We start from the raw sequence: 56,345 nt of genomic DNA, 5'->3' as shown, positions 1-56,345 counted from the left end.
TAGCGGCGTGCCCCTTTCTTCCTGCTAAGCGACTGGTACATGGCATCGAAGCTGCCGAATCGGTTCGTCTTGGAGTAGTACGTGTACGCATAAGTACCATTGTCTCTCGATACCTTGATGACGCCGTGACCGCCTGCACCGCGAACCGGCTTGACGACGACCATGCCGTGCGCACTCAGCATGCTGCCCAAATTCGCTTTCGTAAACATCCGCGTCGGCGGAATATGCGGTGCGATACCCGAATGGGAAAGCAGCGCCTCCGTCTTCGCCCACTTACTGGCCAACTGCCTTCCTTGTTCATCACCCATGTGCCAAGCCTCGCTTTCTTACCGTTATATGAGACAGCATATGCCTCAAAGACAGGAGTCTCTTGGATGATTGGAAGGGGCAAGTCGCCTGATTTAATAGGCTGATAGAACGATAGAACGATATTGCCCGGGCAATATGCAGCTGGGAGCACGAAAGCAGCACGAAAGCAGCACGAAAGCAGCACGAAAGCAGCACAACAGCAGAACAAAAAAGCCCTGCTGACCGACTGACCGATACGTCTCTCGTATCTGTGCAGCAAGGCTCTATCAATTCATTACTGTAGTCTTCAGTTAAGCTTATGCCCCAGAACCAGACTTGTTCTTGATTAGCAGCAGTATGGCCTGAACGGTAAAAGCAAGCGCGAGCATGTCCGATTGAAGCAGCAGGTTCGATGCAACGATGATGCAGGCAAGCAGCTTCATGAGAGGGTAATGCTTCGGTGAAATACGTGCATACTGGTCATAGTTTGCCGGGGCAAAAATAATCATCATGAGCGAGGATGCCCCCGTCAAGCCGAACATGACCGACTCAGGCAGATTGATATGCGGAAGAGTCGCCAGTACGATCGTCGATACAACGATGCAGTACGCATTCGAAGGCAGATGGTAGCCGCCTGAAATAAACCGGAGGAGGGCAAATATCACGAGCAGCTCTGCCGTACGGAGCATCTCTCCAGACAACAGGCCAACAATTAGTACAAGCAAGCTAATGGAAACTGTATTCAATACAATCTCGAGTGCATATACGATCACGGGAACAGACGGCGCCTTCGCCCCGCTCTCCTTGATTCTGGCATGCAATGCTGTGGCTGCTCTCTGAAGCATCTCCTCGACCCTTTCTATTTTTCTCTCGAAATCTAGCTTTTATTTCATAGTATACCAAAGTTGTTTGGGCTGCAGCATCCTGATTATAATAAAACGTGAATGCCAGTATAAGGAGGATTCCACCGAATGAAATACCGTAAATTGGGCAAAAACGGCCCTGAAATCTCCGTCATTGGCTTCGGATCTTGGGCCATCGGAGGCGCAGGCTGGGCAAGCGCTTGGGGCAGTCAGGACGACGACATGTCGTCGGAGAGCGTTCGCGCAGCACTCGATGCAGGCATCACGTTCTATGACACGGCTGCCGTCTATGGGCTGGGTCATTCAGAAGAAGTGCTCGGCCAAGCGCTGCGAGGCGACCGGGACCGTGTCGTCATCGCCACGAAGTGCGGCCTGGTCTGGGATGAGAATGGCGCCATCACACGCACCGGACCATACGAATCCGTCCTCCGCGAAGCAGAAGCGTCGCTGAGGCGTCTCGGCACTGACTATATCGACCTGTATCAGATGCATTGGCCGGATACGGAAGTGCCTGCTGAAGAGACGATGCGCGCGATGGATAAGCTCGTCCAAGACGGCAAAGTGCGTTATGTCGGCGTGAGCAATTACAACGTCGAGCAGCTCCAGCAATCGCTCACTGTAAGACATGTCGACTCGCTGCAGCCGCCATATTCGATTCTGCGCCCTGCCGCGGAGAAAGAGCTGCTTCCGTTCTGCCAAGCGAACGGCATTGGCGTCGTTGCCTATAGCCCTCTCACATCCGGATTACTGTCCGGCAACTATACATACGAGACAACTTTCGGACCGGATGACTGGCGCTCTCGCAACAAAGCACACACGGGCGAAGGCTTGCGCAGTAATGTCGACAAGGCGGAGAAGCTGAAGCTGGTCGCTGCACGTTACGACATTACGCTGCCGCAGCTTGCCATTGCGTACGATCTCGCGCATCCTGCGCTTACGAGCGCGATCGTCGGCGTGAGGAAGCCGAGCCATATTCTCGGCGTGCTTCCGGCCATCGATGTTACGCTCGACGAAGCAACGCTCGGAGAAATCCGCGCCATCGCTGCTGCGGAATAAGATAAAAGGCTGCGAAGAGTTCGAACGATGAAGCTATCGTTCACTCTTCTGCAGCCCTTTTATTGTTGGCTCCGTTTAATTCGACTTTCATTATGTCCAGCCCTTGATATGGTAATGGACGTGAAACACGTCCTGCCCGCCTTTTTCCTCGCAGTTTACATTCATGCTCATTCCCTCAAGCTTCAATTGACGGTACATCATCTGTGCAATCTTATGGATGTGAGACATAACTGGCAGGTCCGCTTCTTCTAGCTTCATTAAGGTTGGAATGTGCTTCTTCGGGACAGCGAGCAAATGAACAGGGGCACTCGGGTCTTTACAGTGAAATACGATAACGTGTTCATCCTCAAATTCGACTTTTGCAGGAAGTTGTCTGTCGATAATTTTGCAGAAAACGCAGTTCGCTTTCATTTCACTACCGCCTCCATTTCATTTCGTTTATATATATGCAGGAAAAACGAACTTTCATTTCGAAAACTATGGGAAGAGTTATCAAAATCGAAATGGAGGTTTGCCCAAACATGGAGCTTACGCTCAAACAACGAATTGATTCCGTATTCCAAGCAGCGCAGTCGGGTGATGCTGAGCAGCTTACCGAGATTTTGGATGCTTATCCGGATCTTGCGAACGCAGAGAATGAGGACGGGCTCACGCCGCTCGGTTATGCTGCGCATTTTGGAAACACAAGCGCCGTACAGGTGCTGCTGAATCATGGCGCAAATCCGAACGCCGTATCGCATTCCAAGCTCTCTTACATCCCTTCGAACACAGCATTGCATGCAGCGATCGCGGGTGAGCGCAACCTCGATGTCATCAGACTGCTTCTGTCTCATCAAGCGCAGACAACGATATTTGATAGCAACAGCCATACTTGCTTGCACACCGCCGCATTCCATGACGATAACCTTGAACTCATCAGCCTGCTGATTGAGCATGGAGCCGAGGTGAACGCCAAGATCGAAGGCGGCGTAACGGCATTGGCTCTCGCAGTCGAGCAAGGGAACGATAAGGTAGCCGAGCTTCTCCGCAGCAACGGCGCGACGATTGAATAGAAAAAAGCCCTGAACCGAGTAACGGTCAGGGCTTTCATTCTGTATATTAGCACTCGCCAGCAGCGCTCGGCTTGCCTGCATCCGTAGCTGTACGGAAGCTTGAGCCGCAGCCGCAAGTGGCGCTAGCGTTCGGGTTCTCGATGGTGAAACCGCCGCCCATCGCGGACTCTTTGTAGTCGATAATAAGTCCGTTCAGGTACTTGATGCTGTCGTTATCCACGACAACTTTAAGGCCATTGAATTCCATCTCTTTGTCCGTATCTGCAACTTCATCGTCAAAGCCCATGCCGTACGAGAAGCCGCTGCAACCGCCCTCTTTCACGCCGACGCGCAAGAACAAATCCGGTGCTTCCTCTGCTTCGAGCATTTCTTTTATTTTATCATTGGCTGTATCGCTGATTGTAATCATTGCAATCCCTCCCTGGGCATATTAACACGCTGCATGAGCGCGACTCACTTTACATTCGTAAGTTAATTATACTCCACTTCGCAAGAGGACTCAATACACGGACAACCCGGGTATTGTGGCATTCCCTTTATTGCGGCAGCACGTACAGCAAAATGGCGAAGAAATGGAGAACCGAACCTCCGAGCACGAACATATGCCATACAGCGTGGTGGTACTTAAAGCTGCGCCATACATAGAAGATGGTCCCTACGGTATACAGCACGCCGCCACCGATCAGCAAATGAAGACCGGCAGGAGCAAAATGATCACGAAGCGGTCCCCATGCAAATACGATAATCCAGCCCATAAGTACGTACAATAAGGTAGACGTAAACAGAAACTTGGACGCGTAGAACATTTTGAATACGACGCCGCACAAGGCGAGTCCCCATACGATGCCGAATAACGTCCACCCTGCCGCTCCTTGTACCATATGAAGCACGATTGGCGTATACGTCCCCGCAATAAACAGGTAAATGCAGGAATGATCCATGATTTCAAAAAACTTCTTCGCTTTCCCCTCCGGGAAGCTGTGTACAAGCGTTGAAGAGACGTAAAGCAGCAGCATCATCGAGCCGTAAATCGTGAAACTGACGACATGTTCAGCATTCCCTTTAAGCGCTGCAAAAACAATAAGAAGCACGAGCGCTGCGATACTTAATGCCGCGCCAAGCCCGTGCGTAATGGCGTTCGCTACTTCTTCCCGGCGTGAATATGTATGGGTGTTTGCCATCTCATGAACCTCTTTTCATTCGACATTTTGAATTAGCGTACCACGTATTTTCTCGTTATGCCAACCGACTTAAGTCCGGTCTCTTTCCAATGACATGGTACGTTGGCATGACTTAATAGTTGCCGCTCTTCATAATGAGGTTTATAATAAGTGTGTCATTGTCAATTGGATTCTTAGGGTCGGCGCAAGTAATTTTTTTCACAATGTTGTTTTATTTCAATTTATTCACTTTAAAATCATACACCGGACGTGAAACTAGACGTCTTCGCCAACCATGCATATGCGGGCGGATTCGTTTTGTACGAAGACCATTGCTCCAGGATGAACAGCTCATTCGTTTAATGATGCCGCTCATCCCTTCAGCATGGCCTAAGTGCGTGCCCGGCGGACTAGGAGGAAGCCGTTATGAATATTGCAATACCGACAGAAGCAAAACAAATGCAGTCCATCGTCGAGAAAGTTCGCGCAGGTGAGCGCTTGAACCGCGAAGACGGTGTGTTTCTGTATCAGACTGACGATCTGCTTACGATCGGACAGCTTGCTAATGAAGTAAACCTACAGAAAAACGGACGTAAAGTGTATTTTATCGAGAATATGAGCCTTTACTTCACCAACGTCTGTGAGGCGCATTGCGCATTCTGTAACTTCCGCAAGGATCAAGGCCAGGAAGGCTCGTATACGCTGAGCGGCGAAGAAATGATCGCCTATGTAGAGCAGCATATTCACCCAGACGTGCGCGAGTTCCACATTGTTGGCGGACATAACCCGCATGTGCCATTCCAGTACTACGTGGATTCGCTCAAAGCGTTGCATGAACGTTTCCCGCAGGTGGCTCTCAAAGCTTACACAGCTGCTGAGATCGACTTCTTCTCCCGCATCAGCGGCCTAAGCTACGGCGAAGTGATTCAAGAGCTGATGAAGGTTGGCTTGGTATCGCTCACTGGCGGCGGCGCTGAAATTTTGTCGGACGAGTACCGCAAGAAGATGAAGGTGGATAAAGCCGACGTCTCGCAATACTTGGAAGTGCACCGCACAGCGCATAACCTCGGCCTGCGCACGCATACGACAATGCTGTACGGCTCGGTCGAGAAGAAAGAAGACCGCATCGATCACATGCTCCAAATCCGTGAGCTGCAGGATGAGACGAACGGCTTCCAAGTGTTCATCCCGCTGTCCATGCAGCCGATCAGCCCGAAAGCAAGCATTCGCCGCCGCAACTCAGCGTTCGATGACTTGAAGGCAATCGCGATCAGCCGTCTGATGCTTGATAATATCAAGCACATTAAGGCTTACTTCATCAACATCGGCACGCAGCTAACCCAAGTATCGCTTACAATGGGCGCTTCCGACGTTCACGGTACGATGGTGAAAGAGCGGATCAGCCATGCAGCTGGCGCGCTTACGCCAGAAGGCATCACGCGTGAGGATCTGATCTGGCTCATTAAAGGTGCTGGCCGTATTCCGGTAGAGCGCGATACATTTTACAACGAAGTTAAAGTTTACGAATAAGAAGCAGGTATTGCCATGGCCTCGGCCCGGACAAGCACTGATGGTCGAGGTCACTCCGGCATATACTACTTTTAATTTAGAAGCAGCGTAGAACTTACTGCACACAGAGAAAGTTGGGATTTTCGATGAAACGTTTTGTCATTTTGGGCGGCGGTTACGGAGGATTGACTGTTGCTCACAAACTGCTTGAGGGCGAACTGCCTGACGATACAGTCGTTGTACTGATTGACCGTATGCCTTATCAAGGTTTAAAGACCGAGTACTATGCACTCGTTGCGGGAACAAGCGCCGATGTTGAGCTGCGCGTTGCGTTCCCATCCGATCCGCGTCTCATCATCATGTACGGCGAAGTAACCGATGTGGACTTGGATGCGAAGCAAGTACAGATGGCTGGCCAAGATCCGCTTGATTACGAGTGGCTCGTTGTAGCACTTGGCTGCACGGATAAGTACCATGGCATCGACGGCGCAGAATTGTACTCGCACAGCATTCAAACCTTCTCCTCCTCGCGCAGAACGTATCTGGCGCTTAACGATGTGAAGCCATACGGTCAAGTAAACATCGTTGGCGGCGGTCTTAGCGGCGTTGAGGTTGCTTCCGAGCTGCGTGAGAGCCGTCCGGATTTGAACATTCGGATTATTGACCGCGGTCCAAGCATCCTGTCCGCGTTCCCTGGCAAGCTGCAGGAATTTGTATCTTCGTGGTTTATCGAGCATGAAGTGGAAATGCGCGGGCATGTTTCGCTGCATAAGCTCGAGGAAGGCGCACTGTACGATCTGAACAACTCAGTGCCGATTCTGTCGGATGTTACGGTATGGACAGCCGGCATTCAGCCAGTACCGCTCGTACAGCGCATGAATCTGCCGAAGGATAACCAAGGCCGTCTGATCATCAACGAGTATCACCAACTGCCTGATTACAACGAAGTATTCATCGTCGGTGACTGTGCTTCCCTTCCATTCTCGCCAAGCGCACAAGCTGCGGAAGGCCAAGGCGAGCAGGTTGCTGAAGTGATGCGCGCAATCTGGGCAGACAAGACGCCTAAGCTCGGCAAAATCAAGCTCAAAGGCGTGCTCGGCTCGCTCGGCAAGAAGTCCGGCTTCGGCCTCATGGGCAAAACGCCGATGATGGGCCGCATCCCGCGTGTTATGAAGAGCGGCGTGCTCTGGATGTCGAAGCGTCATTTTGGCTAAACTAAGAAGTATGTGTTCGTGAAGACCCGGCTCTTCAGCCGCTGCGGCGGCATGCTTTACATATCGTCAATGAGCCGATCGAGCGCTTCACGTTCCGCCTTTTGTTTCTCAATGGCCTTCATAATTGCTTCTTCCAGTTCATCTACAGTATCAGCAGCAATGATCATGCCGTCGACCATTCCGAATGGCACCATATAGCATTCACCGCAGTTGCCTAAGCAGCCATACTCGATGACGTCGAAATCTGGATTCGCCTCCAGCTTCTTCATTAGTCGATCTGTACCGTGATGCATATTGCTTGCACAAAATTCTATCATTGGTTTTAACATCTTTATATTTCACCTAGCCCTACTTGGTTGATATCCATTTTCATTTGATTCACTTTGTACTATAATAGGGGAGAAAGGAGTGGATTGCAATGAGTGAAAATGCACAAAGCACAATGTACGACGAGGTGCTCGACGTACTTGATAAGCTTCGCCCGTTCTTGCAACGCGATGGCGGCGACGTTGAACTCGTAGATGTAGAGGACGGCATCGTTAAGCTTCGTTTGATGGGTGCTTGCGGAAGCTGCCCAAGCTCGACGATTACGCTTAAAGCAGGTATCGAACGTGCACTGCTTGAGGAAGTCGAAGGCGTACAAGAGGTTATGCAAGTATTCTAATCATCCTGATTTACAATAAAGAGTCTTGCCTTCCAAGCTGCAATGCAGCGGGAGGCAAGACTCTTTTGTTGTTTGACTGGATTTGAACTAGAGTTTAGATAGAGTTTAGATAGAGTTTATCTGGACTTGATGGACGTCTTGATCGGATCGAATCCACCCGTCACGTCAACGATATTGCCTGTGAGATAATCCGACTGCGGCAAGCATAAGAACGCGATGACGCGTGCGATGTCCTCGCCGCTGCCTGGCCGTCCGCGAGGCGATTCATCATCCAGCTCGCCGGCGACCTCGGCGATCGTCCGTTCCTTATTCACGCCGCGGATGTCGCCTGGGCATACCATATGTACCGTAATGCCATTGCCCGCCTCTTCGACCGCCAGCGTCTTCGTGAACGAGACAAGCCCGGTCTTGGCGCTCGCATAGACGGCCCTCTGCGGCCAGGCACGCCCTTCTCCGGCGTGGCCGAAGCCGAAGTGAATAATTCTTCCCCACTGCTGCTTCCGCATGCCAGGGAGCAGATGGTGGTCTAACAGCATGACGCCAAGTAAATTGCCGTTCACGAGTCCAATAATCTCGTCCGCCGTATAATCGGCGAACAGCCGCCTCTCGCGGATGAACGGCCCCGCATTGTTGATAAGAATCTCAATGCTGCCGTTTTGCGACCATGCAAGCGCCTGCTCCGCAAGCCGCGTCACGTCGCTCTGCACGGCAATATCGGCGCCTATGGCGGTTGCCCGGACGCCGTATTGCAGTTCAATCTCCGAGGCGAGCTGAAGAGCCTCCTGCTCGCTCGACTTATAATTCAGCACAATGTCGCACCCCATCTGAGCGAGCGTTTGCGCTGTCATTTTGCCAAGCCCTTTCGCACTGCCTGTCACTAGTGCAGTCTTGCCTTTCAGCTCCATAGGCTTTCCCCCTAAGAACAATCACTTTCTCATCTGGCGATAAGCATGATGAAAGGTCAGCTTAAGTGTGTCCAGCACGAGGTCCATCATTTGCTTCATATCCTCGACCTGCAGCGCGATATTCTCGAGCTGATGCTGCTCGGAGTATGCCTGATGACTTTGCTGCAGATCGTCCTGCATTTCGGAATTCATGTAATGAATCTCCGTGTTGCGCCGTTTGCGAAGTCGATTCATCGACGGCTTGTTCTGCTCCTTCATCTCCTGCAGCGGCAAGTTCAGCTCCGGATACAGATTGCGATGCAGCATGTTGCGAAGCACAGTGAAGTATGAGAAATGAGGCTTCACGCGCTCGGTCTTCAGTCCCAAATACTCATTCATCAGTGTACCAAGCTTATCGAGCAAGGAGAACAGACGAATGAACGTATTTTTGTCGAAATAGACGTAGCGTTTATAGTTCAGCCGTTCCTCAGGCGACATCGCTTCAATCGTCGCCGACTTGATCAAGGCCGCGTAATGGCTGGCCGCATAATGGCTTTCCTCGAGCTCATCGAGCGACGCGATCAATCCGAGCGTGTAAATCTCGTACTTGCGCAGCTTATGATCCTGATCACGCCCCTGCTCGATCTGCTTATTCAGCAGCTCCGCATACCGTTCCATCGCCTGCATCGCTTCAAGCAGCTTACCCTCTGTCTTACGCGGCGGTTCGCCAAACAGTACTCTGAGCATGTCCGATTCCTCCTGATGTCATGTCTGCATGATGTCCTCGTGATGGCTAGAGATGTTTACGCTTGAAAATAGGTCTTCCACTTGCTGTCGACGAGCTCCACGATGTCCTCGCGCGGGATCAGCTCATCCGGGTAGCCCGGCTTCATCCGCGCATCGATGACGAGCGGTAGCTCATAGCCGACGTGATGGCGCTTAAGCGCTGTCTCTGCATAGATATCGTCTGCAGGGTTAAAGCGGGTAAAGACCGTCCACAGGAACGGCGTCTGCGCGTTTGCAATCTCGGCATCATCAGCCAAAATAACGAGCGGCCAACGTGTGCCCTTCTCGCGCAATCGCTTTAAGAGGCGTACCGGCAGTTCCGGCTCATCCGCATAAGCTGCACCGGATACGACAAGACAGCCGCGGCAGTAAGGCTTGATGCCGGTAATCTCGTCGATCAGTCCCTCTTCGTACACGGCCGGAAGCTCGCGCACAGGCTCGCCAACGCCAAGCATGACGGCTTTACTGCCGTGGTTCAGCTTGCCGCCCGTATAATCCAGTGTATCATGAGATGTCTTATCGAATACAAACAAATCCGTATCGGGTCTGAATCGTTCCAGCACCGTCTCCATCAGCTGCGGGAAGTTCGCCAGATCAACCGGTTGATCGGTAATCATCAAATATTTGGTCAACGTGAGCTGACCTTCGCCGAGAATACGGAACGCCGTTCCGAGCGCTTCACGCGAATAGCTCTCGCGGACAACAGCAGCCGCCAGTGCGTGGAAGCCTGTCTCCGCGTACGTCCACAGATCCTTCACGCCAGGCATCGCCATTGGGAATGCCGGCGAGAGCAGACGCTGCAGGAAGTCGCCGAGGTAGTAATCCTCTTGTCGAGGCTTGCCCACGATCGTCGCCGGGTAGATCGCATCCTTGCGATGCCACATATGGCTCACGTTGAACACGGGGAAGTCATGCGTCCACGAATAGTAGCCGTAGTGGTCGCCGAACGGTCCTTCCGGACGTCGTACATGTGGCGCTACGCTGCCGCTCAAGACGAACTCGGCTTGCGCCGGAATCCGGTGGCTGCCGCGCGGATCTTGCACGACCTGCAGCTTGCCGCCTGTGATAAGCGAAGCGAGCAGCAGCTCCGGCAGATGCTCCGGTACGGGCGCAATCGCCGAAGCGATCAGTGCCGGCGGTCCGCCCAAGAAGACGGACACGGGCAGTGCTTCATTACGCTTCTCCGCTTCGTGATAGTGGAAGCCGCCGCCTTTATGAATCTGCCAGTGCATGCCTGTTGTCGAATGATCGAAAATCTGCATCCGATACATGCCGAGGTTATGCTGCTTGCGGTGCTCCGGATGCTCCGTATATACAAGCGGGAGCGTAATGAAAGGTCCGCCGTCCAGCTGCCAGCTCGTTACGGCCGGAAGCCCTTCCAGCGGGCGCTCTGCTCTGCAAACGCCAAGTACCGGTGCCGAGGACGCCGGTACTTCTTTGAGACCTACTTTTAACGCATCCCAGATGAGCGAACGCTCCCCCCAGAGCGCCTTCGGTGTCGGCGGGAGCAGCTTGTCCATCGCGCCGACCACTTGCTTCATGAACGCCTCCGGACGCGGTCCGAATGCGAGGTCAACCCTTCTGATCGTTCCGAACAGGTTCGTCACGACGGGGAACGGGCTTCCTTTCACGTTCGTGAACAGAAGCGCCGGTCCTTCCTGATCGATAACCCGTCTATGTATCTCGGCTAATTCCAAATAGGGATCAACCGGAGTATCAATAACTGCAAGATCGCCTTCACGCCGAAGCGTCTCGATCAATCCGCGCAAATCTGTGAAGCTCATGCCTTAAACCGCCCTTCGCGCGTTTTTCCAAGCTCGGATCATGAAATCGCATAGGATGCCGAACAAGCCGGATATGATTAAGTTGTGCAAAATGCTCGTAAAAATAAACCAATCGTTATTGCGGAGCGTCCATGTCAGCAGCGCACCGCTCAGCACCTGGCAGCACACAAGAATGAACACGATAAGCGCTGTTTTCCGCATATTCACATGCGCCTCGCCTTTGAGCACACGATTCACATGGATGAAGAACAGCAGGATCAACAGCCACAGGATTGCAGCAGCCACGCGGTGAATGAAGACGATTCGCGTCGCCCCTTCCATCGTCGGAATTAGATCCCCATTACAGAGCGGCCAGCCGATGCATCCGCCGGATGATACGGTGTGACGAACATACGCGCCAATATAAATGACGATGTAGCTGTATACAAGAATGGAGAGAGCGAACACATACACAGATGCCGGAATTCCCTGGGCAGTCTTGTCCATGATGGGCTGGCCATCCCTCAGTCTTCTTGTCCACATCACAAGCAGCAGCGTAAAAGCGAACGCCATAATCGAGAAGCCGAAATGAAGCGCCATAACAGCAGGTGAAGTCGGATACTTAACGGCTAATGCACCGAGCACCGCTTGGAGCACGGTGAAGAAACCAGTTGCTGAAGCGTAAAAGACCGGTTCTTTGTGCGAACGGTACAGCATTAGCGTCGCAATGAAGGCCGCCAATACAAGCAGTCCGACGATGCCGGTAATGAACCGATGGCTGTATTCGATCATCGATTGGAGTGTATAAGCAGGAATAAATTTACCGTTGCAGAGCGGCCAATCCGTGCCGCAGCCATTCCCTGATTCGGTCTTGGTCACGAGCGCGCCAGCCAGCAGAACGAGCAGCATGCCGATGCAAGTTGCAGTCACAAGCACGCGATATCGGCTATAATTCAACATAATCACCTAACTTCCGAGAAGAATCATCTCCAATTATAACGAACTGATATTGCAAATACCATGTTCAACTTGTGAACCTTACATGAAGCGGCGGAAAGCCCGCAAGCGGCTATGTTGCAGCCGTTTGCGGGCTTCCCCATTCGTTATAAGCATTAGCCTGGCAGCGCTTCTCCCACTTGAATGGCGCGATCCAGGAACTGCTCGATCTCTTCTCTCGTCTTGCGGAGCTTGCTCACAAACCGGATCAGCTCGCGGCCTTGCTTGAAGGCGATGAAGCTTGGAATGCCGAGAATGTTCAGCTCACTGCACAGATCGGGCAGATCATCGCGGTCGATCTGGACGAACTGGATGCGGCCCGCGTAATTCGTTTCGATCTCTGGCATGAACGGCTCAATGTAGTGGCAGTCCTTGCACCACGTTGTTTTGAAGATCGCAACCGTAACGCCTTCTCCTGCGACCGCCTCGCGAAACGCTTCATCTGTCGTAATTATATTCATCGCAATATTCCTTCTCCTTTCAAAACCTTGAAACCTATACGAAACGATACGATTGCAAGCTTATACGGGCTCGCGCGTAATGACAATCATATTCCCATCGCCGAAATAGCTCTTCTCCCAGCTTAGGCTGCCCTTCAATGCAGCTATGAAAGGTCTCGCCGGCACATACGTCGTACCGTTCACGACCGTTGGCGGGAAGCTCCATTTCTCCGTCTTCCCGTTCACAACCACACTGCTGCTGCCGACCTTCAGAACGATATCCCCGTTCGTCGCGGGGTCAATGACATGCAGCTTGCCGCTTGCATCCTTCGATATTTTCGCGCCAAGCGACTCCGCTACGGCACGCATCGGAACGAGCGTCACACCTGCCGGCGTCAGAATCGGTGCCGGACGACTATAATTCAGATCCAAGCTTACCGCTTGCTTACTAATATGCAATTGGTTGTGGAGCAGTCCATAGACGACCGAATTCGGCTCGAATTGGCGAAGCACATCGTAGCCCTGCATATTGCCCGCCTGATCCATATCGAACGCTCCAGCTGGCGCTTCCGGCTTGACCGGTACAACGTCACCGTTCACGTTCCAGCGCTCTGTCGTCATCCGGAACCATACGCCTTCAAAAGGGATGTCCGAACGATCAGCTTGAATGACATTTATTGCATCTTCATCGTCAGAACCAGCTGCCTGATCAGCAGCAGTCATTTCGTCGAGTGCAGTCAGATCCGGCTTAATCGATGCTTCGATGACCGATTTGCGGATATCAAGCTTGCTGTCGACGAAGACGTCACCTTTCACGTAGGTGTCTTTGGTGAAGATCCCATCAACAACTTTCTGATCCTCTGGGTCCGTCGTCTTCAGTTCTTCGCTTGCCTGTGTGAGCATGTCTGTTATCTCAGCAATCGCTTGGTCAATCTGATTAGCCGATTCATCTTCCTCCGGCAGCGAACCGAAGATGCTCTCGACTTCTGCAGCCGCTCCCGATGATTGCAGCGCATCCGCTTGGCTCGCTAACGCCTCGTACACGCCGGTAATCATCGACTTCATACCTTCTTGATCCTTCAGCAGCGCGTCGATATAGGACTTCATCCAGTCCAGCAGCTCTGTACCCGTCAGCTCGGCATGGATCTTCATCCCGATTACGGATTCGCCGTTAATTGTATCCTGCCCAGCATCGACAGAGAGATGCGTTGGATTTGGTAGATTATCGATTGTGAACCCGCTGATCGAATCAAGCATCTTCATACCTGTCTCGGTCAAGCTCTCTTGAGACGCGGCAGTTGTACTTGCTGCACCTGCTGCGCCTGCTTCCGGCTGCGGCAGATGAATAACGATTGGCTTCTTCGCCCCGTCCAGATTAAGCGAGACGAGCTTCTGATCCATTGCAAGCTTGAAGCCGATCGTCTTCTCGCCAAGCGACAGCTTTCCTTCCGCCGACAACTCTCCGTTCTTCGACGTCTTCGTATTATCCAGCTGTACGGAGATATTAGAAATTAAGTTGAATAGTTCTTGTTCTTCTTTCGGCAGCTCCGCCAAGGAATCATTGTTCACAAGCAGCTTCATTTCAAGCTTCTGGTTGCTCTCATATGATGTCACCTTAAGCGTCTGCTTGAGCATTGCATTGAAATCAACGCCGCCCAGTGCTTGACAGCCTGCTGTTACGATCAGGACAAGCGCTAAGACGAGGAGCCCGATCCACTTCGCTGAACGAAATCTTTTATCAGTCAAAATAAAAACACCTCTCCATGATAGATTCGACTTGTGGTCTATTCTATCACGAAGAGGATAAATTTGGTAGATTTAGCTAGTTTGCCTTGAAGCCACTCGCATCAGCGGTTTCAGCAGCTTGCGAAGCGGTCCCGGGAATTGCGCTGCATCGGCAGCCGTAATGACGCGAAGCAGAATGAGCAGCGCGACGTACAGTCCGAGCGACACGCCCCCTGTGAGGATACACGATAAGGCAAACGTCACTTTGGCCGGAATGCCTGTAACGTAGTGTCTGCATGCATAATCGACGAGGTAGCCTAGCCCCGAGGAGATCGCAATCGTCAGCGCATAACCGATCCAGCGTGTGCCGAGAATCGAGAGCGTAATTTCCTTGCGGATCATCCGGAAGTTAAGCGAAGCGATCGTCATGAAGCAGATGGTCGATGACAAAATCAAGCCGTACACACCGAACAGCGGCGCTAGCGCAAGACTCGTCACAACCTTCACCACAATCCCGATCAGCGCATGGCGCATTGGCATCGTTGGCTTGTTCATGCTCGTCAGGATGGTATTGCTCGTCATCATCGTAATTTGGAAAATCGTCCCGGCCGTCAGTGCTGCAACCGCAAGGCTACCGCCCGTGTTCGCGAATAACATACCGGTAATTGAAGTAGCTGCGACCGTCATGATGAGCGAAGCCGGTACGCCTGTGAATACGACGATGCGCATGACGAGCGAAGCTTGGCGCTCGACTTCCTTCATGTTTCGAACCGAGTATGCGGCCGAAATAACCGGAATCATCGATTGGCTTAGCGCGATCGCCAAGATAGGCGGAATGCCTGCCAGCGCCTGCGCTTTGACGCCGAGCCAGTCCAGCATTTGGTCTGCATCTGCGGCGTTGTAATACCCATGCGTCAGCTTAATAAAGAATGACGTATCGAAGAAATAAATAAATTGCACCGTCATCGAAGTAATTACGATCGGAACGGAAATTTTGAACAGCTCTCTGTAGATCGCTTTGAACGATAGCACGGAACGTTTCTCGGACGTTGCTGTTCGGTCAGCAGCCGACCGGTCCAGCGCATCCTGCCGGCGCAGCTTTCGTGCGTACGACAGCATGACGGCGAAAGCGCCCAAGCTGCCGAATACGCTGCCGAACGTGGCAGCAGCCGCAATCCAGCGCTGTCCCCAGCCCCATGCCAGCACGATGTAAGCAAGTCCGACCGCGGTAATCACGCGGAGAATTTGCTCGACGATCTGGGAGATGCCCCCTGCCGCCATCAACTGCCGGCCTTGGAAGTAGCCTCTCATCATCGCAATGATCGGGAAGAACAAGAGCGCCGGCGCAATTGCCCGCACAGCCAGATCAGCGCCCGGCTTCTCGGCGACATGCGTCGCATAGAACGGAGCGAATACGAGCAGGAGCACCGTAATGAGCACGCCGGTTACGGAACCGAAGATCAGCGCTGCCTTGTAAATCCGCTTCGCCTCATCCGGACGGCCTTGCGCATAGCGCTCGGACACCATTTTGCTGATCGCACTCGGGATGCCGCCTGTCGCTACAATAAGAAGCATTAAATAAATATTATTAGCGACGGTAAAATAACCGCCGCCGTGACTGTCCGTCATATAATCCAGCGGGATGCGCTGGAAAATCCCGAGAAACCGGGCAACCAGCGCCGCCGCTGCAAGAATGATCGTGCCTTTAATCAAGGAGTCTTTTTTTACCATGATGCCTATCTAATCTCCCTGCCTCGCGATATTACTTCGCTTTGATTTCCTCAAGCGGCTGGTGGTGACCGCGAACCGGCGTTGCTGCGCCCGATGGAGCTGCCCAGCGGATACCGTTCTTAATGACTTGAAGAACCGTTTCGTTGTGGTACGTCGGGAATGTCTCGTGGCCTGGGCGGAAGTAGAACACTTTGCCTTGACCGCGGTGCCATGTGCAGCCGCTGCGGAATACTTCGCCGCCTTCGAACCAGCTGATGAAGATAAGCTCGTCCGGTGCCGGAATGTCGAAGTGCTCGCCGTACATTTCTTCGCGCTCGATGTTGAAGTACTCCGGAATGCCGGCTGCAATCGGGTGAGCCGGATTCACGGTCCAGATACGCTCTCTCTCGTTCGCTTCGCGCCATTTCAGGTCGCAGCCTGTTCCCATGAGCTTCTTGAAGATTTTGGAGAAATGACCGGAGTGAAGAACGATAAGACCCATGCCGTTCATAACGCGCTTATGTACACGCTCAACGATTTCATCTTCTACCTTGTCATGTGCCATGTGGCCCCACCAGATCAGAACGTCTGTATTCGCAAGCACTTCTTCAGTAAGACCATGTTCAGGCTGATCAAGAGTCGCTGTGCCAACTTCGAAGCCGTCTGTTCCGATGCCCGCTTTGATTGCTTCGTGGATACCGTTCGGATAAACCGCGATAACTTCAGCGTTGCTTTTCTCGTGCTGGAACTCGTTCCATACTGTTACTTTAATCATTTTGTACTGCCTCCCGATAAAATAGTGTTAAATCCAAATAAAGAAAAGAATGATCATAGCCGCTTGAAGCACAAACTTCACAACCGTGCTGGTGAATAAGCCAACTACGGCCCCGAAGCCTGCCTTGAGCGCATCGTCCAGCTTTGAGCCAACGAACAACTCGCCGATAATGGCGCCAAGGAGCGGTCCAAGAATCAAACCAAAAGCCGGAATGACGAACGGTCCGATCATGATACCGATGGTGCTGCCGATTATCGATGCCCGTGAACCGCCGAATTTCTTGACGCCCCAAGCGTTAACCGCATAGTCGGCGAGGAACAGCACCGCGACGATGAGCGTCTGGATGATCCAGAACCAAACGCCGAACGGGCTGAACGAAATAAAAAAACCGTAAACGAAGAAAGCGGCATAAATAGCGAGCGCGCCCGGCAATATCGGAAAAATAGCGCCCCCCATGCCTACGATAAACAGGATGACGACGATAATCCAGCCCGCAATCTCCATTCATGCACTCATCCTTTCAGCACATAGTCCCGAATCAGATGCATAACGGCATGCTCCTCGTTGGTGACGGTTACGACGTCTGCCGCTGCTTTCACTTCATCTTGCGCATTGCCCATCGCCACGCCAAGCCCTGCCTCGCGAATCATCGCAATGTCGTTCAAGCTGTCGCCCATGGCGGCAACCTGCGACATGTCGATGTTAAGCAGCGAGCACAGCTCGTGGATTGCCGATGCTTTGGACACGCCTTCCGGATTCATCTCCAAGTTCCACGGCGATGAATTTGTAATTTCAAGCCCGCCCCAGGAAGCTGTCTCCTTCAAAATCGCGTCACGCATCTCGGTGTTCTCGGTGTAATAACCGAATTTGAGCCAATGATGCGCGTCGTAATCGGAAGCGGGCTCTATCCATTTCTCTTTGTTGAAAATATCCATCGTCGTGTATGCCCAGTACCAGCATTCCGGATACGAGAGCGCGAGCTCATGAAGCCGCTTCATCATGACAGGCGACATCAGCGTACGTTTGTGCAGCGCATGCGGACGATGCCAAATTTCGCCGCCGTTCACTGTAATCATCGGCGTGTCGAGCTTCAGCTGCTCCGCATAAGGCGCCGCGCTCTGAAAGCCGCGTCCTGTGGCGAAGCAGACGATGACGCCTGCATCCAGTGCTTTGCGGATCCACATCGCATTCTCGCTGCTAATCTCCTGCCTGTCGTTCAGCAGCGTTCCGTCCATATCAAGCGCTACCAGTTTGATCGATCCCATGATGGCCTCCTATCCTAACAAGTAACCTTTGCTGCAAGTCCAGCTAGCGTTCATTTTAGCACATTACGGGGAGAATCCAAACTGACGGGCATGTACGCTTCTAATTATAGTGAGAGAAACGCGGATGCGCGCTACTCAATCTTGTGCAATTTGTGTAGCATCTTGCCTTCGCTGCTTACACGCCTATGATCGTTCCCGTCAGAAAAAGAATGGCATACAGCAGCCGGCGGAGCGCGGCGTGCTTCTTGTGGCGTCGCATCGTTAATCCCTCCCTGGTGCAGCAGATGACACGCTGTCTTAGCCTTGGTTTATCGTATGCAACAGTGTTTCCACTGTGCAACTTTGGGACATGATGTGTGAAAATAATGCTTGGGGGGAGGCACGCGGCTTCCTGATTCTGAGAGAGCGTATTTGCTCTCTGTGGCGCTGGGGCTGGGGCTGGAGCTGGGGCTGGGGCTGGGACTTCACTCTGAGAGAGCGTATTTGCTCTCTCAGCATGCATTTTCTGCTGTTTCTGGAGCTGAGAAAGCATATTTGCTCTCTCAGCAGCAATCCGACTCCAATTTCGGCGGTTTTACCCCCTGAGAGAGCGTATTTGCTCTCTCAGCATGCATTTTCGCTGTTTCTTGGTGCTGAGAGTGCTTATTTGGCACTCTCAGCGGTCAAGATGCCGCAATTTCGGCGGTTTCCACTTCCGAGAGAGCGTATTTGCTCTCTGAGCATGCATTTTCTGCTGTTTCTTGGTGCTGAGAGAGCGTATTTGCTCTCTCAAGCACCACTACAGCTCCGATACGACAGGCTCGAAGCTGCGCAGCACAAAAAAGCAGTGACCGAAGTCACTGCTTTTCCAACGAGAGGTCCATGGACCACACTTGTCCTATTGAGTTTTTGCCTTGCCGGTGTTCGTGTTCGCATTCGCATTGGCATTCGCCGTATTCGTATTCGTCGTACCGGTACCGACAGGCGGCGTAACCGGCGTACCTGCGCCTGTTCCAGTCCCCGCACCGTTCGCAGGCGGTGTTACCGGAGTCTTCGGCTTCTGCGGCACACCGTGGAAGCCGATGTAGTCGTTATACGCGTCGAACATTTTACGCGCAATAGGAGCCGCGCCGTAGGCACCGAAGCCGCCCTCCGGAACAACGACCGCTACCGAGATAACAGGGTCCTCTGCAGGCGCGGAAGCGATAAACACCGCGTTCTCTACGAGAGCGCCGCTTACTTGCTGCTGCGACGTACCTGTTTTGCGCAGCACTTTATATGGCGCGTTATTGAACTCCGTGACACTTACGTTGAGCATGCCCGTCTCGATCTCTTTCCAATACGCATCCGGAAAATTAATCGTGTTCAGCACTTCCGGCTGGAACGTCTGCACAACCTTGCCGTCCGCATCGCGAATCTCCTTCACGAATTGCGGCTTCATCCGCTTGCCGTGGCTCGCCAGCGTAGCAGCGTATTGTGCCAGCTGCATCGTTGTATAGCGTCCCATCTGGCCGAAGGAAGCCAGAATGAGCGCGGACTGTGAAGACGCGGCTTCGCGCTCGTGGAAGTAACCGATTACGCCCTTGCTCTCATTAAGCAGGCCGCTCTCGGTACTAACACCAAGACCGAACTGCTTGACATAGCTGTCCCAGATATCGACTCCGTTCTCCGGATCTTTGCGGTACAGCGCATCCCCGACCATTTTGGACATGAACGGGTTGGAGGAATGGGCAATCGCAGATGCTGGATCCAGCGTGCCGTATGCATGCCCTTTCGAGTTACCGATCCGTCTGCGCGACGCGCCTTTACCGTAGTAGAACGAGCCGGTATCGGTGTATGTGCTGCTCGTCGTGAACAGCTTCTCGTTCAGACCGACCAGGATCGACAGCGGCTTCTGCGTGGAACCTAGGAACACGACGGATGAAGGATGCTTGCGCTGTTCCTTCGGATCCTTATACGGTCCGATAACCGGACTGATCGTACCGTTCTGCAGCACGCTGCTAATGGTGTCGTAGTCGTCGCTGCTGATTTTGCCGCCTTCCCAGATGTTCGGATCGTAGTCGGGCATACTCGCCATCGCGATAATTTTGCCCGTCTTGACCTCCATCGCTACAGCGTAGCCGGTCTTCGCATTATCCCGATGCCGCTCGCGGTCAGGCGTCGTCTGCAGGAAATGGAGCTGGTCCATAATCGCCTGCTCGGTCGCTTCCTGTACGTCGCGATTGATGGTCAAGTAAATGTTGTCGCCCTTCTCCGGCTTCGTGATGACAGGCGGACCGATGATGCGGCTTGCCGCGTTCACCGGGTAAGTCTTCAAGCCGTTCTTGCCGCGAAGAATGTCTTGGTAGATGTACTCGAGACCGTCAAAGCCGACATCTTCAGTCTGCAAATATTTAAGCCGCGGATCATCAGTCTTCCCGCGATCCTTGTATAGATTGTTCTCAGCACCGCCGCCGTACTTCTTCAAGTAACCGACCAGCTGGACGGCCGTCTTACTATCGTCATAGTGACGAATGCTCTCTTCCACAATGTCGATCCCTTTGTAGTGGTCGCGATTCTCCATGAAATACGCGATTTCCTTCTCGGAGAGTCCGCTCTTGATCCGACGCGGAACCGATACGGTATTCTTCTTGTAATCGAGGTCCATATTCTTGACGATCGTCTCCAGCGAAATGGACGCATCCGGATTGCCATACTGCTGAAATACATAATAAAGCTGTCTTGCCGTCTCGATGGAATCCTCTTTCTTCGTTCCCGGTTCAATGCTGTAATAGAGCGACTGCGTCGAAGTCGAGTAAGCAATCGCTTTGCCGGCGGAATCATAAATATTGCCCCGAATTGGCGGGATAAGCACATTCGTCGAGCCCCGCTTCTCCTCCTCTTCCCGAAGGGACGGGCCCTCTACGAACTGCAGAATGGCTAAACGGACGATAAGGACGCTAAACACAAAAAAAGTAACAAAAAAGAACAGGTTGAGCCGGAACGAAAAATTTCGCCGGTTCGTTATTTCCCGCTTCTGCGGATCGTCTTGCTGTACCACGGTAAATCTCCCTTCTCCTTGCGATCAAGACAAAGCCGGCCTCCAGCTCCTGCTCCGAACGACCAAGCTTTCCACCTATCAAGCCTGTTGTATATGCGATGACGAGAAGCCCTTCGGATTGAACCAGTCGCCGGAAGACGCCCATGTTGCATCGAGCGGTATCCACTTGCCGCCTTCATCGGCAAGCTTCACTTCATTCCAAGCATGCGGTCCATTGCCGCTTCCCGTCACGCCGAGCCCTGTAACAACTTTCACATCAAGCCCGACTGACCTCGCCATCATGGCATACAATCTGGCCACATCTATACAGACGCCTTTTCGGGTATCAAAAGTTTCAACTGGCGTCTGTTCTTTCCAAATCCCATTATCCACATAATTGTTCGCCTTATCCCAATCATAGACGATGCGCGTGCCGACCCAGTCGTAGAGCGCTCTTGCCTTCTCTTTATCAGTGTGCGCATTTTTGGTTACTTTCACAGCTGCTTCCTCGATATTCGCCGGAACCGCAGCATCGATCACTTCATACTTGCGCTGCAGCACCTTGCGGAACTCCGCCTGCACCGCATCGCTGAACACCGGACCGCGCTTCAGCACATCGCCAGCGACCGGATCCAGAATCTCTGCTGCGGTCTTCTTGTACAACGCCGAAGCCCGGATCGAATCAGCACCTTTCGCCCCCGGCAGCAGCGACACGTAGACGAATAGAATCGCGATGACCAGGAATGCCCGTCCCGCTCCAAGTAGTGCGCCGAGCAGTGCACCAGTCGCCCGGCTTGCCGTACCTGAGAGCGGACGCTGCGGCGTACGCCGGTGGTCAGCTGCCTGCTCCGAATGAACAAGTCTATCATATAGCACGTCAAATAGCGGCTCTATGAATTGCAGCAAGCTCCTCGTGATAGCGTAGATGAGCAGAAACAAGGCGCCGAATCGCAGCAGCTCGAAATCCCGCAAGCTCGTAATGAAGGTATACCACAGCTGCTTCAGGGAGCTCAGCTCCTCCTGCGGCACAACAATATGCCGTTCCACCAGGTAGTCACGAATGACCGGGGACAGCTTCGTAGCCCCTCTGCCTGCAATGACAAGCGCCAGCACGACGCTCACCGCCTGCCAAATAAAAAAGAAAAGGTGCTTCGCGCTGCGAGGTGCACCTCTTCTCATACCTTGAATGATAGAGACAAGCAGGATGAGCAGCACCATAAGCGCAACCGGTTCTGGTTTGAGCAGCGGCAGAACCCAGCTATGCATGATGAACCCTCCTTCATTCGTCCGCAAGAGCAGACATTTCAATTGCTCGGGAGCCCCGCTAGACGTTTTTCTTCGCTTGAGTAATTAAACTTTGTATCGTATCGTCAATCTTCCATTTTCCAAGAGAAGTATCGTGGAACTTGACCTGCACTTCGCCATCGCCAGGTGTACCGGTCAATTCAAGGTTCTTCGTCTTAACCGTGAACGTCCCGTCACTGTTCGTCGTGAATGTCGCTTCAGCCGCTTCGCCAGCCATTGCCGTAATGGCTTCTTGCTTCACGCTGTCCGCAACCTTCGTGCCGATCGACTTGATATCATCCAGCGAATAACCGCTATAGATAACGACAACAGCTAGAATCGCGACGACGATGAGCCACTTGACGACCGTCTTCACAATGCGAAGAACGATGAACAGTACGATTAGCGCAACGACGAGAAACAGCCATTTGTCTTTGAAAAATTGAATCCACGTGTCCATATCATAATTGAAATCCAAGCTCATCCTCACGCACTCCTCCATTATACCCGCCAAAAAGTTTCATTACAAAATATTATACCCTATGACCCTATGTGCGTAAACGGTGCCGCCTGCTAGGTTTGCATAGGACATGCGCCTGACATATCAGGCTTGTCCCCTGCGTACAAGTAGTAACATACGGTATCACAAGCGAAATCCCATGGTAGAAGGAGTGAACCAAGCTGAGAACTGCAATATGGCTGTATTTGTTCCTGTTCGTCGCCTTTTTCGATCTGCATGCCCAGTATCCGATTCTAACGCCGTTCGCGGTGTCGATCGGAGCCGCACCATCCTTCATCGGCCTGATGATGGGCCTCTATTCCATTACGCATCTGCCCGGCAACGTCATTGCCGGATATAGCGTCGACCGATACGGCAGCCGGCTGTTCATCGTCTTCAGCCTGGCCGCCGCCGGCGCGATTCTGCTGCTGCAGTCGCGCGTAACGGACCCTTGGCAGCTGCTGACGCTGCGCTCGATCAGCGGATTCGTGCTCGCCTTCCTCTCGCCGGCTTGTATGTCGCTGCTCGCGCGCATCACCTCCGACCGGATCAAGCAAGGCAAGCTGATGGCCGGCAACGGCCTCGTGCATACGATCGCGTCCGTCGTGTCACCGGCTGCCGGCGCCTATCTCGTCGCGCAAATCGGCTTCACGACCGCCTTCTTCGTGCTCGGCCTGATTCTGATCGTCACCGCAGCGTGCGCGATGTTCTTCATCCGCGATATCCCGGTGACGGCGCAGTCTGCCGAGCTAGCCTCGCAGCTATCTGCGCATATGCACGCGCATGAGCATGGCATGCGCGGCAAACGAGGCAAGCAGCTAAAAGTAACTGATGAACCACAGTCCATCCCGTGGCTGATCTATCTGCTGCCGGTCGCCATGAGCTGCGCGCAAGGCATCCTCTCCTTCGAGCTGCCGCTCATGGCAACGAGCAAAGAAGCGATGATGACGACGGGGCTGCTGTTCTCCATCGTCAGCCTCGGCGCCCTGCTCACGCTCAGCATGCTGTTCCTGAACAAGCTGTCGCCGTTTCTTCGCTCGCTATGGGGGGCCTTCATGCTGGCGCTCACGTATTTTGCAATTGCCGCGGGCGTTCCTGTGCCATTCATGATTATGCTCTTCATACTCGGCATGGCCAAAGGCGTCATCTTCCCTGCACTCTCGTCACTTCTGATCGAGCGCAGCGGCGGCGCCAAGTACGGCCGCACCTTCTCGTTCCTCTCTGTCGCCTTCTCCGTCGGGGCGTTTATGGGACCTATGCTCGCAGGCCAGCTGCGCAATTATATCTCGCCCTACTACATTGCCTTCCTCGCGCTGATGATCGCGGTGTCCGTATTGCCGTTCTACGCCTATACGACGCGGACCGGCGGCTCTGGTGCCCATTTTTCGAGAACTGGGTGATTGCACAGGGCTGTTATCATTCCGGGGCATACATTACAGTGTGGCAAGAGGCAAAGTTGCTTTAACATCAGAGCAGCGCTCCAAACGCCTATGATTATCATCTTGCGAAAGAGGGGTGACATTCACAATGTCAAATTTCGTAGATGCTGAACGCGGAGGACATCACGGCTTCACTTCTGCAGGTGCGATCCTTGTACTCTTCATCCTGCTCGTAATTGTTATTTGCGGCTGTGGCGGCTGGTAATAATGATCTGCGCCAATACGACTATAAACGGTCTGCCGGCCTCGGCAGGCCGTTTTTCGTATTTGCATAAGCGCCGGCTGTCATCATCGCGCGCAAAATAAGGTATGATAACAGCAAGAGGTGATGCAGAATGGACATCGCAATCATTGTTGAAGGCAAGAACGACAGGAGCAGGCTGCGCCGCGTGCTGAACGATGACGTCGATATTTTCTGCACGATGGGCACTCCCGGGACCACGCAGCTGGAGAAGCTTCGCAGGCAGGTCGGCGACAGGCAAGCCTATATTTTCACAGACAATGACGCTTCGGGCAAGCGAATCCGGGGCATGCTGCGCGATACTTTTCCGGACGCCGAGCACATTCATACACGCCGCGGGTATCCCGGGGTCGAGAAGACGCCTGAGGATTATCTCATCGAGCAATTAGAAAAAGCGGGCCTCGAGGAGTACATCACGTACCCGCCTCAAAGCACCGCCATATGGAGTAAAGAAGATGATTTCTAATTCTGATTCTTGCTTTGCTGAAACAGCTAGCCCATCACATAGATCACGAACGTGACTGTCAAAATACTTAACAAGGTGGAAACAAGCACGGCTTGAGAAGCGAATTCCTGCTCGTTGTCAAACTCGACCGCGAGCAGCACGCTTGACAGCGAGGTCGGTACTGAAGACGAGACGATGAGCGCTTTAGCCATTAGCCCATCGATCCCAAGCATCCACACGACCGCGCTTGCGAGAAGCGGTCCGCCAAGGAGCCGCAGACTGCATGAGAGCAGCACGTCGCCTAGCATGAGGCTGCGCAGCGAGATCTTCATACTGCCGAGCTGCACGCCGAGTGTAATGAGCGCCACGCCTATGAACGCATTCGCCGCATAATCCAGCGGCACCTGCAATGCATGGGGGATCGGCACCCCAAACCCGCGCATCAGAAACCCGAGCGGTATCGCATAGATAACGGGCTGCTTCGCAATCGTCTTCAGAATCTGCTTGCCGCTAATGCGATGCGCGTTGACGCTGTATATCCCATACGTGTTCGGGAGGAGCGCTTGCAGCATCATAATGAGCACCTGAATCGACAGCGTAAACGGATTTGAGGCGAACACGAGCTCATTGAGCGGAATGCCGTAGTTGGCACTGTTGTAGAACAATACGCTGTTGCGCATCGCCCCGCGCCTGCTCTTCTCTATCCCTCGCACCCGGATGGCAATCTCCACACTCGTATAGAGGAGCAGCATGAACACGACGAAGAACAACAGTACATGCAGTGCAGATTGAAGGGAAACCTCGGTCGTATACAGCAGCTTAAAAATGATGGCTGGCGAGAACAGGTAAAAGTTCAGCTTCGATAACGTCTTGATATCTAAAGAAAAAACCCGATGCAGCGTGATGCCTATAGCAATCATGACCGCAAGCGGGATAATGTTGTTCCATAATATAGATAAGAAAATGGCCACTTGATCGATCCTCTACTCTTCCAACAGTGCATCCACGACTTTCGTAATCTTGTCTGCGTTCTGTGTCTCATCAATGGAGCCAGTTAAATATTTGCGTACGACGCCTTGCTTATCAACGAACGTAATCGTGTCCGTATGCGTAAACAGGTTCGTACTTGGGTCTTTCGCCAGTCCGAGTCCAAAATCCTTCATCAGCTTCGAGGTGTCTTCCTCGCTGTCCTCACGAAGGAACTTCCAGCCGCTCGCATCAATATCGAACTTGCTTGCGAATTGCTTCATTGCGTCTGTCGTATCCCGCTTCGGATCGAACGTGATCGACAGGAACTCTACGTCTTTGCCGAAATTGCCGCTATCCTTCAGCTTGTCCTGCACCTGCGTCATCAGGTAGGTAGTCGGCGGACAAATGTCCGGGCAGTTCGCATAGAAGAAATAGATGACGCGCACTTTACCGTTCGTATTCTCAAGCGTTACATTGTTACCGTCCAGATCCGTCAGCGAGAAGCTCGGCGCCTTCAAGTTCTGATCCAAGCTCGGCTTCGCTTCCTTCGACGACGATAGGTATAGATAAAGCCCCATTACCGCACATAGTGCCAGTACCGCAATGGCAAAACCGTACTTCCGTATTACAGGCATTACCGCGCCCTCCTTACACTGCTCCGTTCGTATCCACAATCATAACGAGAAACACAAGCATCAAGTAGTTAATCGAAATAATAAAATTCGTCTTCGCCCATTTGTTCGTATCCGCCGTCCGCATGCCTGTCAGCGTATGTACGAGCCATAGGACGCTGCCAAGCAGCGAAATAATCAAGAATGCATAGCCGGCATAGTCATACGTAAACATGAGAATGCCTGTCGGAATGAGCAGCACAATGTACGGCAGCATTTGCAGCTTCGTACGGCTGATTCCCTTCACAACCGGCAGCAGCGGGAAACCTGCAGCGCGGTATTCATCCACGCGGCGAATCGCCAGCGACCAGAAGTGAGCAGGCTGCCACAGGAACAACAGCGCGAACAGAATCCATGCGCCTTCATCGACAGTGCCTGTTACTGCGCAGTAGCCGATAACCGGAGGCATTGCACCGGATATACCGCCGATCGATGTGCTCCAAGTCGAAGTCCGTTTCAGCCACATCGTGTAGATGACGACGTAAACGAAGAAACCAAGCAGACCGAGCCAGCCCGTCAACGGATTTACAAGTGTGAACAGGATGATCGAACCGATAATCGCCAGAATAATGCCATAGATCAGCACATTCGAAGGCTTCAACCGATTCTCCGGCAGCGCGCGTTTCTTCGTCCGCTCCATCTTCTTGTCCAGTTCACGATCCCAGTAGTTATTAATGACACAAGCTGCCGCCATAACAAGTGCCGAGCCAATCAGCATGTAGATCATAAGCACCCAATCAATATCCCATTTGGAAGCGACCCAGAACCCGCCGAACGCAGCGAAAGCGTTCAATCGTATGAGTTTCGGTTTCGTCAGGGCCACATATTCTTTAAACACAGCGAGCCTCCCCGTTCCACTCCTGCATGAGCCTCATTTCGCCCATTTTACCTGAGTTAAAATCGTTCTTAATCATACCGAAAAAAGAAGCTGTTGACAATGTTCGCGGGTGCTGTTCATGAATTTGACACCCTTTGGAACCATTTTGCCCACTTCTCAATACACTATCAATGTGGTTATTAGCCTAAACGGGCGAAAGGAAGTGGACGGTCAGAGACATGGCAGCCATTAAATCAAACTCTGAAGAAGTTAAGCTGCTCGCTAGGCTTCTCCGCGCGGAAGCTGAAGGCGAAGGCAACCAGGGCATGCTGATGGTCGGCAACGTCGGCGTCAACCGTGTTCTCGGCAACTGTATCGATTTCAAGAATATCCGCACCATTCAGCAGATGGTTTTCCAAAGCCCAGGGGGATTCGAAGCTACGCAGAAAGGCTACTTCTATCAGGCTGCCAGAGACAATGAGATTGCACTTGCCAGACGCGTCATCAACGGCGAGCGCCTATGGCCTTCTTCGAATGCATTATGGTACTTCCGTCCGGCAGGCAGCTGTCCGCCTACTTGGTGGGACCAAAGGTTCGAAGGCAAGTTCAAGGCTCATTGCTTCTATGTGCCGAAGCCTGACGAATGCCCGCGGGTTTATTAACATTAAAATGAAACATTTTTTGAAAGTGAGGAATTCATTCTTATGTCAAACGGTTACGGGTACAAACCAACAGCGGTAAGTCCAGCAAGCACAGGTCCAGCATTTGGCGGCTACGGCTACTATCCACAGCAGCAAGCAATGCCAATGCCTATGCCAACTCCACTGCCTGCTCCAGTGCCAACGCCTTTCGTGGCAGGCGCTCAAGCTCAAGCAATGCCGCCAATGGTACCAAGCGGTTCTTTTGTAACACCGATGGGCGGTAATGTCGTGACGGTTCCTGCTACAGAGGAGTCCTACGTGGAGAACATCCTCCGTCTGAACCGCGGCAAAATGGCTACATTCTATATGACGTACGAGAACAACCGCGAATGGAATGCGAAAGTATTCCGCGGCATTATCGAAGCGGCTGGCCGCGATCACATCATCATCAGCGATCCGTCGACTGGCATGCGCTACTTACTGCTCACATTGAACCTCGACTACGTTACATTCGATGGTCCAATCAACTACGAATATACGTTTAACGGTGTGACGATTTCAAATACGACGCCTATGCTGCCAACGGCCGCTACGCCTACCGCTACAGCCCCAACGGGCCGCTAATCGGCTTGAATGTCCAGGCATGGACTTTGGCGCTGCCGCCAGGCACCCAGTCCGTCATTTCATACCAAGAAGAACGCTCATCGCAGCGTTCTTTTTTTATGCCGACTGCTTTCTCTTCCGTCGCTGCCTCCCATACTTCGACAAAGAGTAAGGGCTGGTCCGTCCCTTCATATAGCTGAAATGCGTCTTTAAACTCCTGCTGCTTCTGCGCGATCCAGCTCCGATACCGGTCCTCGAAAGCCTGAGCGATGTGATACTCTACAAAACAGATAAACATCTTGTTGTTTCATCCTCCCTCTAACGATTAACAGCTCCGCCTATATTTGCGCAGAACGAACATTTCGTAATAAACGCCCACGATTCAGAAAATACTTAAGCGTACATATATGGAGTATAACCGCATTCGCACACTTTGTTTAACTACAACGAGGAGGTCCCCCTTAGATGGATAGCGGAACGCATTTAGTGATGGGACTTGGACTTGCGGGGCTAGCCTCGGTTGACCCTGTAATCGCAGCAGACCAGACGCTGCATGCCGCCGTATTAATCGGTACGGTTGTCGGTTCACAAGCCCCGGACTTGGATGGAGTGCTACGTCTCAAGAGCAATGCCTTGTATATACGCAATCATCGCGGTGCGTCACACTCGATACCGGCCATTCTCATCTGGACGGTGCTGATCACCGCCATACTCGAGCTTATCTTCGGATTTAACCTGCCTTGGCTGCATGTCGGAGGTTGGATACTCCTTGCAGTCTGCGTCCATGTGTTCTCGGATCTGTTCAACACGTACGGTACGCAAGCCGCCAGACCCTTTACGGAAAAATGGATCTCTTGGAACATTATACACATCTTCGATCCGGTCATCTTCGTCAGCCACCTTATCGCGATTGTGCTCTGGGCGCTGCGGATCGGTGATCCAACGATTATTTTTCCGTCCCTGTACGCTTTTCTCATCGTGTACTACATCTGGCGAACCGTCGTTCATCGTGCGCTCGGCAAGCAGATGATTCGGCTCGATACCGTGCATGAGAAAGGCGATCAATATGTATTGATCCCGACGATTTCGCTTCACGATTGGAACGTTGTCAAACGTCGGGCAGACGGCTCCTTCTTCATCGGCGACTTCCGAGGCGGCAAGCTTCGCTGGATGGACCGGGCCAAATGCTCCGATCATCCCGCAGTCGAGAAGTCCAAGAACGACCATTCGATTCGCGCCTTCCTCTACTTCACCTCCTTTGCTTGCGCAGAGGTGCAGGAGCATCCGTGGGGATACGAAGTGCGCTGGTCGGATGTCCGTTACAGGCATCGGAAGCAGTATCCGTTCGTCGGCGTGCTGCTCATGGATACCGAGTTTAAGACACTTGGCTCCTACGTCGGCTGGCTAAGCGAGGATCGGCTGCAGAAGCGGCTGAGAATGAATACGTATTGACTTGAAGAAGCCTCTTCTTGCACAATAGAAGAGGTTTTTTTCTTGGTTTATGGTTGGAAAACAAAGCAGAAGCTCAAGGCTGCCCTTGAGCTTCTGACCATTACTCTTTGGAAATTTAAACTATTGTGTGCCGCTTAGCGGAACGAAGAGCCACCCGACAGTTGTTGTTCAGCGATTTGAACAAGTTTGCGCGTGATGTATCCACCAAGTGAACCTGCATCACGAGTCGAAACGTTACCGTAGTAACCGTCTTGAGGGATTTGAATACCGAGCTCTTGCGCTGCCTCAAACTTCATTTGTTGAAGTGCTGCTGTTGCTTGCGGTACTACCAGCGTATTGCTGCTGCGAGATTGTTGTCCTGCCATGTGAGTAATTCTCCTTTCAACTCTTACGATGGTGTGTTGCAAACTTATTATGATTCGTTTGCGAGAAGAATATGCTAAAGTTCATAAGAAATTTATCAGGTTAAGGAGACGGGTTAGAAATGTCCAAGCCAATGTCCTTGTTTTTCGCGGTTTTGTCGGTGTTATTGATGTGTGCGACAGCTATTTCCATCAGCTATAGCGGGTGGCTTACGGTGCTGTTTTTCCTACTGACGATCTGCAGTATTGGCGCAGGCTTCATCGTGAAAGCCAGAATGCGTCGTCGCAACGGTAACGGAAACGATCAGGTTTGAGGTAAAAATTAAGAGGTAACGCGGTAAAGCAAAAAAGGAAGTATGGCGCCCTGCTGGCAGCTATACTTCCTTTTTGACTTCGTGCGGGTAGCTCACGATTAACGAGGGAGAAGGAAGCCCATTCTCTCTTTCGCTTCACGCAGCGTTTGGTGCGCAATGACGGATACGTTCTCCGCGCCTTGTTTTAGAATATCGTGGATTTCGCCCGTGCTGCGGATTTCCGCATAACGCTTCTGCAGCGGCTCGAGCTTCGCGACAACCGCCTCTGCGAGATCCTTCTTGAATGCGCCGTAGCCTTGGCCGGCGTAACGCGCCTCGATCTCGTCCAGCGTCATATCCGCGCAGTGCGAATAGATGCTCATCAGGTTGCTCACCTCCGGCTTCTCCGCCGGGTTAAACTGCACATCGCGGCCGGAGTCCGTTGTCGCGCGGCTGATCTTCTTGCGGATGACATCCGGCGGGTCAAGCAGCGCGATGTAGCTGCCCGGGTTCGGATTGCTCTTGCTCATCTTCTTCGTGCCGTCATCGAGCGACATGATGCGAGCGCCGACCTTCGGAATGTACGGCTGCGGCACCGTGAACATGTCGCCGTAGCGTTGGTTGAACCGCTGCGCGAGGTCGCGTGTCAGCTCCAGATGCTGCTTCTGGTCGTCGCCCACTGGAACGAGATCCGCATTGTACAGCAGGATATCTGCCGCCATCAGCGTCGGGTAGACGAACAGGCCAGCGCCGACCGAGTCTTTGCCGCTCGATTTGTCCTTGAACTGCGTCATCCGCTCGAGCTCGCCCATGTACGCGAGCGTCGTAAACAACCAGCCGAGCTCCGCGTGCGGGGATACGTGGGATTGTGCGAATACGCTCGCTCTGGCCGGATCAATGCCTGCTGCGATGAAGAGTGCAGCTACCGATTCGGTCTGCTCGCGGAGCGCTGCCGGCTCCTGCGGAACCGTGATCGCATGCAGGTCAACGACCATGAAGAAGCACTCATGGGTTTCTTGCAGCTTGACGAAATTCTGAATAGCGCCGATGTAGTTGCCTAGTGTCAGCTGACCGCTAGGCTGAATGCCGGATAGTACGCGTGGCATGTAAGTTCCTCCTCAACTAAATCCATTTTTGAACGCAAAAAAGGCCCTCCGCCGCAAGGGACGAGGACCGTGGTGCCACCCTAATTTGTTTGCCTGACTGCGCGTCAACGGGCTATGTATGCGCCGTTATTGAGAGTTCAAGCAAACCTCCAAACTCCGTAACATGGAGCGAATCGGCGATGTATACGGCTCAGACCTCTCGGAGGCGGCTTTCCTCATCGCGGCTCGGGGACCCATTCGGCATCGGATGCTTGCACCGGTTTCCACCAACCACCGGCTCTCTGGAGCGTACAATCCAAGCTTACTTATTCCCGTCATTGCATTTGCAACCAGTATACTCCCTCCGGGGGATTTGTCAAGGGCTGGCGCCCTTTGACGATACCCGCCTTTTTAAAAAACTTTAAATCACACTGACACCCCTTAAAATCTGACTGACACCCCCTAAATCTCACTACCACCCCCTAAATCCCCCTAGAAGGGGGACCCCGAGGGTTACCACCCTCTGGACACCCGTATGGTATAACGAGGACTGTTTCAGAGGCGCTGTAGCATGCTTTCGAGCGTATACTCGTTTTCGTCCCTGCGGGACACACTTTCATGCGAGGTTGAACCCCTTAGTTAGTTTTTTCAGCGTCCCTCGTGTAGTCCAGCAGACCAGCTACCTTCCACTAAACCCATCTGTTTCACGCCGATGTAGTCCAGCAGACCAGCTAGTTCCAACCAAACCTGCTATTTTCAAGCTAATGTAGTCCAACAGACCAGCTACTTCCAACCAACCTGCCAATTTTTCGACGATGCAGTCCAGCAAACCAGCTACTTCCTCCCACACCTACCTGTTTTACGCCGATGTAGTCCAGCAGACCAGCTACTTTACTCCAATCCCACCACATTCCCACTAATGTAGTCCACCAGACCAGCTACTTTACTCCAAACCTGCCACATTCCAACTAATGTGTATCCCTGATGGTCACACTTCAGACGACTCGTCTATTTTTTCCCGAATGTGTATCCCTCAGGGTCACACTTCAGACGATTCAGCTACTTTTTCCTTAATGTGTATCCCTCAGGGTCACACTTCAGCCCAATCAGCTACTTTTTCCTTAATGTGTATCCCTCAGGGTCACACTTCAGCCCTATCAGCTACTTTTTCCCGAATATGTATCCCTGAGGGTCACACATCGGCCGATTCAGCTACTTTTCCCCGGATGTGTATCCCTGTGGGTCACACATCTGCCGACGTGGCTGGTGCGCCGCCCACCCAAAAAAAATGCCGGGAGTCGAATTCGACTCCCGGCTGCGATGCTACTCAATCTGCTTCAAATACGCGACCAAATCCTGCACTTCCATATCCGACAGCTCGGACGTGTGGCCGTGCTCGTCGCCTGCGCGCTTGATGACGTCCTCCAGCGTGGCTGCGCTGCCGTCGTGGAGGTATGGCGCGGTGGCGTAGATGCCGCGCAGCGTTGGCGTGTCGTACAGCCCGCGTACGCGCTTGTTGGTGAAGTTCCCGCGCGCGTCGCCGGCGTAGTCGGTGTCCGTCTTGCTCACCGTGCCGACGTCGTGCAGATAGTCGGTATTCGCCGTCGTCAGCTTGCCGCCCTTGCCCACCGCCTTGACGCTGTCTGTCAAGGCGTCTGTCGCGTGGCAAGTGATGCACTGCGCCTTGCCCTCGAACAGCGCCTTGCCGCGCTCTGCCGCGGCAGTAAGCTTGCCGTCCGCCGTCCGGTACGGGCTCTGCGGCACCGGAAAAGCATCCGGCATCCGCATGTACGCCTCCAGCGCGTCGAACAGCTTCTGCTTATCCGCAGGCATTGGCTCAGCCGGATCCACATCGGACAAGCCGCCCATCTCGCCTTGAACGGTGTGGATGTAGTCGGTGAAATCATCGCGGCTGCCGTCCCACATGAACAGCCCCGTCTCGAAAGCGAGCACGTTGCTCGGCACGTTCCGCGGTCCTTTACCCGTCGTCAGCGTCAGCATATCCACCTCGCCGTCAGAATGACAGGAGGCGCAGCTCATCCAGTTGTTTCCCGCGAACGGGTTGTCGTCGCTATTCGCGCTGTAGAACAGCGTCTTGCCGAGCCGCTGCTGCGCATTCAACCGGTCCGACGCAATCAATCGCAGCGGCTTCCCGTCCACCTGCGCACGACCGCCGTCCTCATCAGACGCCGGCAGCGATACATACGTCAAATCATGCGAGTTCGAATTGTGGATGTACAGCTCACGCCCATCCGTAGACATCACCATGCCGATCGGATAATCGCCCGGCAAATGGTGAATCATCTGACTCGCCCTGCCGCCTCGATTCAAATCGAAGACCAGCAAATCCTCGCTGCCGCCCATGAGCGCATACGCCTTCTTGCCATCCGGCGAGAACACGATGTCGGTCGGATTCGAGACGATGGTCGTCTTGCCAAATTTGTCTTTGACATCCATCGCTTTAAACAGCTCCTTGCGCACCTTCGTATCCTCCGCGCCGCTCCCCACATCGACCACAGACAGCGCCGGAAAAATCACTTCCTCAAACTGAATCGGCGTATCCGTATTCGTGAGCAGATGCGCCTCCCAAAGCGACTTGCCGTCCGGTGTCAGCCGCAGCTGCTCGACCGTATTCGCGATGCCTTGGCTCTTCTTCTGATCCTTCACATCCGGCGATGCCGCAAGCTGGCTGATGCCGAGCTGCTCCATCGTATCCGTGCGGAACCGAATCGTTCGCGCTCCTAGATAATCCGACACATACAAAGTCCCGCCATCTGCTGTCAGGGCCAAAGCTCGCGGATTATCGCCAGCTTTCACCTGCTGCAGCACTTTGCGAGTCGCCGCATCAATGACAGACACAGTCCCTGAGCGGTAATTGCTCACATACAGCCGTCCTCCGTCCGGCGATGCCACGATGCCGAACGGTTCAATACCAGGCTTCGCCGTTCCGATGACGCGCCCCTCGTCCACATCAACCCACTCAACGCTGCCGGCATAACGGCACGTCACGTACAACGTCTTCCCATCCTTGGAAACCGCAAGCTCGCGCGGCTCCTTGCCGACGGCGATCTCCTTCACCACTTTGCGCTCAGCTGCATCAACGACGGACACCGTATTGGTGTCGCCGTTCGCGACATATAGCAGCTTCCCGTCAGGCGATGCTACAATGCTGCTGCCGGATACCGGTGCTGGTGCCGACTCTACCTTATCACCGAAGAATCCGCATCCTGCCGCGATTGCAGCCAAAACGGCGAGTGCCATTGCACTCGCCGCCAACTTAAGGCCACGCCTAAGCAAGCTTTTATTTCGAGACAGATACCGGTAGAAGTACTGGGGCAATGCCATACTCACCATGTCCCTTCTGCAGCTGCGGTACCGTGTCGCCATCTGTGTTGCCGGAATCGTCGCCTTCCTTGTACACATCGCCGGTATCCCAGAATTCGCTCGCCTGCATGCCCTCCTCAAGCATCGGACCGTCCACCACTTGGCGGAAGAACGTTACATAGCGTTCCTGAATCGCGCTCTGATCGAGCGACTTCGGCGCGTCGGTATCATCGCTCGTATTCTTCAAGTTAGACAGAGCAAGACGAAGAACAGCGGACACGCCGCCAACGGTGAGCGCATCATACTTCGCATCTTTGCCGCTTGTTTTGTATGCTTTCAAGCCGTCATCCCACAGCTTCTCGTCCATCGCCGCATACAGCTTCCGCGCAGCATCGCGGTACTTCTCGTCTTCCGTCGCGAGGAACGCCGACGTCAAACCGCGGATCGCACCGATTTGCGCTTGCAGCGTCGTCTTCGTGCTAGCTTCGCCTTTGGCCGTATCGTAACTCTCAACCGCCAACCCGTCCTTATTAATCAACGACTGCAGGATGAAATCCGCCTGCTTCACAAGCATCGATTTGGCCGCAGCTCCCTGCTCCGTGCCCATGCCTTCCGCCGCATCGCCGTTCGCATAGCCAACCGGCAAACCGTCGATTGCCCGCTCGAACATCCGCAGCGCCTCGATCGTGTAGCCCGACTGGAAGGCGTCGACCGTCGTCCCTTGCCTATCGCCGTCCGACTCCGTCACGAATGCGCCTGCCTTATCGTTCCAATGACGCGTCTTCACGTTATGGAACACGGCAAGCAGCACATCGCGAGCCGTCGTGTATGGATCAGTGGATGCAACATCGTTCGATGGATCCGCATCCGTGTTCGCTGCCGGCGCAGCCGGGAATGGATCGCCGTCAAATACGCGCGCGAACGCTGGATTGCGGTTCGGATTCGCAGCCCGCTGGTCCGTCATGCCGAAGAATTCCGACGCCGGCCACAGCATCAGCCATTGATCCTGCAGCAAGCTGCGTCCATCGGATACGCTCATGCTTTTCACATTCGGGAAGTCCTTGTCCCCGTTCTCTTCTACATCTACCGCATGCGGCAAATATGCGCCTGCTGCCAGCGTGCCAAGCGACTTCGACGAAGGATTGTAGAACAGATGATCACGTGCGAATAAGAGCTTATTCCAAACTTCTTCTGTCAAAATCATTCCTTGCATGCCGTCGCTTGAACTAACGCCGAGCTTCAACCCTTGATCGCCTTCTGGACCGGCTGCTGCTGTAAAAGCATCGACCTCTTCGTCGCTCTTCGCGTCATGCAGGTTGCCGAGAAAATCGCCGGCCCAAAGCGACTGCTTCAGCATCGTGCCGCCATAAGCCGCCGGAACGAGCTGCTTCTTCATCTTGTCGCGGTCCCAGCGAAGCGTGCCGAAATCCACTTGAATCTTCGGTATATAAGCGCCATCTTCGCCATCGGCGAATTTGTCCGTCGCAAGCTTCTGCGTGTAACGCGGATCGCCTGCAGCGTATTCAATAAAAGTCGGATATATGTGCTGCTGAATATCTTCCGCAGGCTGACCTACGCTGTCCGCCATTTTCACGAATCGGGACGCCAGCAGCTCATTGTTCTTTACGCCAGCCTTCTGCGCTTCTTCCGCAACGGCGGGACCATTCACGAGATGGAGTCCGAGACCGGACTTCTCCACCACTTCATACATCGCTTCCTCAGAATACTCGTAAGACTCGATGCCAGCTATGTAATCGAACGCCGTCGGCGAATCCGGTTTGACTGCATCCAGAACGTCCAGATCAGCACCAAGCGATTCTGCGAGCGGCTCGCCCGAAAGCTCAAATTCCGCGTAAGCAAACATATTGCCTGCCGTGTCGAAATTATAGTCAGTTACCTTCACATGTACATCTGAGCCGCAGCCGGTTACCGCAACAGAACATGCAAGAACAGCAGACAGCGTAGCCGCGCTTCCCGTCCTTTTCCCCAATTTCCACTTCATCACCAAGTTCTCCCAGCAGTTATAAGAATGAGAATCATTATCATATATTGCGAATTCTACTCCTTTACCAAAAGGTTGGCAATGTTTTTTTGGCAAGCTTCATAAATTTAATAACAAGGCTGTCCTGCCCCGCCTACTGGGCGCATAACCTATTACATAGCGCCATCAGCTTGGCCAGCAGCCATACAGCCAGTTATTGCCGCTTGTTTCATAGGAGAGGAGACTTGTGGTCAGTCATGCATGACTTTCAGCATATTTTTATAAGCATTATCGTTGAAGCGTTCCCGTTCATTCTGCTCGGCGTCCTTGTCTCGGCACTGCTGCAAGTATTCGTATCCGACTCGATGATCGCTAGAATTACGCCTCGCAATCCAATTGCAGGCGTCCTGTTCGGCAGCTTGCTCGGCTTGCTGCTGCCTCTATGCGAATGCGGCATGATTCCCGTTGTACGAAGACTCATTCGCAAAGGGATGCCGCCGTATATCGGAATGGTTTTTATTTTCGCCGGGCCGATTATCAATCCCGTTGTTTTTACTTCCACATTCAGCGCTTTTCAATCCGATACCAGAATGGCTTATTCACGAATGGGACTTGCACTAGTCGTCTGCGTGCTGCTCGGACTGCTCATGTACCGGTTCATGAAGCGCAATCCGCTCAAACTCGGCATCCATTCGTTCTCTGGCCGCTCAAGCGAATCCGATTATGGCCACAACTACAATTACGGCAGCTTGAATGACGGCATCCGTGGCCGTATTCAGGCTACGTTCACTCATGCTTCTGATGAATTTTTTGATATCGGCAAATACCTCATCATCGGCGCCTTCATCACAGCGCTCGTACAATCCATCGTGAAACAGGATGTACTGCTGTCGATCGGCGGACATCCCGGAATCGCTAATCTATTCATGATGGGGGCAGCCTTCGTGCTGTCGCTTTGTTCCACCTCGGATGCTTTCGTCGCTTCATCGTTTCACGGCATCTTCGGTCCCGGCGCGCTGCTCGCCTTCCTCGTCTTCGGGCCGATGGTCGATTTGAAGAGCTTGCTCATGCTGTTCTCCACTTTCCGCAGCAGAGTCGTGGTTGGCATTGTGCTTGTGCTGGTTGTCAGCGTCTGGACACTTTCGATCCTTACGGAGAAGCTCTTCTTCCATCTTTGAAAAAAGGGAGGTCAAATAAGCCATGCGGATGCTTTCCACAGTACAGCGCAGAGCGATCGTCCACCATCTGATTCGGAGCGGCATATTGGCCGGCTTCGGGCTCTATATTATTTTCCTCGTTCGAACGCATACGCTTGTTCTATATGTCGAGCCGAACTTGGCTGTCTATGTGAAGCTGTCTGCGATTGGACTGTTCGCAACCGCCATTTATCAGCTCCATTCCGCCTTGCAGGAATGGCATGGCGTGACGGCTGCCGCCTGCGATTGCAACCATGAGCCCTCTTCTTCATTACTCGCGAATATCGGCATTTACAGCTTGTTCCTGCTGCCGCTTGCGCTTGGCTTTCTATTTTGAAAAACTGGGAAAAATTACATTGCGCTAGCTGAATCCGTTTTCGTATAGAAACCGCCATAGCAACCATACTAAGCTCAAGAAGAAACGGCGGGTTGATATACACGAGAAAGACAAATACGTTGTTTCTTCCGTGACAAATTTGCTGGAGGTGATAACTATGGCTAGCAGCAATCAATTAGTCGTACCAGGAGCAAGCGCAGCGCTCGACCAAATGAAGTACGAAGTTGCGAGAGAGCTCGGTATCTCGTTCCCTGCAGACGGTTATTATGGCGACATGATGACTCGTGACGCAGGTTCGATCGGAGGCAACATCACACGTAGACTCGTTCAAATCGCGGAGCAGTCTCTTGCAGGCAGATCCGCTCGCTAATCAAGCGCCTGAACGATAGAAAAAGCTGCCCCGCAAACGGGCAGCTTTTTTCGTTATGTATATTATGGTGTTTCTCGCAATGCGTGCTGTTCGTACTTCGGTGTATAGCGGAACATCCCTGCTGCCATATTGTAGTTACTTTCAAAAGAAATGCTTGCCGACCACGCGCCTGTGCCTGAACGAACCGAGAAATCATACGAAATTTCACCATGCGTCCAATTGCGCTTCAAGCGAATCGAATCGACAGCCATCTTGCGAAAAGCCAAGGCCTGCTCTCTGGTCATGCCTTGTTCGGCTTCCCCGATTTCGCCATTCCTGCTCTCAATTGGATTGTGGCGAACGCCGTACTTGCCAACGATGTTATTGCGAATTTGTATGATTACAGTACCTGCCAACGAATGAAGAAGCTCCTCTTCTAGTTGTTTAAAGACGAAATCCACTTGACGACTTAACGGCATTGCATCCAAATTCATCCTTGTCCGCCTCCATCTTCATATAATATAGGTGATACCCGCCTACGGACCCATTATATGCCATTAAATAATAGACATCAACAACAAATTACAAAAACCTTACAATCGAAATAGTCCATTCGACATCTGGCTTCTATGCGCGTTTACGCCTTTCGACATAGTTCGTTCTGTGGAGACGAATATAGACAAACCTAAAGGCGGTGATATAATAGTGGTATTCCAAATAAAGGGGCGCTTTCCACGATGCAATGGTTCCATTCTATGTCGATTCGAAACAAGCTTTTGACCGGCTGCTACACGATTGTCGCGATCTTCGCAATTGCGCTCATTCTTGGACTGCTGCTGACCGGCGGCAGCCTTATACTCGGCCTTGTCATCATTGTGATTGCAGCAGCAGTAACCTTCCCTCTCGTACGTGTGATCGAGACAGCGCTTACATCATCTATCGACGAGATGACCTCCATCGCGTTCGGCATTGCGAAAGGTGACTTCACGCAGAAAGTAGACGTCTCTTCTTCCGCATCGCTGGGCGAGCTCGGCCATTCCTTCAACAGCATGGTGGACAAGCTGCGCGAGATCCTGAAGGAAACATCCAACATCGCAAGAGTCGTAAACGATACGAGCCGCAGCATCTTTGATAAGAACATAAACTTGAAGCAGGTTATGGAGCAGGTAGCTACTTCTGCCGGCGAGCTTGCGACTGGCGCGAATACGATCTCCGAGGATGTCAGCGACATGGCGGACTCTATTCGCGACATTGAGAATAAAGTAACGACATACGCGCACTCGACGAAAGAAATGAACAAGCGCTCCGAGCAAACGATCTCGCTCGTAGAACGCGGACGCCAAGCGGTAGAGAGCCAGGCAGCGGGTATGTCCCGCAACGTCGAGGCAACTCAGCAAGTAGCGGAAGCGATTGAAGAGCTGGCCCGCAAGGCAGACGGCATCTCGGCGATTACGCGCACGATCTCTGATCTCGCAGAGCAGACGAACCTGCTGTCGCTGAATGCGTCGATCGAAGCAGCCCGCGCAGGCGAGCACGGACGCGGCTTCGCGGTCGTTGCACAGGAAGTCCGCAAGCTGGCGGAAGAGTCGACCGCTTCGACGAAGGAAATCCATACCCTCGTACGCAGCATCGATCAAGGCGTCAAGCAAGCGATTCAGAATATTAAAGTGAACGAAGAAGTCGTTCAGCTGCAAATGAAAATGCTGCGCGATTCGGAGCTCGTCTTCACGGAGCTCGTCACAAGCGTACAGTTCATCACCGAGCAAATCGCGGAGTTCTCTTCGGAGAGCGATCAGATGATGGAAGGCGCTCGCAAAATTTCCGGAGCGATTCAGAATATCTCGGCGATTACGCAGCAATCGGCAGCAGGCACGGAGCAAGTGTCCGCATCGATGAACGAGCAAATGGGCTCCGTTCAAGCGGTTGTTACGGAAACCGAGAAGATGCAGCAGATCGTCATGCAGCTGCAGCGCACGATGTCGATTTTCAAGGTCTAATACGATATCCTCCATCCTCCATTGCTGGGCTCGGATGGAGGATTTTTTTGCTATAATGATCTCATTCATGCTTAAGAAGCCAGGAGGAACCAATACATATGACACCATTCATGCGAGCAGTCGGACTCACGCACTACCTCCCGATCACGAGGGAAGATAGCTTGATGGATATCGAGGTGGAGAAGCCTGGTGCCCCTGCTGGCCGAGATATCCTGGTCAAAGTCGAGGCAATCTCGGTGAATCCGATCGATACGAAGCAGCGTGCGCCGAAGGACAAGGTTGAATCGACGCCTCGTATTCTCGGCTGGGATGCGTCAGGCACTGTTGAAGCCGTTGGTCCAGCATGCGAACTGCTCCAGCCGGGGGACCGCGTGTACTATTCTGGCAGCGTGACACGCCAAGGCTGCAACAGCGAGTATCAGCTGGTCGATGAGCGGATCGCTGCACGAATGCCTGCTTCCCTGAATTACGCCGAAGCGGCTGCACTTCCGCTAACGTCGGTCACAGCGTGGGAAGCACTGCATGACAGGCTGCACATCGCGATTGATAAAGCAGCGAATGCCGGCAAAACGATACTGGTCGTCGGCGCGGCGGGCGGTGTCGGTTCGATCGCGATGCAGCTCGCGAAGTTGGCGGGGCTGACTGTCATCGGAAGCGCATCGCGGGCAAGCTCAAAGTCATGGGCGATTGATCACGGCGCGGATCACATCATTAATCACCACAAGCCATGGATGCCGCAGCTCGAAGCAATCGGCTTACGTTTCGTTGACTACATCCTATGCACGAATGCGACGACAGCGCATTTCCTCAGCATGGCAGAAGCGATTGCTCCGCAAGGCGCGATCTGCTCCATCGTCGATACGACTGAGCCGGTGCCGCTGCACCTGCTCAAGAGCAAGAGCGTAACGTTCGTGTGGGAGTTTATGTTTACGCGTTCGATGTTCGAGACTGCCGATATGATCGAGCAGCATCGGATATTAAGCGAGGTCTCGCAACTTGTTGATGAGGGCGCTCTGTGGTCGACGCTGAACGAGCGGCTTTCGCCGATCAACGCAGCGAACCTGCGGGCAGCCCATGCGAAGCTGGAGTCTGGTACGATGATCGGCAAGCTCGTCATCGAGGATTGGCAATAGCATTGAAAAGAAGAGAGACCTCCCTGCCATGATTGGCAAAGAAGGTCTCTTCTCTTTTATAACCCTTTATTGTAATCGTAGCCGATCACTTGCAGAAACGCGCGTGCAAGCACCGCATGTCCGGTATGGTTCGGATGAACGCGGTCCCATGCGATCGTGCCGGAATACAGATGCTCCAGCACTTGATTGAACGCAGCCTGCGTATCCACGAACAAGGTGTTATGCTTCTCGGCAATCCGCTTCACAGCCGCGCCGTAACGATCCATCTCTGCACGCATCAAGTCTTGCGTATTCGGCTCGATGTAGAATGGCGTCATAAGCACGATACCTTTTACCGAAGGCAGCACCTCCGTGACGAGCTGATCCAGCGTCGCCTCATACTGCTCCAGGTAGACATGCTGCTCCGGAATCGTCGGGCTGTCGTATTGACGCCACACGTCGTTCGTACCGATCATAATGGACAGCCAATCCGGCTTCAGAGCAATGACATCCGTCTGCCAGCGGTCCTTCAAGTCCAGTACCGTGTTGCCGCTCGTCCCCATATTCACGACACGAATGCCGAGCTCTGGGTAGGTCGAGGATAGCAGCGCATCCACGACGCTCACGTACCCCTTGCCAATCGCTCCAAACAGCCCTTCGCCAACCGGTCTTGCACGATCGCAGTCCGTGATCGAATCGCCGATCATGACTAGCTTATCTTTGCTCGTAAGACGCATCCTTCGTATCCCCCTCTATTCTCCCAAGAAAAATTGAATCGTTCTGTCATTAAAGCCCGGCAGATGTTCATGTCCAAAATCCGGATAAATTTCAAGCGCTTTCGGCGCCGTAATTTTGTTATAGGCAGCGAACTGGGACGACGGCGGGCAGATGGTATCCATCAGGCCGACAGCCATTAGAACGTCTCCCTTAATACGGTTCGCCAAGTATTGAATATCGATGTAACCGAGTCTTGTGAAAATCTCTTCCTCGCGCTTATGCTGCGGATCGAAGTGACGAAAGAACGTTCTCAGCTCCGAGTAAGCGTCCTTGTCGAGGTCCATATCCCAGACGCGGCGGTAGTCGCTCAGGAATGGGAATACAGGCGCGAGCTTCGCAATACGGGGCTCAAGCGCTGCGCAGGCAATCGTCAGAGCGCCGCCCTGCGAGCCGCCCATCGCATAGACGCGCTCCGGGTCAACTTCTGGCATATCCATGGCGATGCCTGCAAGCTGTGCAGTATCGAGGAAAATATGACGGAACAACAGCTGGTCTGGAGCGTCGTCCAAGCCGCGGATAATATGACCGTGATGCGTATTGCCTCTGACGCCGCCTCTGTCCTCGGAACCGCCGCCTTGGCCGCGGCAATCCATCGCGAAGACGGAGAAGCCGAGCGATACATAGATCAGCCGATCCTGCCAATCTCCGGCGTTGCCCGTGTAGCCGTGGAATTGGACAACCGCTGGATGCGGTCCGTTCGAATGGCGCGGACGCGCGTATTTGGCATGGATGCGTGCGCCTCTCACGCCTGTGAAATAAAGATCAAAGCATTCTGCCGTTGGCGTCTGGAAGGAGCTCGGAACAAGTTCGATGGCTGCGTCAACCTGGCGCATCTCGTCAAGAGCGCGCTCCCAATAGTCGTCGAAGTCGGACGGGCGCGGATTAGTGCCTGAATACGTTTTCAATTCATGCAAGGGCATATCGATTGTTGGCATAAGTACGGTCTCCTCTTCACCATTATTCCCTTTCATGTTACGTGTTGAGCCTGCCCGCTGTAAAGTACGAAGTTGCGCCTCATGCATGATCAAAGGCGGATCGGGCACAATGAAATCGAATGTTTTAAGTCTGTCTGACGGGGAGGAAGGTCCATGGGAAAAACGCGCAGAGCCCGCAAAGCAATGTTGCTCCTGCTAACCTGGATCATATGGGCAAGCGGCATGGATGTCGTTCAAGGTGACGGAGCCGCAGTTTCGGCGAGCCCGCCTCCACGATCCGATCACGCCGAAGAAGGCGAGACGAATCCCGGCAGTACGTGGCAATGGCAAGTATCTTCATCCGCACCGTCGCATGGAGCTGTGGAACCCTCCTTCACCAGCGGTCAGCAGCTGAAGAAGAAGAAACGGAGCCGCGCGAACGGGATGTCTTGGGTCACGCTTCAGCGCATGTATCCTGGCTCCTTCGTGATCTGGGGTCCGCGCGGCTCACGGAGAGTAGCGCTCACGTTTGACGACGTGCCAGATCCACGCTTTACGCCGCAGGTGCTTGAGACGCTTGCCCGCTACAAAGTGCGTGCGACCTTCTTCGTCGTCGGCCAGCGGGCGGCCGCGCATCCTGCGCTCGTGCAGCGGATTGCCAGAGAGGGCCATATCATCGGCAATCACTCTTATAATCACGCTGTATTCTCCCGCATTTCGCGCTACGCCTTCGAACAGCAAATCGTGAAGGCCGATCGGATCATCCGGCCTATGATCGGGTACAGTCCTAAGTTCGTTCGTCCGCCATACGGCGAAATCCTGCCGCACCAAGTCGAATGGCTGCGCAGCCGGGGGTACGTCGTAGTGAACTGGGATACCGATTCCGTCGATTGGAAAAGTCTCGACAGCAACAGCATTCTCATCAACATTAAACGGACGCTGCAGCCCGGCTCCATCATTCTGCAGCACGCTGGCGGCGGCGAGGGTCAGGACTTGTCCGGCACCATTAATGCGCTCCCACGGCTTATTAAGCTGCTGCGCAGCAAGGGCTATCAGATCGTCACGCTGCCGGAGCTTCTGAACAAGCCTGCAGGGCGCAAATGGCAGAGCCGCTGAACGCAGACAGCGAGCTTATGCAAAAAAAGAAACCCGACGTTCAATGTGCAGAACGCGGGTTTCTCTTTAGTTAAGAACAAATACTTTTACAGATTGGAAACCGAAGTCGCTTGCATCAGCCTTCGATTGCGGAACGAAGATGTCGATACGCTCGCCCTTGATGGCACTTCCCATATCGGAGGCAATACCGATCATGCCGCCGACTGGCAATCCATCATGGTCGTAGCCCGTAATGTACAGCTTGCTCCCAAGCGGAATAACGTTTGGATCAACTGCAATCGTACCGAGCTTCAGCGGATTGCCGAAGTAGTCGACCGCTCCCCAGCCGTTCTCCGATGGATCTGCCGTATACGCGCTTGCTTTCACTTTTACGACATCGGAGATGCCGTACTCTTTGCCGCCAACCGTAATTTCATTTTGCTTTGCTTGTCTCTTCGCTGCAGACGATTTCGTCGAAGACTTCTTGCTTGCAGCTTTCTTCGTCGCTTTCTTTGCTGGTTCCGCTTGAGGCGCCTTCTTCGGCTCAGCCGCATTCGCAGTCTTCTCCGCTTTCTCGGCCTTAACAAGCGCTTTCGCAGCTGCCTCCGGCTTTGCCGTCTCACCTGCAGCCTGTTTCTGCTTCGCGTCTTGTGCGATCGGCTGCGGCGCGTCCTGCTTCAAGTTCGCGACTGACACTGTTGTTGGAATAACGATCGTGAGTCCTTTGTACACATTCGATGGGTCAACCATCGGATTCGCTTTAAGCAGCTGCTCGAGCGATACGCCGAATTTCTGTGACATTGTCCAGAACGTATCCTTGTCCGTCGCCGTGTACTTGGATTCTGCATGTGCTGCGCCGGCATGCGTGAAAACCGCAACGCTAAGTGCAACAAGCAGCGCGCTCTTCTTCCAGAATGAGTGCTTCTGTTTCAATATGAACTTCCTCCTTTAATTTTACGGACATACACCTTGGGTGACCAAGAGATATATTCCGTCATTACGATGCAAATAAGACGATGCATCGCATGCGGCCTACGAGGTTAGTTGTCGGATTCGGACGAAAGGAGTTCCACCCTACGCTTGTTCGCCAAGCGATTCACCCCAGCGCTGCGACAGCGCATTGACCGGCAATAAGTTAACCGGCGAGCATAGACGAGATGTGATTCATCTGCTCTAAAAAATCCCCCGTACGTTTCGTTTCGGCTCGCGTTAAAGGATATCATGTTGACCTATGTAATCCTACCGGTAAATGCATCCAACACCGCCAAAGCACCGTAAAATCACAGATTTCGCGGCAGTCTGATCGATACCGTCGTCCCAATACCCGGCACGCTCTTAATGTCCATTTTACCTTGATGAGCTTCAATAATCCGGTAGCAAATCATAAGACCCAGCCCCGTCCCGCTGTCCTTCGTCGTGAAGAACGGCCCGCCAAGCTTCGGCAGCTGATCTTCCGGAATTCCCGTCCCTTCATCGACAATCGACACGGCAATATGCTGCGCATCCACATTCGTCAGCGTAATGGTGATGATTCCTCCGCTCGGCATCGCCTCGATCGCATTCTTGAGCACATTGACGAACACCTGCTTCAGCTGGTTCTCGTCGCAGAACAACTCCGTCACGTCCGAGTCGAGCTGCGGAATGATTTGCACATCTTTCAGGATCGCCTGCGTCTCCAGGAGCGTCAGTACACTGCCGATGATCCGGTTCAAATCATGAACGCGGAATTGGCTCGCCTGCGGCTTCGCAAGCGCCATAAATTCCTGCACGATGGAGTTGATCCGGTCAAGCTCCGCTTTCTTCATTAATTTCGGAAAGCTCGCTCATGCCTAGCAACCGAAGTCCCGCTTGATTGGCAAACAGCACAACCATTCCGTCATGAACAAAAATCGGCTCAGGCAAATATTTAATTAAGCGCTGGTAGCTGTGCGCAATGGAATACGGCATCGCCATTTCGCGCTCCACATTTCTCGACATGAATTTCCTCTTCGTTCGATCAGCTAACGTCATGTTGCAGTAGATCGCCTTACGTCGCATTGGGGACCTCCGAGTACACATATTCGTTACGTAACGTTTTCGCCTTTAACCGTCCAATCCCTGCGCCTTCATGAAGAATTAAATTTCTCTCATGCAGCCGACAATACGACTTATGTAGACAAAAAAGCGGCCTGTTGGCCGCTTACGATGTGCTGCTTCTTCAATTATGATGTAAATTCTTGTACCCATTCGCCGTTGTAATACGCAACGCCGATTTTGTTATAGTGGCTGCCTAGAATATTCGCTTTGTGACCTGCGCTGTTCATCCATGCCGTCATGACTTCCGCTGGAGTACGCTGCCCTTTCGCGATATTTTCACCTGCATAGGAGTAAGTAACGCCGTAAGCACGCATCATGTCAAACGGAGAACCGTATGTTGGCGAGTTATGGTCGAAATAGTTGTTCGTATACATATCCTTTGCTTTATCCAGCGCGACCTTCGTCAGCAGCGTATCGGACTTCAGTGCCGACAGGCCTGCCTTAGCGCGTTCTTGGTTGACAAGCGTTACAACTTGAGCTGCAAAAGTGGACTTGTCCGTCGTGCTCGTAGTCGGTGTAGTCGTCGTCGAGCCAGATCCAGAAGTCGTCACAGGCACCTTCACGATCATGCCTGCCCAGATAATGTTCGGGTTCTTGATGGACGGGTTAGCCGCAATGAGTGAGTTCAGGCTGATACCGTATTTCTTCGCGATTTTGTACATCGTGTCCGTGTTTGTCACTTTATATGAGACGGAAGTGTTCACGGAGGCTGCTTCTGCCTTCTGCAGGGCTGCTCCTCCTCCAAGCGCGATTAAGCTTGCTGCGAGAACACTAGCGACACCTATACGAAATGGTTGCATCTTCATGAAAAATCCTCCTCGTTTACAAATGTTGTATGCCGGGCGCCCCGACGCCACTCATACTAACACGGGAGTTATTCGGTTTTCATGAGCTAAATATTGGCAATCGGGCTGAAACCCGCTAAAAATCATCATTATTAACAAAGTCTAATTTATCGGCCTTCTTGAGATTGCATTCCGAGCAAGCACATACGCAGTTGGCTGGCGACGACAACCCGCCCTTCGACTTCGGCATGACATGGTCAATCGTGTCGCCGAACTTCCCGCAGTACCGGCAAATGTAATCATCTCGCTGCAAAATAAGCAGACGGAAATCGCTCTTCGTATACAGCTTATGGATCATGCCCGAATTAATAATGCCTGCCGCGCCTTCTTCTACCATGCGAACCGCCATCTCCGTCGGGATGACCGTCGACCAGCGCTTCCCTGTTTCCCGGTAACCGCGCAGCCGGATATGCCCTCTTCCCCTGTCATTCAGCACGGAGGTCGCGAATGTGAAGGAGCCTTGAATCTGCTTAATGACGCGGTCTGGCGGACGAACCGGAGTCTGTGCCTCTGACACCTCAGCAGGTTGGTCCGTATCCTGCTGCTTGCGGAGCCTTGCCGCTTTATTGTAACGCCCGCGGCGGCGTTTGCGCTTTCGCTTGCGCGTTCGCGAAGGCGGCGACGTCTCGGATGCGGCGCTTGCCGCGCTTGCCGTTTCGGTGTTGGTGACAGCAACTGCGGCTCGCGTCTCTGCTGTGGATGCTTGTCCCACAGCCACAGCAACCGCTACTGTCAACCCTGACCCCGACGCCGAAGCTTCCGCCGCCGAGCCTGAATCCGCATGAAACAGCGAATCGACCGCTGTCGTTTCCCGCTTCCGTCGTCGCATACAGGAGCGGCATGTTCCGCGCCGGCCGCTCTTGCCTGCCCGCTTCGTGAAAGCAGACTGCGGCTTCTCTTGTCCGCATGCTGTACATTGTTTCGTTTCCATCGCTCTCTATTCGCTCCGTTCAGCTTGATATTAAGCCGTGCAGCTTGCGGAACTGCTCGGGCGTTATTCCTTCCGTCTTGCCGAATGCCGCGATAAAATGGCTGGAATCCCGGTATCCTGACAGCATCGCAATTTCTTTGATCGATCGCGTGCTGTCGCCAAGGCTCATCATTTCTTTGGACTTAATAATGCGCAGCTTAATCAGGTAGGCGTATGCCGTAATGCCGAACGCTTGTCTGAACAGCGAGTTCAGGTAACGAGGACTGATGGCAAGCTTCTCCGCCATATCCGTCAGGCTGATATCGGGATCGCCGTAGTTTACATCCAGCCATCCAAGCAAAGGATCCAGCTTCTCCAAATGCTGGAACACCGACGAACGGCCGCCTTTTTGCCCATAAATCTTGATCATCGTCAGAAATCGGTACAGCTGCGCCGATGCATTAAGCCCCGTCCGATCCTCGTCATGCTGTGCCTGTTTGATCATCGCAATGAGCTGCGACGTAATCGGCGCATCTTCCTCCCAGTGCAGCCATTCGGTATGCCGAATGCCAAGGGATGCCAGCATCGAAGCTGCCAATACGCCGCCGAATGTTATGTATAGCGTCGACCACTTCTTGCCGCCTTTGGCCGTATAGAAATGCGGCACTCCTGGAAAGAGCAGCGAGCCATGACCGGGAGGCAGCGTGTAGCGTCTGCCGCTCAGCTCGAATTCCCCTTCGCCATCTAAGGTTTGCAGCCAGTGGAAGTACGGATATCCTTTCGTCCGGTCAACCGTCTCCTGATCTGGGTTAAAGCCAATGCTATCCATATAGAGCGGCAGCTCGAATTCGCCGCTTTTGAACATAAACCGGTTCTGATGCTGCCCGTTTATGATAAATCCCTTCCGCTCGATAAGCTGTTCCATATTATGATATCCTGCCTAAACTATTTTATATATCTCTTACTCGAATCTTACCATAAAATAAAGCTATTATCATCACATTTACCGAAGGAGATTCGTGCAGATGGATACGACGAAATTGCCCAAAATGTTATATGGCGGCGACTATAACCCGGAACAGTGGGACGAGAGCATTTGGCCTGAGGATATGCGCCTCATTCCGCTTGCGGGAATGAATATTGCAACAGTTAATGTATTTTCCTGGGCGATGCTCCAGCCGAATGAAGATACCTACCATTTCGAGACGCTCGACCGCATTATGGACATGCTGCATAAGAACGGCATCTATGCGTGTCTGGCTACAAGCACAGGTGCGCATCCGGCTTGGATGGCGCGCAAATATCCTGAAGTGCTGCGCACGGATTTTAACGGCAGGCAGCGCAAGTTCGGCGGTCGCCACAACTCCTGTCCGAACAGCCCGTTATACCGCAGCCTCTCCACCCAGCTGGCTGCCAAGCTCGCCGAGCGCTACAAAGACCATCCGGCCCTGCTGCTGTGGCATGTTTCCAATGAGTATGGCGGCGAATGCTATTGCGACCGCTGCGAAACAGCTTTCCGCGAATGGCTGCGCGCCAAATACGGGACGCTGGACAAGTTGAATGAGCAGTGGAACACGCGCTTCTGGGGCCATACCTTCTATGAATGGGACGAAATCGTACTCCCTAACGCTCTGTCCGAGCAGTGGTCGTCAGACCGTACCTGCTTCCAAGGCATCTCGCTTGACTATACCCGCTTCAATTCCGACAGTCTGCTTGAGTGTTACAAGCTGGAATATGATGCGATTAAAGCCCAAACGCCAGATCTACCCGTTACAACGAATCTAATGGGTACATTTAAAGGGCTCGACTATTTCAAATGGGCGAAGCACATGGACATCATCGCATGGGACAACTATCCTTCCATGGACACGCCCACAAGCTTCACCGCGATGACGCATGATCTAATGCGCGGTTTGAAGAGCGGCGCTCCGTTCCTGCTCATGGAGCAGACGCCGAGCCAACAGAATTGGCAGGCTTACAATACGTTGAAGCGGCCTGGCATTATGCGTCTGTGGAGCTATCAAGCGGTTGCGCATGGCTCGGACAGCGTTATGTTCTTCCAGCTGCGCCGTTCCGTGGGGGCTTGCGAGAAGTATCACGGCGCGCTCATCGAACATGTCGGCCACGAGCATACACGCGTATTCCGCGAATGCGCACAGCTTGGCAGGGAGCTCGATAGCCTTGATACGAAGCTGCTCGGCTCGCGCCTGCCTAGCCGCATCGCCATTATGTATGATTGGGAGAACCGCTGGGCGATCGAGTATTCGAGCGGCCCTACGATCGACCTCAAATATGTGGATGAAATCCACAACTATTACCGGGCCTTGTATGAGCAAGGCCATCAGGTCGATATCGTTTCCTTCGAAGAGGACCTTAGCCCTTATGCCATCGTTCTTGCCCCTGTGATGTACATGGTGAAACCAGGCATGGCTGCTCGAATTGAAGCTTATGTCGCAGCAGGCGGCAAATTCGTGACGACCTTCTTCAGCGGTATCGTGAATGAGAACGATATCGTCACATTAGGCGGATATCCTGGCGAGCTTCGGGGACTGCTGGGCATTTGGGCCGAGGAAATCGACGCGCTGTTCCCTGGCCATCACAATCGTATCGTAATGAAGGATTCGCTTGGCAATCTGCAAGGCGAATACAAATGCTCGATTCTGTGCGATCTCATCCACTCTGAAGGCGCGGAAGTGCTTGCCGAATACGGCGATGACTTCTATAAAGGAATGCCCGTGCTGACTCGCAACCGGTTTGGCAGCGGCGAAGCATGGTATGTAGCATCAAGCCCGGATGCCGACTTCCTCCAAGGCTTCCTTGGCGCACTTTGCGACAGCAGCAACATTAAGCCGCTTCCTGGTAAGCAGCCAGGTGTTGAAGTGTCGCTGCGCAGCCGCGAGGGACGTTCTTATTTATTCGTACTGAACCATAATGCTGCCGAAGTAACCGTCGAGCTGGGCGAGTTCGCCGGCGTCGATCTGATCACGGGTACAGCTGTCTCCGGCCAAGTTCCATTAGCCGGCTGCGACGTTCTTATTATTGAGCAATTTGCTTGATATTGCCTCGTTTCCTGATCGCATAGCTCCTTCCGCCGCTGAACATATTAGTTGGTGTGAAAGGAGCTGTTTCAGCCAAAATGAGAAGATTTTTTGGGACTTTATTAGGTATTTGTTTAGCGCTCGGCGTAGGTGTTCTGATTTACAATGCGGTGTCCGGACCGGGACCGAATAACGGTTACAAAGCGGCAAACCGCGCAGGCAACGAAGTCAAGTATTTGGGAAACAGAGCAGGCCATGATGTAAGATATCTGGAGAACAAAGCAGGCAATGGCGTAAGGTACCTGGAGCGGAAGACAGTGAACACAGCAGACAATCTGCTGCCGCTGAACAACCGCACGTACCGCAATGACATGTATGGCACTACGTACAACAACACGTATCGCGGCTATTCGTATAATGGCGTTACACCGCTCGGCAACGACAATCGTTACAACGCGACTGCGTACAACAACGGTAACGTTGGTAACCTTGGCAATCTTGGTAACTTAGGCAACCTTGGCAACATGAACAATAGCCAATGGTATCAATGGCTGAACAGTCAATTGAGACAAGGCGCGCCCGGCACAACGACTGGCAATACTGGCAATAACTACGGTACTGGCACAGGTGGCAATTATGGCTACCCGACTGGTAATACCGGCACTGGCACTGGCACAGGCAATAGTACAGGCACAACGACTGGCAACACAGGTAACACTGGCAACACCGCAAACACAGGTAATGCCGGTGCTGGCGGCAACGCGTCCATTGCACAGCAAATTTTGCAGCAGGTCAATGCAGAGCGTGCCAAAGCTGGCTTGTCGGCGCTGACGCTGTATGATCCGCTGACGAAGAGCGCACAAGCGAAGTCCAACGATATGCGCGACAAAAACTACTTCTCGCATGATTCACCAACGTATGGCAGCCCATTCGATATGATGAAGCAATTCGGCATCAGCTATTCGTATGCCGGCGAGAATATCGCTGCTGGTCAGAAGAGCGTTCAAGAAGTTATGACGGCTTGGATGAACTCCCCTGGACACAAAGCCAACATTCTTAGCCCGAACTTCACGCAGCTTGGTGTCGGTTATGCCCAAGGCGGCAGCATGAACCCGTATTGGACACAGCAGTTTAGACGTCCGTAAGCATCTGTAATAACCAACAAGTGAGCATTGAACCGACTCTACCGGTCAATGCTCGTTTGTTTTCGGTAAGCGCCAGGCGATACATCAGCCATCTTCTTGAACGCCTTCGTAAAATGATGAATGTCCGCAAAGCCGCAGTACTCTGCGATCTCCTCAAGACGCAGCTCGGATGTCGCAAGCAAGTCCTTCGCATGAGCGATACGCAGCTCCAGCAAGTAACGATGCGGCGGAACGCCGAACTGCTCACGGAATTTGGCACTGAATCGCGAGGGAGATAAGTTCGCCCGCTTCGCCATCTCATTCACGGTCAGAGGCTCGGAGAGATTGAAAGAGAAGAACGATGTAATCCAATTGAGCGGCTGAGGCGCTGTTTTCTCAGCTTCCTTCAGGTCCGTATGATCCTCCAATATCGTCAGGATGATATCAGTCGCGAGCGATTGCGCACGCAGCTGGTTGAGCGGATCACGATGCTGCCAGCATTTGACCATCTCAATAAATTTATCGCGCATTACGATCGGCTTCTTCGGCGACAGCTTGACCGGAATGTCGATACCGTTGAAATCGTTAACCCTCGGCTGCATCAGATACGCGTATGCGCTAATGTCCGTCTGTCCGCCTCTTGTCGGGAACCGCTCCTCCCTCAGCTCGTCAAAGAAGAAATCCAGATGGACGAAAGGCGTGATCGTGTTCGTCTTCCCTTCGAGAAAATTCAAGCTGCCTGGTTGGATTAGACAAAACTCACCGCTTCCGAATTCATAAGGCACACCATCGACCGTGAATACGCATGACCCTTCCTGAAAATACACGATCAAATAATCAAGCAGCCTGCGCTCTGCATTCGTCCACGGCTTTCGTACCGCAAAGTTGCCCTCCCGTATAAAGGGAACGATGGGCCGCTTCGCCATCATTTCGGATAAATACATCATCTGGCCGTTTCCCTCCTGGCAATCATGCTACCCCTATTGTAATAAACACAGTCGTTTTTGACAAAAAGGATAAGATATCGGAACAAAGAAAGCGGTGCCGGGCAGACGCTATAATAGGGGCATAAGGCAAGCGATCATGAAATAAAGGAGCGTTTATGAATGGAACAGCATGTAAACCTGGCTCAATTGCCAACTTTGGATGAGGCTTATGAGCTCTCCCCTGAGCAAATCGCGTCGTTTCAGAAGAACGGTCATATTTTTCTGAAGAATGTGCTTAAGCCTGAAGAAGTGGACGTTTACGAGCCGATTATCGAAGGCGTAGTGCGTGAGCATAATTACCAAACGAAGCCTGTTGAAGAGCGCGATACGTACGGCAAAGCTTTCATACAAATTACGAACTTGTGGGAAATGAGCGAGTCTGCGAAGCGTTTCGCATTCGCGAAGCGTTTTGCCAAAATCGCTGCAGAACTGATGGGTGTAGACGGCGTGCGCATGTACCATGACCAAGCGTTGTTCAAAGAGCCTGGCGGCGGTCATACGCCTTGGCACCAAGACCAGACTTACTGGCCGCTTAGCACCGACAAATCAATTACACTGTGGATGCCGCTCGTACCGATCTCCGAGGAAATCGGCTCGATGACATTCGTTGACGAATCGTACCAAAGCGGCTACTTGAGCCGTCAAGATATTTCCGATGAATCGCATAAGACGATCGGTTCTTATGTCACTGGCAAAGGGCTGCCGACGACGAATTATGGCGCAATGGAAGCAGGCGACGCAACCTTCCACGCCGGCTGGACGATTCACAGCGCGCCAGGCAATCCAACGAATCGGATGCGCGAAGTGATGACGATCATCTATATCGCGGATGACATGATCGTTGCCGAGCCAGACAGCAATGCACGCAGAAGCGATCTCAATAGCTGGTTCCCAGGCATCAAGCCGGGCGAGCTGGCCGCATCTCCTAAAAATCCGGTGCTTTACAACAAGAACGCCTAGCATTTACAAAAACGAAAGAGCTCCTTCTGCATATGCAGAGGGGGCTCTTCTTCTATTCTATGAATCTAGTATGTTAAAATAGAGGTCAAAGTGCTTACCGAAATAGGAGATTGATTGCTTATGCATACAGACACAGGCTATGAAACAAGATCCGCTGCCAGCTATGAGCGGAGCAGACAGACACGCAAGAAAGGATTATCCTTACCGCTATTTCTCTTCATTTGGGTCCTTCTCATCGGCTCCGGCGTGCTGGGAACGATCTGGTATACGGGCAAGCTCAAGCAGAACTTGACCGATCAAGTCAACCAGCAGACCGCCCAGCAGATATCCGCGATGCAGGCCGATTATAAGAAGCAGCTGGAGGAGCTGACGACGAACTTTAACGGCGAACTCACTACAATTCAAGGCAAAGTTGATGCGATCAATGAGCTTCTCGAGTTCTCCAAGGACAATATGAGCAGCAAGACCGATAACAGCAACAAGCTGTACAGCCAAATTGCCGATGTGAAGAAGCAGCTGAATGAGCTGAAGAAAAGTTTGGATGTGCTCAAATAATGACCGTCAAACAATTAAACCGTCTCATGCTAGCGTCGCTGGCCCCTTTTATCGGCATGCTCATATGGCTCTTGAATTCGAACCTCACGTTCGAGCTGACGGACGCGGCTTTTCCGAAGGATACGACTCCGCTCGCTGCTGTTCCCGCGCAGAGCACTTCGGTCATTAGCGGCCTTGATCAAGCGAAGCAGCTAGCGATACATACCGCCTCATCCATTAAGAAGAATGTGAAGCTCTATCTTGCGGTGAATGAGAAAATGAACGGTGTCGTCACTTTAACCTACTCGCAGCTTGGACGTCCGTCACTCATTTACGACCGCCGAATTACCCGCAAGATCGGTTCGCCGGTGCAGCAGGTGCAATCGGACAAGCTGACGGCGCAGCTGTTCACCATTCGTGCGGAAAAATTCAGCGGCTATGCGCTTAAGGTAAAGCTGAAGTCCGAGAATGGGATGAAAATGGTGCTGGGCAATGACAAGTACGGCAGCGCAGAGACGACATTGTCCGCCGTACGCCGGTACAATGCAATCGCAGGCGTAAACGCCGGCGGATTCGCCGACTCCGATGGCAAACGCTATCCGCTCAGCACAACGATGCTGAACGGCAAATATGTCGGAGGGTTTCATCCGTCGGAGAAGGATTTGTTCTTCGTTGGGCTCAACGATAGTTTGAAGCTCATTGGCGGCAAAATGACCGACCGCAGCGAGCTCGATGAGAAGAATCTGAAGTTCGGCGCTTCCTTCGTTCCTGTGCTGATGAAGAACGGCGTTCCGATGCCGATCCCGCAGAAGTGGCTGACCAGCCCTTCCCGCGCGCCGCG

At 53.0% G+C, this 56,345-nt stretch carries 59 protein-coding genes, 1 riboswitch and 1 other annotated feature (2 of these 61 running past the window's edge); of the genes, 22 read left to right on the top strand and 37 right to left on the bottom strand.

Translation table 11 applies throughout. From position 1 onward, the window contains the following. Window positions 1-308 carry the 5' portion of a YheC/YheD family protein gene (locus A8990_RS04480; RefSeq protein WP_116187817.1) on the bottom strand. 367 nt of this gene lie to the left of the window's left edge, so only the first 308 of its 675 coding nucleotides appear in the window; the start codon lies at window positions 306-308; its stop codon lies off the left edge, out of view. Between the two features lie 297 nt (window positions 309-605). Then, window positions 606-1,133, bottom strand: coding sequence for an accessory gene regulator B family protein (locus A8990_RS04475; protein ID WP_116187816.1), 528 nt, complete (start codon window positions 1,131-1,133; stop codon window positions 606-608). A gap of 126 nt (window positions 1,134-1,259) precedes the next feature. Here A8990_RS04475 and A8990_RS04470 point away from each other — a divergent pair, with 126 nt between their 5' ends. Beyond that, a complete protein-coding gene (locus A8990_RS04470) occupies window positions 1,260-2,207 on the top strand; it encodes an aldo/keto reductase (protein WP_116187815.1) in 948 nt (315 codons plus the stop codon). A 90-nt stretch (window positions 2,208-2,297) separates the two neighbouring features. On the opposite strand, the gene A8990_RS04465 is transcribed toward A8990_RS04470, so the two are convergent. Further along, complete coding sequence (locus A8990_RS04465; RefSeq protein ID WP_116187814.1) at window positions 2,298-2,618, bottom strand: HIT domain-containing protein; 321 nt, start codon at window positions 2,616-2,618, stop codon at window positions 2,298-2,300. A gap of 110 nt (window positions 2,619-2,728) precedes the next feature. Between A8990_RS04465 and A8990_RS04460 the strand changes: the two genes are divergently transcribed. After that, entirely contained in the window at window positions 2,729-3,259 is a 531-nt protein-coding gene (locus A8990_RS04460; protein ID WP_116187813.1) for an ankyrin repeat domain-containing protein, read from the top strand. A gap of 46 nt (window positions 3,260-3,305) precedes the next feature. On the opposite strand, the gene erpA is transcribed toward A8990_RS04460, so the two are convergent. Continuing rightward, on the bottom strand, window positions 3,306-3,668 hold the full coding sequence (erpA, locus tag A8990_RS04455; RefSeq protein WP_116187812.1) for an iron-sulfur cluster insertion protein ErpA: 363 nt from the start codon (window positions 3,666-3,668) through the stop codon (window positions 3,306-3,308). A 127-nt stretch (window positions 3,669-3,795) separates the two neighbouring features. Beyond that, entirely contained in the window at window positions 3,796-4,440 is a 645-nt protein-coding gene (trhA, locus tag A8990_RS04450; protein ID WP_116187811.1) for a PAQR family membrane homeostasis protein TrhA, read from the bottom strand. 405 nt (window positions 4,441-4,845) lie between these two features. Here trhA and mqnE point away from each other — a divergent pair, with 405 nt between their 5' ends. Next, a complete protein-coding gene (gene mqnE / locus A8990_RS04445; protein ID WP_116187810.1) occupies window positions 4,846-5,949 on the top strand; it encodes an aminofutalosine synthase MqnE in 1,104 nt (367 codons plus the stop codon). 125 nt (window positions 5,950-6,074) lie between these two features. Further along, complete coding sequence (locus tag A8990_RS04440) at window positions 6,075-7,142, top strand: NAD(P)/FAD-dependent oxidoreductase (protein WP_116187809.1); 1,068 nt, start codon at window positions 6,075-6,077, stop codon at window positions 7,140-7,142. Window positions 7,143-7,198: 56 nt separating this feature from the next. Here the strand turns inward: A8990_RS04440 and A8990_RS04435 are convergent, their stop codons facing one another. After that, window positions 7,199-7,471, bottom strand: a complete 273-nt coding sequence (locus tag A8990_RS04435) for a YuzB family protein (protein WP_116187808.1) — start codon at window positions 7,469-7,471, stop codon at window positions 7,199-7,201. Between the two features lie 89 nt (window positions 7,472-7,560). On the opposite strand from A8990_RS04435, the gene A8990_RS04430 reads away from it, so the two are divergent. Further along, on the top strand, window positions 7,561-7,806 hold the full coding sequence (locus A8990_RS04430; protein ID WP_048744982.1) for a NifU family protein: 246 nt from the start codon (window positions 7,561-7,563) through the stop codon (window positions 7,804-7,806). A gap of 116 nt (window positions 7,807-7,922) precedes the next feature. Here the strand turns inward: A8990_RS04430 and A8990_RS04425 are convergent, their stop codons facing one another. The 13 genes from A8990_RS04425 to A8990_RS04365 all read right to left on the bottom strand — a co-directional run bounded on the left by A8990_RS04425 (window position 7,923) and on the right by A8990_RS04365 (window position 22,916). After that, the gene (locus A8990_RS04425; RefSeq protein WP_116187844.1) at window positions 7,923-8,705 is read right to left on the bottom strand and encodes an SDR family oxidoreductase; all 783 of its coding nucleotides are present in this window, start codon (window positions 8,703-8,705) and stop codon (window positions 7,923-7,925) included. 27 nt (window positions 8,706-8,732) lie between these two features. Then, the gene (locus tag A8990_RS04420) at window positions 8,733-9,437 is read right to left on the bottom strand and encodes a Cthe_2314 family HEPN domain-containing protein (RefSeq protein WP_116187807.1); all 705 of its coding nucleotides are present in this window, start codon (window positions 9,435-9,437) and stop codon (window positions 8,733-8,735) included. Between the two features lie 56 nt (window positions 9,438-9,493). Continuing rightward, window positions 9,494-11,260, bottom strand: coding sequence for a UbiD family decarboxylase (locus A8990_RS04415; RefSeq protein WP_116187806.1), 1,767 nt, complete (start codon window positions 11,258-11,260; stop codon window positions 9,494-9,496). Window positions 11,261-11,263: 3 nt separating this feature from the next. Then, on the bottom strand, window positions 11,264-12,199 hold the full coding sequence (locus tag A8990_RS04410) for a COX15/CtaA family protein (protein ID WP_116187805.1): 936 nt from the start codon (window positions 12,197-12,199) through the stop codon (window positions 11,264-11,266). 152 nt (window positions 12,200-12,351) lie between these two features. Beyond that, entirely contained in the window at window positions 12,352-12,696 is a 345-nt protein-coding gene (locus tag A8990_RS04405; protein WP_116187804.1) for a thioredoxin family protein, read from the bottom strand. Between the two features lie 60 nt (window positions 12,697-12,756). Beyond that, complete coding sequence (locus A8990_RS04400; RefSeq protein ID WP_116187803.1) at window positions 12,757-14,421, bottom strand: copper amine oxidase N-terminal domain-containing protein; 1,665 nt, start codon at window positions 14,419-14,421, stop codon at window positions 12,757-12,759. Window positions 14,422-14,493: 72 nt separating this feature from the next. Further along, window positions 14,494-16,131: a putative polysaccharide biosynthesis protein gene (locus A8990_RS04395; RefSeq protein ID WP_116187802.1), complete on the bottom strand. Its 1,638-nt coding sequence runs from the start codon at window positions 16,129-16,131 to the stop codon at window positions 14,494-14,496. A gap of 31 nt (window positions 16,132-16,162) precedes the next feature. Further along, complete coding sequence (locus A8990_RS04390; protein ID WP_116187801.1) at window positions 16,163-16,885, bottom strand: ThuA domain-containing protein; 723 nt, start codon at window positions 16,883-16,885, stop codon at window positions 16,163-16,165. Between the two features lie 27 nt (window positions 16,886-16,912). Continuing rightward, complete coding sequence (locus A8990_RS04385) at window positions 16,913-17,389, bottom strand: DUF456 domain-containing protein (protein WP_116187800.1); 477 nt, start codon at window positions 17,387-17,389, stop codon at window positions 16,913-16,915. 8 nt (window positions 17,390-17,397) lie between these two features. After that, window positions 17,398-18,150, bottom strand: a complete 753-nt coding sequence (locus A8990_RS04380; protein ID WP_116187799.1) for a Cof-type HAD-IIB family hydrolase — start codon at window positions 18,148-18,150, stop codon at window positions 17,398-17,400. 877 nt (window positions 18,151-19,027) lie between these two features. Next, complete coding sequence (locus A8990_RS04375) at window positions 19,028-21,169, bottom strand: peptidoglycan D,D-transpeptidase FtsI family protein (protein WP_116187798.1); 2,142 nt, start codon at window positions 21,167-21,169, stop codon at window positions 19,028-19,030. Window positions 21,170-21,247: 78 nt separating this feature from the next. Next, complete coding sequence (locus A8990_RS04370; protein WP_116187797.1) at window positions 21,248-22,414, bottom strand: transglutaminase domain-containing protein; 1,167 nt, start codon at window positions 22,412-22,414, stop codon at window positions 21,248-21,250. Window positions 22,415-22,472: 58 nt separating this feature from the next. After that, complete coding sequence (locus A8990_RS04365) at window positions 22,473-22,916, bottom strand: hypothetical protein (protein ID WP_181909388.1); 444 nt, start codon at window positions 22,914-22,916, stop codon at window positions 22,473-22,475. Between the two features lie 197 nt (window positions 22,917-23,113). Here A8990_RS04365 and A8990_RS04360 point away from each other — a divergent pair, with 197 nt between their 5' ends. Together A8990_RS04360 and A8990_RS04355 are read left to right on the top strand one after the other, a co-directional pair. Beyond that, complete coding sequence (locus tag A8990_RS04360) at window positions 23,114-24,331, top strand: MFS transporter (protein ID WP_116187796.1); 1,218 nt, start codon at window positions 23,114-23,116, stop codon at window positions 24,329-24,331. A gap of 374 nt (window positions 24,332-24,705) precedes the next feature. Next, window positions 24,706-25,077 (top strand): toprim domain-containing protein, encoded by a 372-nt coding sequence (locus A8990_RS04355; protein ID WP_116187795.1) that lies wholly within the window; start codon window positions 24,706-24,708, stop codon window positions 25,075-25,077. Between the two features lie 26 nt (window positions 25,078-25,103). Here A8990_RS04355 and A8990_RS04350 read toward each other — a convergent pair whose 3' ends face one another. The 3 genes from A8990_RS04350 to cyoE are packed head-to-tail and all read right to left on the bottom strand — an operon-like array spanning window position 25,104 to window position 27,534. Further along, window positions 25,104-26,027 (bottom strand): AEC family transporter, encoded by a 924-nt coding sequence (locus A8990_RS04350; protein ID WP_116187794.1) that lies wholly within the window; start codon window positions 26,025-26,027, stop codon window positions 25,104-25,106. A 12-nt stretch (window positions 26,028-26,039) separates the two neighbouring features. Beyond that, window positions 26,040-26,660, bottom strand: coding sequence for an SCO family protein (locus A8990_RS04345; protein WP_116187793.1), 621 nt, complete (start codon window positions 26,658-26,660; stop codon window positions 26,040-26,042). Window positions 26,661-26,673: 13 nt separating this feature from the next. Next, the gene (gene cyoE / locus A8990_RS04340; RefSeq protein ID WP_116187792.1) at window positions 26,674-27,534 is read right to left on the bottom strand and encodes a heme o synthase; all 861 of its coding nucleotides are present in this window, start codon (window positions 27,532-27,534) and stop codon (window positions 26,674-26,676) included. Window positions 27,535-27,752: 218 nt separating this feature from the next. Between cyoE and A8990_RS04335 the strand changes: the two genes are divergently transcribed. Both A8990_RS04335 and gerQ read left to right on the top strand, forming a co-directional pair. After that, window positions 27,753-28,175, top strand: coding sequence for a cell wall hydrolase (locus A8990_RS04335; RefSeq protein ID WP_116187791.1), 423 nt, complete (start codon window positions 27,753-27,755; stop codon window positions 28,173-28,175). A 42-nt stretch (window positions 28,176-28,217) separates the two neighbouring features. Continuing rightward, entirely contained in the window at window positions 28,218-28,778 is a 561-nt protein-coding gene (gerQ, locus tag A8990_RS04330; protein ID WP_116187790.1) for a spore coat protein GerQ, read from the top strand. Here gerQ and A8990_RS04325 read toward each other — a convergent pair. After that, window positions 28,756-29,055 carry a hypothetical protein gene (locus A8990_RS04325; protein WP_116187789.1) on the bottom strand — a complete coding sequence of 100 codons (300 nt, stop codon included), beginning with the start codon at window positions 29,053-29,055 and terminating at the stop codon, window positions 28,756-28,758. The two genes, gerQ and A8990_RS04325, sit on opposite strands and share 23 nt — an antisense overlap. Before the next feature lie 167 nt (window positions 29,056-29,222). Between A8990_RS04325 and A8990_RS04320 the strand changes: the two genes are divergently transcribed. Continuing rightward, window positions 29,223-30,209 (top strand): metal-dependent hydrolase, encoded by a 987-nt coding sequence (locus tag A8990_RS04320; protein ID WP_116187788.1) that lies wholly within the window; start codon window positions 29,223-29,225, stop codon window positions 30,207-30,209. A gap of 134 nt (window positions 30,210-30,343) precedes the next feature. Here A8990_RS04320 and A8990_RS04315 read toward each other — a convergent pair whose 3' ends face one another. Beyond that, window positions 30,344-30,574 (bottom strand): alpha/beta-type small acid-soluble spore protein, encoded by a 231-nt coding sequence (locus A8990_RS04315; protein ID WP_116187787.1) that lies wholly within the window; start codon window positions 30,572-30,574, stop codon window positions 30,344-30,346. Window positions 30,575-30,693: 119 nt separating this feature from the next. Between A8990_RS04315 and A8990_RS04310 the strand changes: the two genes are divergently transcribed. Then, complete coding sequence (locus tag A8990_RS04310) at window positions 30,694-30,885, top strand: DUF5325 family protein (RefSeq protein WP_116187786.1); 192 nt, start codon at window positions 30,694-30,696, stop codon at window positions 30,883-30,885. A 98-nt stretch (window positions 30,886-30,983) separates the two neighbouring features. Here the strand turns inward: A8990_RS04310 and trpS are convergent, their stop codons facing one another. From trpS to A8990_RS04295, 3 genes are all read right to left on the bottom strand, one after another. Next, window positions 30,984-31,970 carry a tryptophan--tRNA ligase gene (gene trpS, locus A8990_RS04305; RefSeq protein WP_116187785.1) on the bottom strand — a complete coding sequence of 329 codons (987 nt, stop codon included), beginning with the start codon at window positions 31,968-31,970 and terminating at the stop codon, window positions 30,984-30,986. A gap of 53 nt (window positions 31,971-32,023) precedes the next feature. Beyond that, window positions 32,024-32,297: a binding site (T-box leader), on the bottom strand. A 975-nt stretch (window positions 32,298-33,272) separates the two neighbouring features. After that, window positions 33,273-35,210 (bottom strand): beta-propeller fold lactonase family protein, encoded by a 1,938-nt coding sequence (locus A8990_RS04300; RefSeq protein ID WP_116187784.1) that lies wholly within the window; start codon window positions 35,208-35,210, stop codon window positions 33,273-33,275. A 40-nt stretch (window positions 35,211-35,250) separates the two neighbouring features. Next, window positions 35,251-37,275 (bottom strand): hypothetical protein, encoded by a 2,025-nt coding sequence (locus tag A8990_RS04295; protein WP_116187783.1) that lies wholly within the window; start codon window positions 37,273-37,275, stop codon window positions 35,251-35,253. A gap of 236 nt (window positions 37,276-37,511) precedes the next feature. On the opposite strand from A8990_RS04295, the gene A8990_RS04290 reads away from it, so the two are divergent. The 3 genes from A8990_RS04290 to A8990_RS04280 all read left to right on the top strand — a co-directional run bounded on the left by A8990_RS04290 (window position 37,512) and on the right by A8990_RS04280 (window position 39,157). After that, window positions 37,512-38,432: a permease gene (locus A8990_RS04290; RefSeq protein WP_116187782.1), complete on the top strand. Its 921-nt coding sequence runs from the start codon at window positions 37,512-37,514 to the stop codon at window positions 38,430-38,432. A 22-nt stretch (window positions 38,433-38,454) separates the two neighbouring features. Further along, window positions 38,455-38,787, top strand: coding sequence for a DUF1980 domain-containing protein (locus A8990_RS04285; protein ID WP_116187781.1), 333 nt, complete (start codon window positions 38,455-38,457; stop codon window positions 38,785-38,787). Between the two features lie 157 nt (window positions 38,788-38,944). After that, on the top strand, window positions 38,945-39,157 hold the full coding sequence (locus tag A8990_RS04280) for an alpha/beta-type small acid-soluble spore protein (protein WP_116187780.1): 213 nt from the start codon (window positions 38,945-38,947) through the stop codon (window positions 39,155-39,157). A 62-nt stretch (window positions 39,158-39,219) separates the two neighbouring features. Here the strand turns inward: A8990_RS04280 and A8990_RS04275 are convergent, their stop codons facing one another. Next, entirely contained in the window at window positions 39,220-39,630 is a 411-nt protein-coding gene (locus A8990_RS04275; RefSeq protein ID WP_116187779.1) for an O-methyltransferase, read from the bottom strand. Between the two features lie 243 nt (window positions 39,631-39,873). Between A8990_RS04275 and A8990_RS04270 the strand changes: the two genes are divergently transcribed. Both A8990_RS04270 and A8990_RS04265 read left to right on the top strand, forming a co-directional pair. Continuing rightward, window positions 39,874-41,133, top strand: a complete 1,260-nt coding sequence (locus A8990_RS04270) for a methyl-accepting chemotaxis protein (protein WP_116187778.1) — start codon at window positions 39,874-39,876, stop codon at window positions 41,131-41,133. Between the two features lie 98 nt (window positions 41,134-41,231). Beyond that, window positions 41,232-42,266, top strand: a complete 1,035-nt coding sequence (locus tag A8990_RS04265) for a zinc-binding alcohol dehydrogenase family protein (protein WP_220376780.1) — start codon at window positions 41,232-41,234, stop codon at window positions 42,264-42,266. A gap of 56 nt (window positions 42,267-42,322) precedes the next feature. Here the strand turns inward: A8990_RS04265 and A8990_RS04260 are convergent, their stop codons facing one another. Continuing rightward, complete coding sequence (locus A8990_RS04260; protein ID WP_116187777.1) at window positions 42,323-42,982, bottom strand: SGNH/GDSL hydrolase family protein; 660 nt, start codon at window positions 42,980-42,982, stop codon at window positions 42,323-42,325. Window positions 42,983-42,997: 15 nt separating this feature from the next. Next, window positions 42,998-43,957 (bottom strand): alpha/beta fold hydrolase, encoded by a 960-nt coding sequence (locus tag A8990_RS04255; RefSeq protein ID WP_116187776.1) that lies wholly within the window; start codon window positions 43,955-43,957, stop codon window positions 42,998-43,000. 153 nt (window positions 43,958-44,110) lie between these two features. Between A8990_RS04255 and A8990_RS04250 the strand changes: the two genes are divergently transcribed. Beyond that, window positions 44,111-45,052, top strand: a complete 942-nt coding sequence (locus A8990_RS04250; protein ID WP_116187775.1) for a polysaccharide deacetylase family protein — start codon at window positions 44,111-44,113, stop codon at window positions 45,050-45,052. A gap of 66 nt (window positions 45,053-45,118) precedes the next feature. Here the strand turns inward: A8990_RS04250 and A8990_RS04245 are convergent, their stop codons facing one another. From A8990_RS04245 to A8990_RS04220, 6 genes are all read right to left on the bottom strand, one after another. Further along, window positions 45,119-45,964 (bottom strand): 3D domain-containing protein, encoded by an 846-nt coding sequence (locus tag A8990_RS04245; protein WP_116187774.1) that lies wholly within the window; start codon window positions 45,962-45,964, stop codon window positions 45,119-45,121. Window positions 45,965-46,045: 81 nt separating this feature from the next. Continuing rightward, window positions 46,046-46,246: riboswitch (cyclic di-AMP (ydaO/yuaA leader) on the bottom strand. Between the two features lie 65 nt (window positions 46,247-46,311). Continuing rightward, window positions 46,312-46,836 (bottom strand): ATP-binding protein, encoded by a 525-nt coding sequence (locus A8990_RS04240; protein ID WP_116187773.1) that lies wholly within the window; start codon window positions 46,834-46,836, stop codon window positions 46,312-46,314. Next, window positions 46,817-47,008: a PAS domain-containing protein gene (locus A8990_RS04235; RefSeq protein WP_181909387.1), complete on the bottom strand. Its 192-nt coding sequence runs from the start codon at window positions 47,006-47,008 to the stop codon at window positions 46,817-46,819. Before A8990_RS04235 ends, A8990_RS04240 begins: the two co-directional genes overlap by 20 nt. A gap of 224 nt (window positions 47,009-47,232) precedes the next feature. Further along, window positions 47,233-47,913, bottom strand: coding sequence for a CAP domain-containing protein (locus A8990_RS04230; RefSeq protein ID WP_116187771.1), 681 nt, complete (start codon window positions 47,911-47,913; stop codon window positions 47,233-47,235). Between the two features lie 115 nt (window positions 47,914-48,028). After that, on the bottom strand, window positions 48,029-48,883 hold the full coding sequence (locus tag A8990_RS04225) for an HNH endonuclease (protein ID WP_116187770.1): 855 nt from the start codon (window positions 48,881-48,883) through the stop codon (window positions 48,029-48,031). Between the two features lie 19 nt (window positions 48,884-48,902). Beyond that, window positions 48,903-49,787, bottom strand: a complete 885-nt coding sequence (locus A8990_RS04220; RefSeq protein WP_116187769.1) for an AraC family transcriptional regulator — start codon at window positions 49,785-49,787, stop codon at window positions 48,903-48,905. Between the two features lie 100 nt (window positions 49,788-49,887). Between A8990_RS04220 and A8990_RS04215 the strand changes: the two genes are divergently transcribed. After that, on the top strand, window positions 49,888-51,918 hold the full coding sequence (locus A8990_RS04215; protein ID WP_116187768.1) for a beta-galactosidase: 2,031 nt from the start codon (window positions 49,888-49,890) through the stop codon (window positions 51,916-51,918). An 80-nt stretch (window positions 51,919-51,998) separates the two neighbouring features. After that, the gene (locus tag A8990_RS04210; protein ID WP_245995836.1) at window positions 51,999-53,045 is read left to right on the top strand and encodes a CAP domain-containing protein; all 1,047 of its coding nucleotides are present in this window, start codon (window positions 51,999-52,001) and stop codon (window positions 53,043-53,045) included. Window positions 53,046-53,083: 38 nt separating this feature from the next. Here the strand turns inward: A8990_RS04210 and A8990_RS04205 are convergent, their stop codons facing one another. Then, entirely contained in the window at window positions 53,084-53,971 is an 888-nt protein-coding gene (locus tag A8990_RS04205; protein ID WP_245995835.1) for a helix-turn-helix domain-containing protein, read from the bottom strand. 159 nt (window positions 53,972-54,130) lie between these two features. Here A8990_RS04205 and A8990_RS04200 point away from each other — a divergent pair, with 159 nt between their 5' ends. The 3 genes from A8990_RS04200 to A8990_RS04190 all read left to right on the top strand — a co-directional run. After that, the gene (locus A8990_RS04200) at window positions 54,131-54,970 is read left to right on the top strand and encodes a phytanoyl-CoA dioxygenase family protein (RefSeq protein WP_116187767.1); all 840 of its coding nucleotides are present in this window, start codon (window positions 54,131-54,133) and stop codon (window positions 54,968-54,970) included. A gap of 120 nt (window positions 54,971-55,090) precedes the next feature. Further along, window positions 55,091-55,525, top strand: a complete 435-nt coding sequence (locus A8990_RS04195) for a hypothetical protein (RefSeq protein ID WP_245995834.1) — start codon at window positions 55,091-55,093, stop codon at window positions 55,523-55,525. Continuing rightward, window positions 55,525-56,345, top strand: the 5' portion of a protein-coding gene (locus A8990_RS04190) for a phosphodiester glycosidase family protein (protein WP_116187766.1). It continues 247 nt past the right edge of the window; the window shows 821 of its 1,068 coding nt (coding positions 1-821); it begins with the start codon at window positions 55,525-55,527; its stop codon lies off the right edge, out of view. The genes A8990_RS04195 and A8990_RS04190 overlap by 1 nt, the downstream gene beginning before the upstream one ends.

Origin of the sequence: Paenibacillus taihuensis (assembly GCF_003386535.1) — a bacterium.
Lineage (GTDB): Bacteria > Bacillota > Bacilli > Paenibacillales > Paenibacillaceae > Paenibacillus_Z > Paenibacillus_Z taihuensis.
This window is presented reverse-complemented; position numbering and strand designations above follow the sequence as displayed.

Bases quoted from the DNA above. Each gene is read 5' to 3' on its own strand.
- A8990_RS04475 (WP_116187816.1), bottom strand. From the start codon at position 1,133: ATGCTTCAGAGAGCAGCCACAGCATTGCATGCCAGAATCAAGGAGAGC.
- A8990_RS04470 (WP_116187815.1), top strand. From the start codon at position 1,260: ATGAAATACCGTAAATTGGGCAAAAACGGCCCTGAAATCTCCGTCATT.
- A8990_RS04465 (WP_116187814.1), bottom strand. From the start codon at position 2,618: ATGAAAGCGAACTGCGTTTTCTGCAAAATTATCGACAGACAACTTCCT.
- A8990_RS04460 (WP_116187813.1), top strand. From the start codon at position 2,729: ATGGAGCTTACGCTCAAACAACGAATTGATTCCGTATTCCAAGCAGCG.
- erpA (WP_116187812.1), bottom strand. From the start codon at position 3,668: ATGATTACAATCAGCGATACAGCCAATGATAAAATAAAAGAAATGCTC.
- trhA (WP_116187811.1), bottom strand. From the start codon at position 4,440: ATGGCAAACACCCATACATATTCACGCCGGGAAGAAGTAGCGAACGCC.
- mqnE (WP_116187810.1), top strand. From the start codon at position 4,846: ATGAATATTGCAATACCGACAGAAGCAAAACAAATGCAGTCCATCGTC.
- A8990_RS04440 (WP_116187809.1), top strand. From the start codon at position 6,075: ATGAAACGTTTTGTCATTTTGGGCGGCGGTTACGGAGGATTGACTGTT.
- A8990_RS04435 (WP_116187808.1), bottom strand. From the start codon at position 7,471: ATGTTAAAACCAATGATAGAATTTTGTGCAAGCAATATGCATCACGGT.
- A8990_RS04430 (WP_048744982.1), top strand. From the start codon at position 7,561: ATGAGTGAAAATGCACAAAGCACAATGTACGACGAGGTGCTCGACGTA.
- A8990_RS04420 (WP_116187807.1), bottom strand. From the start codon at position 9,437: ATGCTCAGAGTACTGTTTGGCGAACCGCCGCGTAAGACAGAGGGTAAG.
- A8990_RS04415 (WP_116187806.1), bottom strand. From the start codon at position 11,260: ATGAGCTTCACAGATTTGCGCGGATTGATCGAGACGCTTCGGCGTGAA.
- A8990_RS04410 (WP_116187805.1), bottom strand. From the start codon at position 12,199: ATGTTGAATTATAGCCGATATCGCGTGCTTGTGACTGCAACTTGCATC.
- A8990_RS04405 (WP_116187804.1), bottom strand. From the start codon at position 12,696: ATGAATATAATTACGACAGATGAAGCGTTTCGCGAGGCGGTCGCAGGA.
- A8990_RS04395 (WP_116187802.1), bottom strand. From the start codon at position 16,131: ATGGTAAAAAAAGACTCCTTGATTAAAGGCACGATCATTCTTGCAGCG.
- A8990_RS04390 (WP_116187801.1), bottom strand. From the start codon at position 16,885: ATGATTAAAGTAACAGTATGGAACGAGTTCCAGCACGAGAAAAGCAAC.
- A8990_RS04385 (WP_116187800.1), bottom strand. From the start codon at position 17,389: ATGGAGATTGCGGGCTGGATTATCGTCGTCATCCTGTTTATCGTAGGC.
- A8990_RS04380 (WP_116187799.1), bottom strand. From the start codon at position 18,150: ATGGGATCGATCAAACTGGTAGCGCTTGATATGGACGGAACGCTGCTG.
- A8990_RS04370 (WP_116187797.1), bottom strand. From the start codon at position 22,414: ATGCATAGCTGGGTTCTGCCGCTGCTCAAACCAGAACCGGTTGCGCTT.
- A8990_RS04365 (WP_181909388.1), bottom strand. From the start codon at position 22,916: ATGAGCTTGGATTTCAATTATGATATGGACACGTGGATTCAATTTTTC.
- A8990_RS04355 (WP_116187795.1), top strand. From the start codon at position 24,706: ATGGACATCGCAATCATTGTTGAAGGCAAGAACGACAGGAGCAGGCTG.
- A8990_RS04345 (WP_116187793.1), bottom strand. From the start codon at position 26,660: ATGCCTGTAATACGGAAGTACGGTTTTGCCATTGCGGTACTGGCACTA.
- A8990_RS04335 (WP_116187791.1), top strand. From the start codon at position 27,753: ATGGCAGCCATTAAATCAAACTCTGAAGAAGTTAAGCTGCTCGCTAGG.
- gerQ (WP_116187790.1), top strand. From the start codon at position 28,218: ATGTCAAACGGTTACGGGTACAAACCAACAGCGGTAAGTCCAGCAAGC.
- A8990_RS04325 (WP_116187789.1), bottom strand. From the start codon at position 29,055: ATGTTTATCTGTTTTGTAGAGTATCACATCGCTCAGGCTTTCGAGGAC.
- A8990_RS04320 (WP_116187788.1), top strand. From the start codon at position 29,223: ATGGATAGCGGAACGCATTTAGTGATGGGACTTGGACTTGCGGGGCTA.
- A8990_RS04315 (WP_116187787.1), bottom strand. From the start codon at position 30,574: ATGGCAGGACAACAATCTCGCAGCAGCAATACGCTGGTAGTACCGCAA.
- A8990_RS04310 (WP_116187786.1), top strand. From the start codon at position 30,694: ATGTCCAAGCCAATGTCCTTGTTTTTCGCGGTTTTGTCGGTGTTATTG.
- trpS (WP_116187785.1), bottom strand. From the start codon at position 31,970: ATGCCACGCGTACTATCCGGCATTCAGCCTAGCGGTCAGCTGACACTA.
- A8990_RS04300 (WP_116187784.1), bottom strand. From the start codon at position 35,210: ATGGCACTCGCCGTTTTGGCTGCAATCGCGGCAGGATGCGGATTCTTC.
- A8990_RS04295 (WP_116187783.1), bottom strand. From the start codon at position 37,275: ATGAAGTGGAAATTGGGGAAAAGGACGGGAAGCGCGGCTACGCTGTCT.
- A8990_RS04290 (WP_116187782.1), top strand. From the start codon at position 37,512: ATGCATGACTTTCAGCATATTTTTATAAGCATTATCGTTGAAGCGTTC.
- A8990_RS04285 (WP_116187781.1), top strand. From the start codon at position 38,455: ATGCGGATGCTTTCCACAGTACAGCGCAGAGCGATCGTCCACCATCTG.
- A8990_RS04280 (WP_116187780.1), top strand. From the start codon at position 38,945: ATGGCTAGCAGCAATCAATTAGTCGTACCAGGAGCAAGCGCAGCGCTC.
- A8990_RS04275 (WP_116187779.1), bottom strand. From the start codon at position 39,630: ATGAATTTGGATGCAATGCCGTTAAGTCGTCAAGTGGATTTCGTCTTT.
- A8990_RS04270 (WP_116187778.1), top strand. From the start codon at position 39,874: ATGCAATGGTTCCATTCTATGTCGATTCGAAACAAGCTTTTGACCGGC.
- A8990_RS04265 (WP_220376780.1), top strand. From the start codon at position 41,232: ATGACACCATTCATGCGAGCAGTCGGACTCACGCACTACCTCCCGATC.
- A8990_RS04260 (WP_116187777.1), bottom strand. From the start codon at position 42,982: ATGCGTCTTACGAGCAAAGATAAGCTAGTCATGATCGGCGATTCGATC.
- A8990_RS04255 (WP_116187776.1), bottom strand. From the start codon at position 43,957: ATGCCAACAATCGATATGCCCTTGCATGAATTGAAAACGTATTCAGGC.
- A8990_RS04250 (WP_116187775.1), top strand. From the start codon at position 44,111: ATGGGAAAAACGCGCAGAGCCCGCAAAGCAATGTTGCTCCTGCTAACC.
- A8990_RS04240 (WP_116187773.1), bottom strand. From the start codon at position 46,836: ATGAAGAAAGCGGAGCTTGACCGGATCAACTCCATCGTGCAGGAATTT.
- A8990_RS04235 (WP_181909387.1), bottom strand. From the start codon at position 47,008: ATGTCGAGAAATGTGGAGCGCGAAATGGCGATGCCGTATTCCATTGCG.
- A8990_RS04230 (WP_116187771.1), bottom strand. From the start codon at position 47,913: ATGAAGATGCAACCATTTCGTATAGGTGTCGCTAGTGTTCTCGCAGCA.
- A8990_RS04225 (WP_116187770.1), bottom strand. From the start codon at position 48,883: ATGGAAACGAAACAATGTACAGCATGCGGACAAGAGAAGCCGCAGTCT.
- A8990_RS04220 (WP_116187769.1), bottom strand. From the start codon at position 49,787: ATGGAACAGCTTATCGAGCGGAAGGGATTTATCATAAACGGGCAGCAT.
- A8990_RS04215 (WP_116187768.1), top strand. From the start codon at position 49,888: ATGGATACGACGAAATTGCCCAAAATGTTATATGGCGGCGACTATAAC.
- A8990_RS04210 (WP_245995836.1), top strand. From the start codon at position 51,999: ATGAGAAGATTTTTTGGGACTTTATTAGGTATTTGTTTAGCGCTCGGC.
- A8990_RS04205 (WP_245995835.1), bottom strand. From the start codon at position 53,971: ATGATGTATTTATCCGAAATGATGGCGAAGCGGCCCATCGTTCCCTTT.
- A8990_RS04200 (WP_116187767.1), top strand. From the start codon at position 54,131: ATGGAACAGCATGTAAACCTGGCTCAATTGCCAACTTTGGATGAGGCT.
- A8990_RS04195 (WP_245995834.1), top strand. From the start codon at position 55,091: ATGCATACAGACACAGGCTATGAAACAAGATCCGCTGCCAGCTATGAG.